Genomic DNA, 57671 nt, shown 5'->3' on the forward strand with positions numbered 1-57671 from the left:
TAAAACGAGCCGGATACGTGATCTATGCCGGGCAGGGGCAATTGGAAGAGAAAGTGTTCCGTATTGCCAATATTGGTGCCTTGACCAATCAGAATATCGAAGGATTCCTCTCCGCTTTTCAGTCCATACTTTCGGGAGCCAGAGCGTGAAGGCAATTATTTTTGCAGCGGGTGTGGGGAAACGGTTGCAGGGTGTGACAGAAGGGCGACCGAAATGCCTCATCGATCTTTGCGGAAGGACTTTATTATCCCGGCATGTCGAAGCTCTAGGGCAATCGGGTGTATCCCAGGTGGTGGTGGTGGTGGGGTACGCTCAGAATCATATTCGAGAAGCCATGGCCGCTGACCCCTTTGTTCAAGAGGTCAGATGGGTGGTGAATGAACAGTTTACTCGTGGGAGCATCACGTCATTGTGGGCGGCACGGTCTGAAATGGACGATGATGTTGTGCTCATGGATGCCGATGTTCTTTACGCCCCATCGATTCTGGCTCGTTTGGTTCGTTCTCCCTTTCCGACCGCCTTGTTAATGGATGAGACGGTAAAGCAGGAATCGGAAGAGTGTATGATTGCCGCGAAGGCCGGTCGAGTCCTCACCTTAAGTAAAAGCCTGCCATCTGCCTATGATGAGGCCGGCGAAGGGGTCGGGTTTCTCAAAGTCCAAGAACAGGATATTCCAGCACTGTTGCAATCGGTTCAAGCCTATGTTGCAGTTGGAGCGCTTGATATGGAATATGAGGACGCGCTAAAAGAGTTTTTTGAGAAGGTGCCGGTGGGATACGAAAAAATCGGAGGTCTTCCGTGGATAGAAATTGATTTCCCTGAAGATATAGCTCGGGCGGAGTCTGAGATCTTGCCCGCCGTGATACGCTTAGAGGAGAATACCAGGGCCACCACACTGAGACCGTAGGAATGAGTGTATGGACGGAATACTTAAACAAGAAGCCACCCATGCGGTCGATACGGCAATTTTATTAACGTCGGTCGGCGTCTTTGACCCCGGAGCCGTTGGGACAGGTGATGCAGTTCCCAGTCCCTTGACTCGTGTCGGCGGCATGACGCTGTTCCAACGGGCGGTGTTCACGTTGCAGCGAGGCGGAATTTCTCAAATTTGGGTGTTAGCTGGGCCGGAAGAACAAGCTCTTCGTCAGTTACTTCGTGAAGATAGCCGGGTACAGGCCGCCGTCCGTTGGTTGCCGGTTCGGGAATTCCCTCCTCATGACCCTCAGACCTGGGAAGCGCTTGCGGAGGAAATAAATGGAGCCTGTATGATCGTGGGTTGCCATACCGTGTATTCTCCCGCATTGATCCAGCGCTTGCGAGTTGAAGGATCTCAAGGAAAGGCAGTCGTAGTCGTTGGTCATCCTGAGGAAGGACATCACCGGGGAAATCCCGGGGTGGCGTTCCGGCCTGAGGGCTTGGAGGGACGATCAACCTCGACGGTGGTCTTCCATGACCAGGCAGTTTCCCAGACGTCCCAGTCCTCAACGAAAAATCAGACTCCTGATCGAAGCCGGTTGCCGCTGGTTGGAGATCTTCTAGTTCTCCCAGCCAGGCTCTTGGGAATTTCAGGCGTGTTACATGCGAATGGCACGAATCCCCTTCGGTTGGCATTGGAGCAAGCGGCAGTGGAAGGGACGATTCAAACCCTTGGCGGCGCTTCTCAGTGGTTCAGAGATGTTCGTGGGCCTAAGGGGCCCCAACTCGCTGAGCGGACGCTGTTGGAGGCACTCCAGACAATTAAAGGTGGTTTGGATGGGTTGGTGGATCGTTATGTGAATCGTAAATGTTCCGGTCTGCTGACGCATGGGTTTTTGCGGTTGGGATGGTCACCGAACATGATTACGATGCTATCCATGGTCGTAGGGCTCGTGGGTGCGGGGCTTTTTGTGCCAGGGTCATGGAAGCTTGCCATTCTCGGGGGACTGATCTTGCAATTGTCTGTCATCATTGATTGCTGCGATGGGGAGGTCGCCCGGCTGACGTTTTCAGAGTCCAAGTTTGGGCAAGAACTCGATATTTGGGCAGATAATATCGTGCACATTGTGTTGTTTGCCGCCATCGCCTGCGGGGCGTTTCTCCAGGGGCCGTGGGAGCATACGCACCTCCCCCTTCTGCTTGGGGCCTCAGCGGTTTTAGCGAATGTCGTGTCGTTACTGTTAGTCAATCATGCGCGGCAATTGCGATCTCGTCCTCGTGAAATTCGGCAACTCACAGAACAAGAACGATCCAATATTGATTTTATGTTGGGCAAAGTCGCCAATCGCGATTTTTCCATCATGGTGCTACTGAGTGCTGGCTTTGGCTTCCTGCACTGGTTTTTGGCCCTGGCCGCGATTGGCTCGTGGCTCTTTGTCATGTCGATGGCCTGGATGCTTCGCCGTAGTCTTATCCCTCGTGCTTAAACTGCTTTTCCTGATCGTCGGCCTTGCGGCCCTGGTCGGGATTGTTCTCCACATCGGCCTCGAACCGATTGAGCAGACCGTTTCTCAATTAGGTATCCTACATCTCGGGCTCATCCTCCTTCCCATGATTCTGGTCTACGGGTTAGAAGCCTTGGGATGGCAACTCACTCTGGGTTCTCATGCTCGCAATGTCGGGTTCATGCAGTTATTTGCCATTCGGATGGCTGGCGAAACCGTAAATGTCACGACTCCCACGGCCTATGTCGGTGGGGAGCCCCTGAAGGCCTATCTTCTCAAACGATACGGGGTGCCAATGGTGGATGGGTTGGCATCCGTGATTACCGCGAAGACCACCATGACCTTCGCTCAAGTGCTTTTTATCTTGCTGGGATTGGCGATGGCTTTTTGGATACTTGGCGATTCAGGTCATTCCTGGATGGCGATGCTGGTCAGTGTGGGAGTCTTAGCGTTTGGAGTCGGGCTGTTTGTGCTGCTCCAACGTCGGGGTCTCGGTATGGGGTGCTTGGGCCTTTTACGGTCATGCGGTATCAGGTTCTCCTTTCTTGAAAAACGAGAACCACAACTCCAGGAGCTGGACGGCACGATCCGTGGATTTTATTCTCAGCACCGGCAGACCTTTTATGCGGCGTTGGGCGTATTTTTTTTGGCGTGGATGATGGAAACGCTTGAGGTCTATGCCATTCTCTACTTTCTCGGTGTGAGGATCGATGTGTGGGTAGCTCTTTCAATCGCGGCGCTCACGGTGCTCATTAAAGGCGGAACATTTTTCATTCCGGGAAGCCTGGGTGCACAAGAAGGGGGATACACCCTACTATTGATGACGTTTGGTTATTCGGAAGTGACGGGAATCACTTTTGCGCTTATTCGACGAATGCGAGAAATCCTCTGGATTGTCTTTGGACTTATTTGCCTGATGGTGTTGAAAGGTCGGAGTGGTGAGCCGGACCAGATGACCTCGTTGGAACGGTAGGGGACAAACTGGATGATTCCGTAGAAATATTCGGTGACTTGAACTCTCAGGGTCTATTGTGAATAATCGGACTCTCACGAATAGTTGCCCGAGAAAGGATGAGGTAACGATGGATATTGAACTGGGAAAGAATACCCTTCGGAATACCGATGGCGTCTTTATCGCTCACGGTAAAGAACAGCTTCGTATTGAGTGGTTGGAAGAGGAGAAAAAATTGGCATTGAGTATGGGTGTGTTTATGCCAACCGGAACGGAAGTGGCCAAATTGCAACGCAACGTCTGGGAACACAACCCTGGCGATCGGTTTGTCCTTACCGAGTTGCCGGATAGCGTCAAGGTGGAAGATACGACCCTGAAGACCCTCGTCATGGAAATCCACAAAAAGTCCCACCAAGCTGTGGCCATTCCTTCTGCAAAATTTTATACCTCGAAAGGCACCTTGTCTGAAATCTCCCCGGAATGGTGGCGGGTTGGTAACAAAATGGAACTGACCGGCATAGATGCCGACCTCGAAGGGGGCAGCATCGAACTCCCTGAATAACTCGACGTCGCCAAATTCCCTCTTTTTTTTGGCCAAGGGCCAAATTTTCTAGCTCTTTTTGCTCAATTGGTATGTGGGAAATGAAGCTATGGAAATAGGTCCCGGCTTGTGAGGCCAAGTCCTATTTTTTTTTGTGGTTGAGCCAAAATGTGAGGTGAGCATCCGGAAGCGGGGTTCTGCGGAGTCGTGACGAAACTGTCGTCGATGCTCTGAAGGCCATCAAGAATGGCCATGTCAAAAAATGAGGCTACTTCACTGCCGTCTTGGCGCGGGCCATCATGCGACAGAAGGAGCAGGTTCCCGCGGTCGTGGGTTGGCTGCATACGGTACAGGGTTGCAAGGTGGTTTGGTCGATCTGGCTCATAGATGGGGCCACAGAGGATGATTTTTCCTGTCTATCAAGGAATCCCCAATAAAACCGTTGCTTGGTTCCCGGGGATTCCGCTTCCAAGCGATTAAGCGCGTCTTTATACACCAACATCTTTGCGCCTTTAGCCATCGGGCATTCTTCGACTAAATAGTCAATCCGGTTGACCACAGCATAGGCCGCAATCTCCCGTTCGGTCATTCGGTAGAGCGGTTTTACTTTTTTCGCAAAGCCTTCGACGGAGGCGGGAAGGGTTGGCGACTGTTTCTGCAAATATTCCTCCTGCCACTGCAGGACATTGCCCAGAAGTCTGGCCGCCTCATCATCTAAATTATGGCCGGTGGCCATCACGTCGTAGTGGTTTTGCCAGGCTACCCGATTAAACTGATACCGTTTAATCGTGCCACAGGCAGAGCATGTGGGGCGCTTGATCAGATTAGCCAATTCTTTAATGCCGGCTCCTGCGTCTTCTTCCACGGTATGAATCGTCAGTTGGGATCCGCAGGGTTCAGCCACCACTTTGGCAAACTGTTCGACTTTTTCTTTTGACCGGCTGGAATAACCGGGGATGCCTAAATCAACATACAAGGCATCGACCCGATAGCCTAATTTCAGAAGAATTTCCCAAAGGGTCAGGCTGTCTTTCCCTCCGGAAACGGCAACCAGAACGCGATCTTCAGGGGAAAACATTTGTTGAGCCTTAATGGCTCGTTGCACCTGGGTTCGGACAAATTCAGTGAGACAGCCCCCACAAAACGCCGTATTGTGCCTTGGTAGTCCCAGCACCGCCCGTTTTGGACATTTTCGGCAGCGCATGTGTTTACCCTCCGGATATGACCGGGCGGATTTCAATGCTATCCCCATCCGCTACGGTTTCGTCTTCGGTCATGAGATCCTGCCCGCGTATGATCAAGAAAGCCTCAGGGATTAAATTGAGTTCTTTGAAAATGTCGGCAACCCGTTTGGGGCCTTGGATGACCAGGTCACGAGTGGGATGGCTAAGATGGACTTTCATAGGTTCGAATCATAAAGACAGGTTCATGGGATTGGCAACTGATTTAAATAATGCGACTTTTTGTCTTCGCCAGAGGGAAGTTTGCTATTGCTTCCCAGCAAGTCCGTTTGCCGAACAACCTAATGGGCCATAATGTAGAGTGAACGGAAGACCTATGATAGGATGCAGATACTTACCTTTCTCACAAATGAACACCCGTCACGCGAGATAGCTCACTTATTATGGATAACGAAGGAGCAAGAATGAAACCCGCATGCGATTCGCTGGACCAGCTTTGTATTAACACCATTCGTACCTTATCGATGGATGCGGTGCAAGCCGCAAACTCCGGGCATCCCGGTACTCCGATGGCCTTGGCTCCTGTCGCCTATTGGCTCTGGAATCGGATCTTGCGTTCTGATCCAAGCGATCCCATCTGGCCGAATCGAGATCGGTTTGTTCTCTCGGCCGGGCATGCATCAATGTTGCTTTATTCCCTGTTGCATCTCTGTGGCGTGAAATCGGTGAACGGGCAATATGAGCAATTGGGTGAGCTTTCGGTGACGTTGGAGGACATTAAACGGTTCCGGCAATTAGAGAGTAAATGCCCTGGTCATCCTGAGTATCGTTGGACTTCGGGTATCGAAACGACGACCGGTCCCTTAGGTCAGGGTGTCGCAACCAGTGTGGGCATGGCGATTGCGCAACGATGGATGGCCGAGTATTTCAATCGCCCGGATTTTGAAATGTTTAACTATAATGTGTATGCCATTTGTGGTGATGGGTGTTTAATGGAAGGGGTGTCCTCGGAGGCGGCATCTCTTGCCGGACACCTTAAATTGTCGAATCTCTGTTGGATCTATGATAACAATAAGATCACCATTGAAGGCCATACGGACCTGGCTTTTTCTGAAGATGTGGCCACTCGGTTTATCGCCTATGGCTGGAATGTGACTCGTGTGGGGGATGCCAATGATCTCAAGATGCTGGATCGGGCATTTGGCACATTTTTCAAGGAATCAGATCGTCCGACCCTGATCATTGTCGACAGCCATATTGGGTATGGAGCTCCGAATAAACAGGATACGCATTCGGCTCATGGTGAACCCTTGGGTGAAGAAGAAATCCGGTTAGCCAAACGCTATTATGGTTGGCCGGAAGACACACGATTTCTTGTGCCCGAGGAAGTGCCCGTTCATTTTCAACAGGGTATCGGGAAACGAGGCAAAGAGTTGCGGACCGCGTGGATGGCCCGGTTTGCAGACTATCAAACCAAATATCCGGAATTGGCTGGCCACTTGTATCACATGCAACATCGACAATTGCCCGATGGCTGGGACCGTAAAGTTCCTGTTTTTCCGCCTGACGCCAAGGGACTTGCCGGGCGGGAAGTGTCGGGAATCGTATTGAATGCGTTGGCAGCTACTATTCCCTGGTTCTTTGGTGGGGCCGCAGACCTGGCTCCCTCCACGAAGACTCGATTAACTTTTGAGGGAGCCGGGGATTTGACCGGCAGCAATCCATCAGGACGGAATATCCATTTTGGGGTTCGGGAGCATGCGATGGGCGCGATTTTGAATGGCCTGTCTTTGTCAAAAGTTCGCCCCTATGGCTCAGGGTTTCTGATCTTTAGCGATTATGCCAGACCGGCCATCCGGTTAAGTGCCTTGATGGAAATTCCTGTCGTGCATATCTTTACCCATGATTCCATTGGGGTCGGGGAAGATGGACCGACCCACCAGCCCATTGAACAAATCTCTTCGCTTCGCGCAATTCCCGGGTTAATGGTGTTTCGCCCTGGAGATGCCAACGAAATTGTCGAAGCGTGGAAGGTGATTATGGAATTGCGGCATGAACCGGTGATTATGATCGTCTCGCGGCAGGCGATTCCCACATTGGATCGCACGAAATATGCGTCTGCGTCCGGCGTGGCCAAAGGCGCTTATATATTGGCGGACTCCCCAGATGGGTGCCCAGAAGTCTTATTGCTCGGAACGGGAAGCGAAGTCCCATTGTGCGTGCAAGCCCATGAGCAATTGGGGCTTGAAGGGATAAAAAGCCGGGTCGTCAGTATGCCTTCCTGGGAATTGTTCGAACAACAATCGGAAGACTATCGCCGCTCGGTCATTCCCCCCGATGTCGTCGCGCGGGTATCGGTCGAGCAAGCCTCTGTCTTTGGATGGGGGAACTATGTCGGAACCCAGGGCCATTCGATAGGGATGAAATCGTTTGGCGCCTCGGCTCCGCTCAAGGAATTAGCTAAAAAATTTGGGTTTACGGTTGAGCATGTGGTGGCAGCGGCCAAGGCGCAGATTGCACGGCATCAAGCTCATGCGACAGCCGCTGACCGCTAACTTTATCCTTTCAAGGAGAATCTCACCATGAATCCACTCGTCCAACTTCGTGAGATGGGGCAAAGTCCCTGGTATGACTATATTCGTCGTGGTTTGATTACCTCGGGGGACCTCCAGACGCTTATTGAGCAGGACGGCCTCATGGGTATGACCTCGAATCCCTCGATTTTTGAAAAAGCGATTGCGGGGAGTGCGGACTATGATGAAGCGATTGCACAGGTCGCGTCTCAGGTGACGAGCGTCAAACAGATTTATGAGGGAGTAGCCATTCAAGACATCCAGGATGCAGCCGATCTGATGCGGCCAGTTTATGAGACCTCGGACGGTCGTGATGGCTATGTCAGCCTGGAGGTCTCTCCGGATTTGGCCTTTGATACACAAGGCACCATCGATGAAGCGGTCCGTTTGTGGCAAACCGTGGGCCGGGACAATGTCATGATTAAAGTGCCTGGAACCCCCCAGGGGTTACCCGCCATTGAGGAGCTTCTGTCCCAGGGCATCAATATCAATGTTACTCTTTTATTCAGTGTGGTGATATATGAGCAGGTGGCCTGGAGTTATATCCGTGGATTGAAACGGTTGGCGGCGCATAGAGGGAATTTGCATCGTATCGCCTCGGTGGCCAGTTTTTTCGTCAGTCGAATTGATACGCTGATTGATAAAAAACTAGACGCAAAAATCTCAAAAGAATCCCGTCCTGCCCAACGAGCGATCCTGGAAGGTCTACTGGGAAAGGTCGCCATTGCCAATGCCAAGCTGGCTTATAAAATTTTTCAGGAAGTCTTTGCGAGCTCCGAATTCCAACTCCTTAAAGCAGAAGGTGCGCGGGTCCAGCGGGTCCTTTGGGCGAGCACGGGGACGAAAAATCCCAAATATCCGGATACCTATTATGTTGATAATCTCATCGGTCCGGATACCGTGAACACGATGCCTGAAGCGACGTTTACGGCTTTCCGGACTCACGGAACCGTGAAGAATACGATTCAGGAGGGCCTCGCTGAAGCGAAAAAAACCATGCAGCAGTTGGCCGAAGCTGGAATTTCAATGGAGGAGGTCACCGACACCCTTCTGCAGGATGGCGCACAATTATTTTTGGATGCCTTTGATCAATTAATGGGCGTGATTAGCCGGAAACGGGCTATCATTTTAGGGGAAAAAGTAGACCGGGTTGCCTATTCGGTTGGCCCGCTGCAGCCGAAGATTGATGAGGCGCTCAACGAATTTCAGCATACGAATCTGGTTCGCCGTTTGTGGAGCAAAGATCCTACGGTCTGGCATCACGATCCTGCCCATCAGGAGATCATTCGGAATGCCTTGGGGTGGTTGCGAATTACAGAACAACAACTCTCCTCGATACCCCGATTGCTGGCTTTGGCAAAAGAGATCAAAGAAGCGGGGTTTCAACATGTTCTGATCCTGGGTATGGGGGGAAGCAGCTTGTGCCCGGAAGTCTGCCGGATGACCTTTGGCTTGATTCCCGGATATCCCGAATTACATGTTTTGGATAGCACGGTACCCTCGCAGGTGCGGGCATTTGAACATCGGGTCGATTTGGCAAAAACGTTGTGTGTGGTAGCCAGTAAATCGGGATCCACGACCGAACCCCTCGTGTTTCAAAAATATTTCTTTGAGCGTATGCGGCAGATTGTCGGGGAGAAGGCGGGCAATCATTTTGTGGCTATTACCGATCCTGGCTCGTTGCTGGAGCAGATGGCCAAAGAGCTGCGATTCAGATATATTCTGCCGGGTGTCCCAGAAATTGGCGGGCGATATTCGGCCCTTTCTAATTTTGGCATGGTCCCTGCCGCTTTAATGGGCGTGAATATTGAGCATTTTTTGTATCGGGCGGAACGCATGCGTCATTCCTGTGGGGCTAGCGTGCCCCCTCAGGATAACCCAGGTGTGATCCTCGGGACGGTCCTGGGTATATGTGCCAAGGCTGGAAAGGACAAGCTGACGTTTGTGACCTCGCCGGCACTATGGGATCTGGGGGCGTGGTTAGAACAATTGGTGGCTGAAAGCACGGGGAAAGAAGGAAAGGGAATTATTCCCATTGATGGGGAATCCTTAGGAGACCCTGAGGTCTATGCCCAGGACCGGGTCTTTGCCTATATCCGATATGAACAAGGGATTGATGCCACCCAGGACGCTAAAGTAAAGGCACTTGAACAAGCCGGGCATCCGGTGATTCGCATCAACGTCGCCGATCTGATTAATCTTGGTGAGCAATTTTTCTTATGGGAAATGGCCACGGCGGTGGCCGGAGCTTTGTTAGAGATTAATGCATTCGATCAGCCAAACGTTCAGGAAAGTAAGGATTACACAAAGAAATATTTAGAAGGCTTCACCCGGAACGGCACCTTGCCGGATTTCCCCTCTTTCCTCACCGATGGCAATGTAACCGTCTATACCGATGAACTGAACGCCTCTGTCCTCAAAGGCAAGGCTTCATTGGAAACCGTACTGGGCGCGCATCTCGCTCGTATTCAATCAGGTGATTATTTGGCCATCAATGCCTACGTGGAACGTACCGATCCGGTTCATGCAATTTTTCAACGCATCCGCACCAACATTCGTGAGAACAAACAGATTGCAACCACGTTAGGATATGGCCCACGATTTCTCCATTCCACGGGGCAATTGCATAAGGGGGGACCCAATTCTGGCGTTTTTATTCAGGTGACATGCGATGATCGGGAAGATCTTCCCATTCCTGGTGAACCATATTCGTTTGGCGTGTTGAAAGATGCACAAGCATTGGGCGATATGCAAAGTCTGAGTAGCCGTCAACGACGGGTCATTCGTCTTCACCTAGGGGCCGATGTTGAAAAGGGGTTGTCTCGCCTAGAGCAATCGATTGAAGCCGGCATTGGGTCGCATGCTCACTAGGAGGTTGTCGGACTTCGGAATCAGCTGCACATGTGCCAATCGGTCCAGAGTTCGTCCTGGATCCCCAAAGTTCGACGGGGTCTAAGTCACGCTCATAAGAAGACGTTGAACCGGTTTGGTAAAGAGGGAAGCGGGGATAACGTTTATCTCGTCACGACATTTGTGCGAGCAAGATTAACAGAAAGGATGGCCTAGATTTTTCGCCAATGGTGCCCGCCTGCATGAATCAGTCGATCGGCTTCGACGGGCCCCCAACTGCCGGCGGGATATTCGGGTAACCATTTGGTTTCATATGCACTCCATCCTTCAAGGATATCCGTGACCCATTTCCACGAAGCCTCAACGGCATCCCGTCTCATGAACAAGGAGGTATCCCCCGCCATGACATCCAACAGCAATCGTTCATAGGCTTCCGGAGAAGGCGCCTTAAAAGCATCACCGTAGTGAAAGTCCATATCAACCGGATGCGTTTGGGCTTTAGTCCCCGGTACTTTAGAAATAATGCGAAGGGCCATGCCTTCTTCGGGTTGAATACGAAGCGTGAGCAGATTCGGAGCCTGGGGAATTTGCGGATTGGCATTAAATAAAATCTGGGGAATGTCCTTGAATTGGACGGCGATTTCGCTGGCGCGCGTCGGCATGGCTTTCCCCGTGCGAATATAGAATGGCACTCCGGCCCAGCGCCAGTTTTCCACAAAAACTTTTAAGGCCACATATGTCTCCGTGGTGGAGTCCGGTTGGACCCCTTCCTCTCGTCGATAGCCAGGGACTTCCTGGCCCTTGATGTTGCCATGGGCATACTGGGCGCGAACAGTCATCTTTTCGACGTCTTGTCCGCGAATTGGGCGCAGTCCCCGTAACACATCCATTCGAGCATTCCGTACCACATCCGGATCCAGCGAGTAAGGAGGTTCCATCGCGATCAGGCAGAGCAGTTGCAAAATGTGATTTTGCACCATGTCTCGAAGGGCTCCTGCTGTTTCGTAATAGGTGGCTCGGGTCCCGAGGGTGACGGCTTCGCTGACGGTCAATTGTACGTGGTCGATGTATTTATGATTCCATAGCGGTTCAAAGATGGAGTTGGCAAACCGCATGACCATAATATTCTGCACGGTCTCTTTCCCCAGATAATGATCGATGCGATATATTTGCGATTCATCGAAGACATTTCCGATGGCCGTATTAATCGCGCGAGCAGAAGACAAATCGTGTCCAATCGGTTTTTCCACAATGACCCGGGAGTACGTGTCCGCCTGATCGGGGACCGCCACTAACCCGGCCTTCTGGAGCCCCTCGCATGCGGGTGCAAAGGAGGTTGGGGGGATGGCTAAATAAAAAATGCGATTGCCTGGTAGTTTGAATGGTGTTTCAATGTCCTTCAACCGGTCACGAATTTGCCCGTAATAGTCGGAGGCGGAAATATCTCCTGCACAATAAAACAATCGGCTTTGAAATGTTTTCCACTTGTCAGGGGCAAGTGTTTGCCGGGAAAATTGTTCGATGCCTTCACGGGCAATTCCGCGAAAAGCCTCATCCGAAAGAGGCTTCCGGCCTAATCCCAGTACGGCGAAATTGTCCGGTAACAAGCCGTCCAGAAGGAGGTTGTAGAGGGCCGGTAAAAGTTTACGCTTGGTCAGATCGCCCGAGGCACCGAAAATAACAATCGTGCATGGTTGAGTTGCTGCGGTTCGGTTGGTCGTGACGGTGGCTTCGGTCCTGGGAGAAGATTCAATGGGTGACATGTCGACCTCGCAAAAATCCGGTTATGGTCGGACGCTATGTCCGCCAAAAGCCTTCCGCAGGGCTGCTAACATTTTTTCCGCGAAGGAGGTATCCTGCCGCGAGCGGAATCGGGTGAATAAAGCGGTCGTCAGAGTGGGAACCGGTACGTCCTTTTCAATGGCATCCATTATCATCCACCGTCCCTCGCCGGAATCCTGTACGTAGCCTTGTAATTGTTCCAGCTTAGGATCCTGTTTGAGCGCTCCGGCGGCTAGTTCAAGCAGCCAGGACCTGACCACACTGCCATGCATCCAGAGATCGGCGATTGTGGCGAGATTCAGATTATAGTCACTCTTGGACATCAGTTCGAACCCTTCCGCGTATCCCTGCATCATACTGTATTCAATGCCATTGTGAACCATCTTCACATAATGCCCAGCGCCATGTCCCCCCACATGGGCCCATCCATTTTCCGGAGCCAAGGTTGTGAAGATCGGGGCCAATCGCTTGACGGGTTCCTGTTTTCCACCGACCATCAAACAATAGCCGATTTGCAATCCCCAAATACCCCCGCTGGTTCCGGCATCAATGTACTGGATGCCGCGAGTGTGAAGGTCGGCCGCCCGGCGAACGTCATCATGAAATTTCGTATTGCCTCCATCGATGATGATATCGTTGGGCTCCAAGATTTTCCCAAGATGTTGTACGGTTTCTTCGGTGGGTTGACCCGAGGGGACCATGACCCAGACGACTCGCGGTTTCGGTAATTTGGTGATCAGGTCTTCCAAGGATGAAGACGGATTTGCCCCCTTTGTTTCGGCCTCACTGATCAGGTCGGCCGACCGGTCGTAGGCAACAACCCGATGTCCTCCTTGGCTCAAACGGGTGACCATGTTCATTCCCATTTTGCCAAGTCCAATGAAACCGATATCCATATGCGATCCTCCTGTGATGTCGAGCGGTGGTCTTTTCAGTCGTCATTGATCCTGGCGTGAAGGTCATACTGACGGTCGATTACGCCTCACGACAGTGTGGGCGGCACGTTTCGTATTGAGAGCCAGATCAAGATTGCACGCCGCCGTTATAAGACCAAAATGTGTAAAGGCCTGTGGGAAATTTCCTAACTGTTCACCCGAGTGTGAGACTTCCTCGGCATATAAACGAAGATGATTACCATAACTTAACATTTTTTCAAAGATCAGTCGTGCTTCCGTCAATCGCCCCGCTTTTGTCAGGGCTTCGACTAACCAAAAGGTACACATGCTAAAGGTGCCTTCATCGCTGTCCAGTCCATCTGAGGCGGCCTTTCCGTTTTCATAACGATACACGAGACTCCCTAATGCCAGTTGCTCGAGTGTGCGGTCAATGGTTGAGAGCATTCGAGGATCAGTTGGAGACACAAAAAAGACCAGCGGCATAATCAGGTTGGCGGCATCCAATGCCTCGCTATCGTAGGATTGAACGAAGGCTCCAATGTCGGCATTCCATCCCCGTGCCATAATTTCCCGGTAGATCCGGTCTCGTTCCTCCATCCATCGGGCCCGGTTGCCTGGAAAGCCTCGTTTGTCGGCCAGACGAATGCCGCGATCTAAGGCCACCCAACACATGACTTTGGAATAGACAAAATGACGGCGTCCTCCTCTGACTTCCCAGATGCCTTCATCCGGCTGCTCCCAATTGTCGCAGACAAAATCCAAGAGGCGGCAAAGGTTTACCCAGAGATCATAGGAAATGGACGCGCCGTGTTTATTATAGAGATATACCGCGTCCATCAGTGCGCCGTACATATCCATTTGCAATTGAGACGCGGCTCCATTGCCGATGCGTACAGGGCGGGAACTGCGATGGCCATCCAGATGGGGCAACTCCTCTTCGGTCAGATTTCGACGACCGTCGATGCCATACATCAATTGGATAGATCCGTCAGGATTGAGTTCGCAACAACGGGCATTGAGCCAATCCATGAATCGACTGGCTTCCACCGTAAATCCCAGGCGTAATAGCCCGTATATAGAAAAGGCTGCATCCCGAATCCAGGTATATCGATAGTCCCAATTTCGGGGACCTCCGATATTTTCCGGAAGACTGGTTGTGGGAGCCGCCACAATGGCTCCGGTGGGGGCATACGTCAGCAGTTTGAGGGCTAAGGCGGAACGGTGAACCACTTCCCGCCATCGCCCATCGTATTGGCATTGTGCCAGCCAGCGCTGCCAGAAGGCGGATGTATTTCGAAAGGCTTCGTCGCCGGATTCAGGAGTGGATAACAGCTGGCTGCCGTTTTTGACTTCCAGGTATTCCAAAAAAAATGTCAGGCTTTCGCCCTGATGGAGTGTGAACTCCTGATACGCGAAATTTTCCCGCGTATGAAGGGGAATAGGGCTGACCAATCCCACGGATTGATCTCCGGATTGAAAGATGATGCCTTTCGGTCTGGTCTCGAGGTTATGAGGGTCCCGGCCGAAATTAAATGCGGGCGCGCATTCAAGTCGAAAGGTGACGGTTCCACGGACCACCGAGAGCATTCGGATAATTTGGTGGCGGCGAGGCCGGTATCCGGCTTCGTCGGATTCGATGGGCATGAAGTCAGTGAGTTCGCCAACACCATCATGTTGCAAAAACCGGGTCAGCAGAATATTGGTTTCCGGCAGGTACATTTGTCGGGTATTGCCATTTGTGACGGGAGCAATCTTGAAATACCCTCCAATTTTGTGATCAAGAATGGCTCCAAACAGGCTAGGGGAATCAAATCGTGGCAGGCAACACCAATCAATCGATCCATCGATCCCCACAAGGGCAATGGTGTGGAGATCTCCAATAATGCCGTAATCACCGATGTTTTTATAACTCATTTTTGGTTCTCATTAGGTGAAAATGGCTAAATCAAGAAATACAATAGCCAATATACCCAAAAATTAAGGAATAAACACTATATATAGCGATAAATTTATCGATAAGGCTCAATATTTAGATTTTGATTTAGATAGGACGAGTCCCCAATATGATCGTTCATCAGCAGCGCAACTGCAGAATATTGAATCCTATGATCAAAATGTGAAGTGACGTCATTAATTCGGCGCGTAGAAGACATGAAAATTCAGGAATTAACCAGTGCTACACGCGGATATCAATGAGGCGTGTTGAGGAATCTTCGTTGGGTGGTGGTTCTTCCGAGTGTTCCTCAATATCCTTGTGTTGTTTTTTTCTGTTGCGGCTGTAAAAACTTCCTTTTTGGCCCACATCTCCATCCTGGACCGAGGAAGTAGAGTGAGGGGAGGGGAGAGTTGGCAGGGGGGGATTGGTGATTTCCATAGAGCACCTTTACATTGTGGGTGATTATGGTGACATGTGAGAATTTTCCCTCTCTTAATACTACTTATCGTCAAAATGCTCTCAATCTTAAATGGAGGTATAGGTAAAAAGATGTCGCCTGCACAGTTCTCATCCTCCTCGGAAAAACATTGCCTTTTTGTGCTGAATCGGCTTCGACCTGCAAGCAGGCAAGCAGGTCGTCATTTGGTGATGTGCGGGCTTTTTCTTTCGTTCCGCGCAGCTAAGCCATTGTAAACTAAGCATGGAATTGCAGTTGTCAGAATGAGTGGCTCCTATTTCCTCCTGATGACAAGAAGTTGGTATGCCCGTATAATCGTAAGCAATGACTCCTCAAACTTCCCTGTCTTCGACGGGCCTCGATCTTACGGGTGTGTCCTCTACTCTCCGTAAACATCTTCCGTTCACTGCCGAACTAGAGCGATGCGTGCCGTTGGCGGGGGATGCCTCGAATCGTCGTTATTACCGTTTGCACCTGTCCATGGCTCCAGTTTCCTCTGTGGTTCTGATGAAGTTAGCCGATACGGAAGGGTTTAAAGCCTCTGAGGAGGCCGTGAGTGGAGCCGGGGGAGACGTCACTGAATTACCGTTCACGAATATTCTGAAACATCTGCAGAAGACTGGTGTTCAGGTTCCCGCGTTATATTTTTACGATGAATCCTGCGGCTTGCTCTACCTCGAAGATTTTGGAGACGTGACGCTGGCTCAAGCATGGCAGGAATCTGCCCCGGCTATTGGGGAGGATCTATACTGTAAGGCTGTTGATCAGCTCGTTCAGCTTCATCTCCAGGCCTCACATCCTTCCAGTGACCCCTGTGTGGCGTTGACCAGGTCTTTTGATGTTCCCCTTTATCTCTGGGAGTTTGAGCATTTCTTAGAATATGGCATTGTGGTGAGAGAGCGGCCTATGTGTGTCGACGATCAAATGCCGGTTCGGGAGGAATTTCAGAAAATGGCCGAATGGTTAGCCTCTCAGCCCCAGGTGTTTACCCATCGTGATTATCATTCCCGTAACTTGATGGTGGATGGGGAACGGCTGGGCGTCATTGATTTTCAAGATGCCTTGATGGGCCCTGTGACCTATGATTTGGCCTCCCTTTTGAGGGATTCCTACATCGCTCTCGATGAAGGGGTCATCGATCGTCTTATTGCTCGTTACGTAGAAGCCATGCGCCAGAATCTACCAGTTTCGCAACAATTGGCTATGCTATTCCATGATCCTGAAGCGTTTCGTCGGCTGTTTGACTTCACGAGTATTCAGCGCAATCTGAAGGCTGCCGGTCGATTTGTGTATATTGACCGCGTAAAGGGTAATTCGAATTTTTTGGCCTCAATACCCCACACATTAAAGAATGTTCGTGCCAATTTGGAAAAATATCCTCAACTCCATCGATTGCTCACCCATCTGACTCCGTATATCCCTGAATGGCGTTAGCTTCTTGCATATGAAGGCCATGATTTTGGCCGCGGGTCTTGGCACTCGCCTTCGTCCGTTGACCAACACGATTCCCAAACCGTTATTGCCGGTTGCGGGAACGCCGCTCATTATTTGGAACTTGTTGTTGTTGCGAACATATGGAATACGCGACGTCATTATCAATCTGCATTATCTGGGAAATATGATCGAAGAAGCGATCGGGGACGGATCCCGCTGGGATATGCGGGTGAGGTATTCCCATGAATCAACCCTGTTAGGAACGGGTGGAGGATTAAAATCGGCCGAGTGGTTTTTCGAGCAACACCCGTTTTTGGTTATTAATGGGGATACATTGATCGAATTGGAATTGAAGAGATTGGAAGAATTTCATCGGACTCATGGTGGTGTGGCCACGTTAGTGCTTCGCGACGATCCGCAAGCCGCCCAATGGGGAGCCGTAGAATCGGACGCACAAAATCGTATTTTCAGAATAAATGGACGAGGAACGAGCCAAGCTGAGTTGCCTACTGACCTGGTTCAACGGATGTTTGCGGGGGTTCATATTCTCCATCCTTCTGTCCTTCACGATGCCCCTGCGGATAGGCCGTTTTCCATCATCGATTCCTATACGAATGAGCTTGCGCGGGGTTCAAAAATATATGGATTTCTTCATACCGCCTATTGGTCCGATATTGGAACGTTGGGACGTTATGCTCAGGCGCAAGCCGATGCCGAGGCCGGAGTGATTTTCCCTAAGACCTAAGAAGGGTTTCCTGGCAGGCTGCACCCTATTTCCCTCCATGGATTGAGTTGTTTGTCTGGTGCTCCGAGTACGTTGATGAGGAATTGGCGCCAATAATCGCCCCGCTTTTGAAGGGTTGACGTCCAGGAAACCTTGCCAAAAGATATCGATATCGGGTTTATTATCTAAATAATCTCTGTGGTTTTTCCTATTCCTTGTGCCAGGGTGAAGGTAATTGTGGCCACTTTTGAACGACTCCATCACTTACTCGAACAGTCCTTGAGAGATTTTCAAGCTGAATCGAGTGACCTTTCCGATACGCAAGAGCAGGAACTCACTCAGGCACTTCAACGATTGAGGGGCCGACTCACTCAAATTCTTTCGACAAATTCCGACCCACCTCCTATTGCAAATTTACTTCCGGTTCGCGATCAGACGGTTTCTCTTCCGGCTCCGATTACGCTCCCCGAATCATCTCAGATCCATTTCGTGACTTCGTGTGATGGGGTGATCCTTATGGCCAATGAGGTGGGGAGTCATATCCTGGGGATGGACCTGGCTGAAATTGGGCAAGTGTCCATTGCCGATTATGTTGCTCATGAGGAATGGAAGATTCTTCGAACCCATCTTTGTGCGATTGATGCTCCTCCGAAGATCCTGAATAGAGTGCTGACAATTCTCCCAACAGGAAGACCATCGCAAAAGATCCTATGTGTGGTCGTGCCCATGTTTGATCAGTCGCAGAAGGTGGTTGCGTGGCATTGGGGATTGACTCCTGAGGCGGAATGCTCTTCCGTTCAGCCTTTTATCCAATTGGTGCAGAGTCTGGAATCCCAACTGTTTTCCGGTCAGAGTGTGGATGTGTGTCTGACGCAGATTTGTGCTGGCCTTGTGCGGGTTTTTGGTTTTGCCTTTGTGTGGCTGACCACTATGGGAAAGGGAAGTGTGCCCCAGTTACGCGCGCATGCGATGACTGGGGAGTTTGATTGGGAGGCGCAAGGCGCTCTGTGGTGGAGCCAGGTTTCGCAGCAAGGTGAGTTAATTCAGGCCTGCGGGGGTTCTGAAATATCACTGCTTTCTCCCTGTTATCCGTCCACAAGTTCCATGGCATGGTTTCCGCCCGGATTCCGGTGTCATCAAACCTGGGGTGTTCCTCTGGCTTTGGATGAGGATTGTTTCGGTATGCTGGTGGTGTGTTCTGAAGGTCCACAGCCGGTTGATCCGACGGTGCTTGGATGGTTGCAGGTATTAGGTTGTGAGATCGAACGGTTGATGGCACGTGGAAAACAGCTGGATCTCTGGCGATTGCAAAGTGTGGCGATGGGCTCCGTCTTTGATCCCGTCTGTGTGACAGATGCGCAGGGTCATTTAGAATGGGTGAATGATGCCTATGCGGCCTTGCGTGGTTCCTCGATTCAATCGTTGTTGGGTTCTCCATTGCATTCGTTCCCTCATGAGGAACTCCGAGACAGAATGTCCCAGTCAGATCCATCTGCCCAAGAGTTCAATGGCCTGAAGACCGAGGTGATGCAAACGGGAAGCAATGGCCAATCTCTGGTTTTCGAGCAAGTGGTTACTCCTCTGCTCAATGAGCAGAGGGACCCAATGCATTTTGTCGTGATCTTGCATGATGTGACCGCTCGAAAGACACAAGAACTCCTGATGAAGCATCATGCCTATTACGATCCGTTAACCGATCTCCCGAATCGAATTATGTTTAAAGACCGCCTGGAACAGTCGTTGGCGCAAGCCAGGCGAAATGGGACCTTACTGGCATTATTCTTTTTGGATCTCGATAATTTTAAAACTATCAATGATTATCATGGACATCAAACAGGAGACCGTGTGTTGCGTATCGTGGCGGAGCGGTTGGCAACTTGTGTACGATCAACCGATACCGTCGCGCGTTTGTGCGGGGATGAATTTACCGTAATTCTTCAAGGGCTTGAACATATTCAAGATATTCGTCAGGTGGCCCTGAAAATTTTAGAATGTCTTATTCCGCCCATTCGATTGGGAAAAGAAAAAATCCCTATACAGATTAGTATTGGGATTTCCGTCTATCCCAAGGATTCCACGGATCCCCATCGGTTGGTGGAAATTGCTGATCAGGCGATGTATCGAGCCAAGGAGCGTGGCGGACAGTGCTGGTATTTTGCCACCCCTGAATGGAATGATGAATAAAGCGTTGTCATGCTATTTCACTCTTCCTGTATTCGTCCAAACAGCTAAAATCCCGCGATATTTTAGAAAGTATTGTTCTTGTATCTCATAAGGTCGACTCCTCCAAAAATGGATCTCGTTCCTCCCTGTTTTAATGCGACAGTGTTTGTCATGTCTCCTTCAAAAAAAGATTCATTGATGCTATGTATGCTTATCCCACCCACACACCTCTCATCTCTAGGCGCCCAACAAAAGCGTTGAGGAAATGCCACGATTGTTGAGTAAATGCTGCTTCAGTTCTGCACCCACCTCTCCTAGGTGTATGGATTTTTTTATCCTCATTTAACACTCCCCTGAGTCCCGTGCCGCACTGTCAGGAGGAATTTAGAGATGGTTCTTAGCCGGATCATGCCCTGAAATCTCTAACTCTGCAGTAGATCTATGAAATTTGAGGCAATTGGTGTGGTCACTTTTCTTCGGGCAGTTCGGAAATGTTGGGTTTTCCGTCACCGTGATTTCCGGTGAGGAGTTCTTCTTGTATTCGGGATGTTCCCTGGCCTTGTTTTTGCAATTTTTTATTGTTGTGGACGATCTTTAGGAGGGATTTCATGGTTTGTTCGGAGTAGCTGTTGAACAAGGAGTTCGTAATATGACTGTTCATTCATCGACCCGCAGAGTCTATGTTTGGGGAATAGTGATCCTGATGATGTTGCTGGCCACCGGCTGTGCACATCGGTCCACACATGGGGTTCATAAATATGGCAAAAAATCCGGTGCGCCAACTTTGGTGGCCTCACAGGGAGACTTTCCAACAGGAGCCCCGGAACAAGCATTAAGAAAAGAGAATTCCATGGGGGAAGGATATTTTCCTGAAGGGACTGGAGCTTTGTCCGACCTTCTTGCGGAAGATCCCTTGATTCGGGAGGACCACCCATTCGAGTCAAGTCTCACGCCTTCTGACACTCCCAATGATTATTGGGGAAATCGAACCCGTGCGGAACAATTGACGGCACAAAGTGGCTTGCGAGATGTGCATTTTGAATTTGATAGCTTTCAACTCAATGAACAAGCTAAGGCGACGTTAGTGGCCAACGCCGAGTGGCTCAAAGCTCATCCGTATGCGGAGATTACTATTGAAGGACATTGCGATGATCGCGGAACGGCTTCCTATAACCATGTTTTAGGTGAAAAGCGTGCCATTCGCACCAAAACCTACCTCACCAGTTTGGGAGTCCCCGCAGAGCGGCTTCATGTGATGTCATTCGGCAAGGAGAATCCGGCCTGTTGGGATTCAACCGAACCGTGTTTCCAGAAGAATCGGCGCGCTCATCTTGTTCTAGATATCAGTGTAGCTTCGACCCCAATGCCCTATGTGGCTGACCGCCGGGATTGGTAGAGGTTTGTTGCCGGGCATAGCCCGTTTATGGATTCTGAGAAGATAAAGGAAGACCATGCTAAGCCCTCATTCATTTTCGTATCGTTTGAGTGTTCGAGTTGTCATTGTGGGGCTGAGTGTGACCTTGGCAGGGTGTATGGCTCAGCAGGCGGATGTGGTACGAATCAAGCGGGAATTGGACGCCAAGATCGCCCAGTTGGATAAGAGCAAAACATCACTCCAGGAAGCCGTGAGTGAAGCCAATACCGCCTTGGAAAAAGCCAATTCCCTTATTGCCAAACAGCGGGTTGAGATTCAGGAGTTACTGCATGCTCGTGCCGAAGTGATGGACCAAGTTGCTACCTTAAAGGAGACGGACCTCTCCCAGGTTCGTGGAGGGCTTGAAAGCAATCAGAACCAGGTCAACGAATTAACAAAAAAAATGGCCCGGTATGACGCAGATATGAAGGAAGTCAAAACCCAGCTTCAACAATCTGAGCCTTTGGTCCATCAACTTCGAGATCGTTTAGCAGGGGAAGAGCAACTCCTGACAGAGCAAGGAGGTAAGTTAGGCGAATTCCGGACTTCGTTGGTGGATTACCAACAGGTGCTTTCTTCTCTTCGTCGACAAGTTACCCAACAGGAACAGCAGGTCGCGGATTTACGCAAACACCTTGATCTCAAATCTCAACAACGTGATGCCCAGGCGCAGCAAGTTCAGGCGAATTTTGAAGAGGTTCGGCGAAGTATACAGTCGGTGGTAGGGACGTTAGAAAAATTCAGTGTCACATTCGGGGGGCGATTGGATGAACATGAGCAAAAACTCTCTCGCATGGCTGGACAACCCGGTAGTCCCCTTTCCTCGAATGCTCACATGCACGAAAGCCTCGATTCGTCGGCGCGGGTAGGGGTAACCCGAGATTTCCTTTCTCAACGCACTCCACTACCGCCTCGGTCGGATGCGATGGCTGGCTCACCATCTTCAAAGGAAAGTTCTCGTTCAGTTATAACTGGGGCGGTTGCCGCGTATGCTCCCACATCCCAACTATCAAAAACATTGCCGGCTCCGGTAGGGACATCAGAGGTGGGTCCTTCCGGTTATGTCGATACCCGAAACGCTCAGGTGCTATACGACCGGGCGATGTCGCTTCTTCGTCAGGGGAACTTTGCCGAAGCTTCCACCGGGTTTTCGACATTTTTGCGGACATTTGCCGACTCTCCCTTGGCCTCCAATGCACAATATTGGTTGGGTGAATGTTATTACGGCGAAAGACGGTTTCAGGAAGCCATTGATGAATTTGAACGGGTTTTTGCCTTTTACCCTTCCAGCAATAAAGTGCCGGCATCTCTACTGAAAATCGCCTATTCGCATATGGAATTACACGAATTAGCCATGGCGCGGTCAGTCTTTCAACAACTTGTACGAACCCATCCCCAAAGCCCAGAAGCCGGGAAGGCGTATGGTCGTCTTCAAGAAGTGAATGCCTTTCTCGATAACCCTTCCTAAACTTCAAATTTTTCCAGTGTCGTTTTTATTGTCGTTGGCTCCTGGCGTCTAATCTGACTTTGTCACCTGTTCTAAGTTACCTCGGTGTTCTTCTCGGGAGGAGGAAGTCTCTCTGCATCGTTCCTGACCTATACCGGCCAGCCGTTGGAGAAAAAGATATGAAGCAGAAGGTGGAAAAACGTGAGGCGGAAGGGCAACGCTCGTTGCCTAGGGTCATCAAGCCCGACATTGTTTATCGGTCGTCCATCTTAAAAAGACAGAAAAAGTGAGGGGATATTCTTTCGGATGCACCTCTGAGGCCGATCTGAGGGGATCCTTGAATTTTCAAAGGTGAGATGAACGAAGGCCTTGATGGGCGGGGATATCCGGGACCAGGGCGAAAGGGCGGTGTACTGTTCGCCAAGATTCTCCGCGTTGTTCAATCAGCGATTCATGAATAGGCCCTAACCACTGGTCGGCTTTTCGAAGGTATTCGATTTTATCCGGATTAATTCCCATAATCCGGCAGCAGGTGGCATCGACGGCCGGAAGATTCCTTCCCATGACCAGGACTCCGGATTGGACAGGTGTCCCCATTATCGGACCATCCCCTTCCATTCCGATTATGCCGTCGACAATGGCGAAATGAGGTTTGAGGGTCGCATTGATATCCAAAATGGATTGCGGGATTCCAGCATGGTGTAACACATTCTTCGGCCATCCATAATAATTTCCAGGCATTACGCCAAAAAAATTTTTCATGGACAGGGTTACTCCAGCCCAATGATGCGTTTTCATCTTGGCCAGCGAGACAACCCAATCGACTTCTTTGACTATTCGAGGAAAGGTCAATGAGGCCATCCTTGTCTGACCACCCAGGTTAGGCATAACTACCCCTTCCATTGTATTCAGATCTCGAAAGGGGATGTGGTCTTCGTACAGGACATCTGCCAAGCCTGATTCCTCCAAGACTAAAAGAGTGTCGTGGCGATGTCCTGGTCCTTCCGCCACGAGGACAGACGCCGCACCCAGGGAAAGGAACGCCTCGACGGCTCCTCGAATGACCAGGGGGTGCGTATTGATATGTGATAACGATTGGTGTGGCTCAACCAAGTTCGGTTTTAACAAAATGCGTTTTCCTTTGATCTCTAATGGAGTGATCCCCAATTCTTGGAACCCTTGGCGAATAAGTTTCGCCAGGTCTGTATTATATGTTTCCGCTTGACCGATGAACGTGTGAGCCGTTAGCCGAGGGGCAATTAACCAATGAAGCAGGGAGAACCCTGACACAGCTAATCCCCCTCCGACCAGACAGGCCTGCAGCAATTGCCTCCTGGAAAGCGTTGGCTGTTCTGTGTGTGTGGGCGGGGTGGTCATCGAAATATTTCTTGCCTGTTCAGTGTCAGTTACGAGTAGTAGAAGCGGGCGTTTCTTGGGGCAAAGATCTGAATAACGAGTGCAGACCATGAGAGGCTTTCACGGCGCACAGAAGCAAGGCTAGAGAGGGAAGGGGATAGGGCCCATACCGTTCTTGCAGTTGCAAACTCGCCTTGGCCAACTCCTCCGTGTTTGCGGGTTTCAACCCCCAGGCTCCTAAGCCCAGGAGGGCCCAACCAAGTGAAATGGGAGTCCGGAGGTGAGGGAGTTCATGTAAGAGATAGTCAAGGCTTCGTTTTACCTCGCGAATGGGGGTGGTGCCAGCCAGAGCTTGCAGAGCGATGGCGGAGCACTCAGGGAGCGGATGTAACTCTCTTCTGAACACCGTGGTACTGCCGAAATTCCATCCACCGTTTGACAGTTGGCGGTTGATGAGCATCTGTTGCCCGGCAATGGCGCGAGGATGAGTGCTCAACCCCACCTCTTGTAAGGCCAGCAGAGCGAGGGCAGTGGGTACAACCCAGCTATGGGTGTCGGCAATCCATGGCCATCCCAGAATGGCGGTGTCGTGCCCAATTATTGAAGGATCTGGGGTAGGGAAATGTCGGCCGGTAAACCCTATGAGATAGTCGACAGCCAGGGATTTCGCTTCTTGATACTGGGGAATGCTTTCCCAGGCGAAGATGGCGAGTGGTGTTGGCCAGGATGCCTCTGGGTGAGAGACAGAGATGCTCACGCGTCCGTCGTCCGCCTGTTGTGAAGCTAAATATGACCTTCCTCGGTTACAGCTTTCAGGATCGAACTCATATGCTGACATTGAGATAATGGCCCAGGCTGTTGCGTCCGGCCGTGCCTCTTCCCCGGAATGATAGGGGAACCCTCCGTTTGGTTGTTGCCAGGATTGGAGAAGCTCAAGAGCATGACGAAATGGTTTTTGAATCATAAGAGAAAAATTCAGGTCTCATGCAATTCGATTAAGTGTGGATATTCCATGTTGTTCGGTTTAAATCGAGGTAACCTTAACAATCCTCAGACCACGCTTCAGTCATACCCGCACCTCCCTCCCCTAATTCTGCTCGTAGTGAGCGTGGATCCACCCGTAGAACCTCAACGATGGATGCCCGATAAATGGCGAGGAGGCCGGGGAAGGGTGGGGATAATGGTACCTCGTCGGAAGGCCCGGAGAGCAAAGAGGAAACCGACAAATGGGGCTCAGGCCTGCCGTCTCCCTTCGTCATGCGACTGTCGGGTTACCACCGCAGACATCCTAATCCGACCTACGCAACACAGCAGAGCGGAGTCTCACGTTTTTGAAAGATCCGTCAAATTAGCAAGGTGGTACCCGACAATATGTCTTCCAGGGTGGATTCCGGTGCAAGTGCGGCGGAAAGACAGGAGAGATAAATGGGAGAATCGGTGCGGTGGTAGAAGTTGCATAAAAGGTTGAGATTAAGATTTACCCCCTTTCAGAAGGTGATGGGTCACGGCGTCCTGAACACTGGCGTACTGAACCGGCAGCCAATAAAAATTCGAATTCCACGCTTATCGAAACGAGGCAACTCGTTACCGCCGGGATCATCGGATTAAGGCTCACGGGTGTAATCCCGGCATGTCTGTGGAACTTTTAACGAACGTTACTTCTTGTTCGGGGTCGACAAATACTCCGTCAGCCTGGATTTCCTTTCCAGTCACAACCTGCCTTGCCACGTAAATGATGCAGCCGGCAGTCAATAAACCACCGAATACGTCGATCAGGTGATGCCCTCCATGGATAAGCACTCCTGGGAGCACGAACAGATTGATGACGACTAGTAAGGGGAACCACCAGCGAGTGGTGCGTGCTGAATACATAGCCAAAACGGCCATGATCGTGTGATACGAGGGAAAGGCCACCAGGCCTTCCATATCCCTTGGAGAAATGAATTTAGGCCCTTCAGCCCCTAGACGCAATAATTCGGCACCATAGGACGAGCCAACAAGCGGTCTTGCCGCCTGCTCAATTGTGCCAGAAATGTCATAGAGCACGCTTGTGCCAAATGCCGGAAACAGCGCCCAAAATCCAAGCGTCGCCAGACCTGAGGCGGTTATTGAAAGGATGAAGACATGGAGTTCTTTTTGCTTGCCTCCAAATCCTAAAATAAGAAAAAGTAATGCCATTTGCGGTATAGAAGATAAATAGGCATAACGCGTCAATTCATTAAAAAATGGATGGCGACCGGCAAATTGGACAATGTCAGGCCATGAATACCCGAACCAAGCATCGATCCGGACCAGAACCGGATCAATAGGCTCTCGCCAAAGGGGGAGCAGCAAATAGCCGAAAACTGATAACACAATTGTAAACAGAAGAAGCAACCCTGTGGCCATCAGCGTCATAGAAATACGCTCACTCCGTCCGCTTGAACGGTAGAACAGCCCCACGGTAATCATGAAAATTCCCACGGCAAAAAAAAGGGTATACGAAAACCAATCGAAGCCAATATTGCGAACAAGGATCATGGCCAGATCGAAGACCGCCAGCACGAAAATGGTATTGCGTAATAAACGTTCGACCGGCCATAGGAAAGGCTTTGCCAGTGTAAAATTTCCCACTCTCATTATGCATATCCTCGCATTGGAATTGTGCCACTGTAGTTGCGAGCAGGTTCTGATCGCGCCGTTAAATAGTGTCTATACTGTCGTGCACGGTTCAACGAACTTGTCCTCAACGACCTCGAAATCCTCATCATGAACAAAAGTCCCGCCACTTGTTTGCACCTGAACCTCAATTGATTGTCTTCATCCGTGTATGTGTTGGTCCGATTTTTGAGCTTAAGACAGTAGGTATGGAGGGCAGGCGGTAACCCGCAAATTTTTTTCAACTAGTCTACCTCATGGTCTAGTTGGGTGGGCACAGTTACAGGTGAAGTCAGGAATGGCATCGGGATTGGCTATGATGTATTGGGCTTGGCAATTTTGCAATTCGCTTTTAAGCCTTCAGACAAAGGCTTTTTCGGAATATCCCTCATTATCTTGATAATGTGTCGAAGATTCCTTTGTGAAAAATCCGCATTCATCCCCTTGGTCAAAGAGTAAGTCAGCGGCCGCTCTTCACATTCCTTCTGAGGTTTCACGGCGTATTTCTCCTCTTTCCTTTTGTCTCACTCCTCATCCCTTACGTTTCCTCAGGTGCAGTCCAAAAATTTAAGCCGGTCTGAACATTTTCGATTTCCTTGGTTAACAAAGGGAAGCAATCCATCCTACCCTTACCTAATATGAAACATATTCAACAAAAAACATCGGCAAGTTTTTCCTGGGTAAGTCGATAATGAAACATGAAAACGAGGAGCCACAGAATGCGAGGTGGAAAACTTTCTTGGGTCCACGAACATTTATGCATAACTATGAAGCATGGATTCGGTCGGGTGCCCCTTCCCGAGAACGGCGAACACGTCGTAAGGCGTGGGCGCAAAACCACGGATCAGGGTTGGTCCCTGATAGCCGGGTTGCCGAAGGCACGGAGAGCCAAGGGGCAACGTCTGCGTCAGAATTTTCCGGGCAGTCTGGCGTAACGCACGTATTTACCTTCGCCCGTTAAGGAGATGCGCTATGGTTAACCAAGTGATGCGTTTCGTAAATGATGAAGAGGGAGCCACAGCTATTGAGTATGGTTTGTTGGCTGCTTTGATCGCCGCGGTGATAGTGACTGCCGTGACTGCTGTTGGGACTGCCCTCAGCGGAACGTTCAACAACATTGCTTCGTCTGTTGCTCCGAGCTAAAAGAGAGCTTGTTTCTGCAGGTGCCTGGAAGTGCCGTTCTGGTGGCAGGTCACTGGAACGGCACTTCGGCCGAAGCCTACTTCTGAGGGCGAGTACAGGATTGATGAATGAAGAGATGGGAAAATTCAGATAAGGGATAGGGGAGGACATCATCATGCAGACGATTCTCCTGAATCACTGTCATCACTTGATAAAAAACCTTCTCGTTGATGAAGACGGCGCCACGGCGATTGAATATGGTCTCCTGGCTGCGCTCATCGGCGCGACGGTGTTGACAGCTCAAGCCGCCATGGGAACGGCAGTCGTAAATATGTATGAAGGGGCCATGGGGATCATCGCAGAGGCTCTGGGAAGTTAGTGTCGTTTTTCCCTAGCTCCTTTTTATTATTCATTCATGCTCAGTCTGTCGAAGAACCATTCGAAATATGTACCACCTGAAATCATTCTCCCTTCGAGAAGCTCAGGGAACAGAGGGAGATGGAATGGTATTTGAGGGACACGATACGGGATCTATCAGAAATGTCTGGCGGGGGCTAGTTCCATTTTAACGTGCCTGTCCGTGGTAGGTGGACACGGCCTGATAGCCACTTCCAAAACATTTAGCAGAGTGGGACAAAGAATGATGAATGTATACCACAAAAAACTATTACAAAAGCTGAGACAATCCGAGCGGGGCTCGACGGCAGTAGAGTTTGCTCTCATCTTACCGATTCTTGCCTCCCTCGTATTTGGAGCGATCGATTTTGGCCGTATGTTGTGGTTTAAGGAAGTTCTGGTGAATGCGACCCGTGTGGGAGCGCGCCAGGGGACGTTATTTGCGGCAGGCAATGGGCAGGCAGAAATTGAAGCAGCTGTCACGGCCTCTCTTACCGCGGGAGGGGTGGATTCATCAGGGCTCTCGGTGGCAGTCAATGGGGTCGGAGGTGCACAGGGGCAGCCGTTAAATGTGGTCGCCACTATACCCTGGAACTACTTTGTCATCGATAAACTCATTCCCGCGATTTCTACACCCAACTTACAAGCCTCTGTCACCATGATGATGGAATAAGACAGGAAAATTTTCCCGGAGAGATCGGCAAGGGAGAGGGGGAATCAAAAATAATGTGGAACAAACACCGAACATCTGGCGTCTCTGGGCTCTTGAATGAACGTGGTATCGCGGCCATCAACGGCGTGTTTATGGGAGTGACCATGGCCATCATGGCAGGTGTGGCAATTGATGTCGGGCATGCCCTTCTTACCCAAAATGAGTTGCACAATGCTTCGGATGCCGCTGCGCTGGCCGCTGCACGGCAATTGGGTGTCACTTACTTGGCCCTGCCTATTGCTCAGCAGCAGGATTTGAATCGAAATCTGACAAGCAATGAACAATCACAAATAAATTCGCAGGCGACCGCCGCAGCCTTTGCCAATAGTGCTTCAGAGGTCAGTAATTTATCTCTTTCGCAAGGAGATATCGAATATGGCACGTGGGATTTCGATGGAAAGACGTTTACCCCAACCGTGACGCGCCCCAATGCCATTCGTGCGACCACACGGCGGGATGGTGCGGCGAATGGACCGATTACGACATTTTTTGGGGGTATGTTGGGTGTCAATACCATGAGCCTCGCGACCAGCTCGATTGCCGCATTGGGGACCTCGGGTGGTCCGACCCCACCAGGAGTAGGTGATGTGCCCTTTGCCATTTCCAGTAACTGGTTTAATGGCGTGGCCTCCTGCAATTCGGGTATCCAATTTTCTCCTACCGGGGTGAATGGCTGTGCGGGATGGCATGTCTTTGATCAGCATCCGGCCAATGCGAGTAAACTCCGTAATACTATCGATGGACTACAAGACGGGAGCTATCAAAGTCCCGGGATGACTCCAGGGCAGACACAATTCACCTTTACGGGTGGAGAAGTCTCATCGGCGTTTCCCAATCTGATCAATTTGTGGGATACAAAAAAACAATGGAATAATGATGCTGGGCGGTATGAATGGGATATCAATCTTCCTGTCTATGGAGCCAGTTCCTCATCCTCTTGCAATAATCCCAGTGGAGATATCACCATCGTGGGATACGCGAAAGCGGTGATTACAACAGTCAAGAAAAATGATATTCAAGCGGAAGTGAAATGCGATGCCTTTTTTGATGGAGCGCCAAATCCCAACCAGACCGGTGGGGGCATTGGACCCCTTCAGCCCTTATCGGTTTATCCACGATTAGTGTCGTGATGACGAGTCAACAGCCGGGAGTATAAGAGCGTCTCCCAGGAATCTTGGTCCTTTTGGGTCGGTCGTGTTTGAGACGGGCTCAAAAGGACTTTTTTATGGGCTCCCTCTCCTAGGCCCCTAGAGTACCAATAGGTCTGCTCATTTCCCCGACATGCACGTTTCTATTGTAGAATGTGCTGACGAAGGACTCATTGTCGCTTCGTTTCGCAGCTAGAGATAGTTTTTACCTTCCACATCTCTGTCTTTCCCTCTAGACCTCTTTCCATCATTTTGCTTAGCCGTTTCCTGGAGTCTGTTCCCCCACCATGCCCAGAAATGCGGAAAACCATACAAGCAGTATAAAGGGCACCTCTAAAAACCCTTGGTTTTGTCCGCATTCCTTGCTCTTGCTTGGAGGGACGGATTAAGGCCCTGGGAATGAGGAGGAGGCGGAGGTCGTCGAGGCATTCACCCTGCTTCCTTGTCCTTCTTACGCACCCTGGGCCTTCTGTGGCGAAGCCAGTCCCAGAAACCCGTGGAAGTTATACCTGAAATTCTTCATCCCAATCTTTATGCGAATCCGCACAAGCCCGACGGTTCGAATCAGGTTGCCGCTCATCGCGGTCATTTAATGGCCGAAGATATGTTCGACGTGGGCTCGAATACGAGAGGGCATTCATCTGCTACGCTCGACATTTGTTTTCGGGAAATCATCTATCACTAACTTCCCGCTGATGGCTGGTGGGGATGAGAGAGGGGATAAGAAAAGTGGGCGTACGGAAATGATGGAGAGACAAAAGGATGGAGTATCCAGGATCAAAGTCGAGCATGATGGTGGGAGAGATTTTTCATGACACAGCCCATAACCGTTTTTTCGATCTTTCTGTCGTAGTTGGCCTAAAGCTTTTCTCCTCCCAACATGAAACACGTCAATCTTTATCTTGCTGAGACGATCGCATAAATAAAAGAAGGTACATGCACCCATTCTTTCGAGAAACCATGGGTCTCTGAGGAAAATGAAGGAATTCCGCGAACTCTGTGGACTTCCTCAGTACAGAGATTCCTTTCATTGGTTCAGGATGATCGTGCAAGGATGGCCTTGCCGACTTTTCTCGTGTTTGTCGCACGTCTGACCGGTGAAATCTAAAAAATACACATACCCATGCACCCGGTCTTTAATCATACATACTTGTTGAGGGCACGCCTTAAGAAAGTCAGGTAACCCACCGAAACATGAACTGTTCCCAGTGCTTGAGCTTCATGATCGGTGGTGGTTTGCGGGTGCATTGTGAGGTGATCGGGGCACCTGCTTGAAAGTTTGATTATGAATTTAATTGAGGGAATAACCTGGAAACATGAATACTTCAATTTTGTTATTTGGATTAGCCTTGGGTTTAGTGGTCGCAGCGATCACTGATGTCCGGGAGGGGCGGATTCCCAATTGGCTGACGGGGTCCTTGGCAGTCTTTGGAATTGGAGTGAATAGCCTAGCGTATGGTTGGGACGGATTCCTGTTCGGTCTTGGAGGTCTGATCATGGGGTTGGTCTGCTTGATATTTTTTTATCTAAAAGGAGGGATGGGTGCCGGAGACGTGAAATTGCTTGGAGCCATTGGAACAATCCTGGGTCCCGGCCAGGTGGTCTTTGCTTTTGCCTTTGCAGCCATGTTGGGTGGACTGTATAGCCTAGCTCTATTGTCCAATCAGGGTGGCATGCGTCATGCCTGGGATCGGATGTTTCTCCTTCTGGCCACCCTGAAGGTGACTAGGACCATTCCGGTTTCTGATGCCTCCATCCCCACCGAGCCTAAGTTACGGTATGCCCTGGTTTTAGGGTTGGGAACCGTAATCGCCAAAACGTTGTTTTATTATGATGTGTTGTAATTCGTGTTCGCTTAGGTCTACGAGTTGGAAATGAGCGATCGGAGAAGATTCTTCTCGTTGTCTATTAAGAATGGCATTTGTCATCCGATATGCAGAGGTAGACAGGTTGAAACCTCAGGTTTGATAGGCATGAATAAAAACTTCGGTCTGGATTTGGTGAAGAAGGGGGAGGAAGTCTCATGGGACAAAAACGGCCACTCGTATTTTTAGGAATTGCGATGATTATTGCCCTGGTGACGACGGTCATGGTGTATCGGTGGCTACAGGGGCAACGAATGATCGAAACCGATGCCCCTGAAGTGGTGATGGAGGGTGTGAGTGTCGCAGTGGCCAGTGCCGATATCCCCTGGGGGACACCTCTCGGTGCAAAAGCTGTTCGAGTGATGATGTACCCTGAAGAAGGCGTCCCCGTGGGCCACTTTAAGGACACGGCTTCCTTAAATGGTCGAGTCGTGCTGACGAACCTGAAAAAAAATGAGCCCATATTAGAATCGAAATTGGCTCCGATCGATCTTAAAACGGGGGGCGTGTCGGCCGTGATGGATCCCAATAAACGGGCGATGGCCGTAAAAGTCAACGAAGTCGTCGGGCTTCCTGGTTTTGTGCAGCCAGGTGATCGGGTCGATGTCATGGCGACGTTTGATGATCCGAGGGGGAAGAAGAAAGAAGGTGGTGGTACCCGAGAGGAAGTCACGAAGGTGGTTCTTGAGAATACCCTGGTGTTGGCAATCGATACGCAAATGGAGAGAGCCAACGGAGAGGAGAAACCCACTCCCGTAAAAGTCATAACGTTGGAAGTGTCGTTGGAAGAAGCTGAGAAGTTGGCCATGGCTGAAAATGGTGGAAAGTTACGTTTGGCCCTGCGGAGTCCACTGAATCCTGAGGTGAAGAAAACCAAAGGTGCCGACTTTAAGGATTTGATGAGTTCACACCAACTCATTCCTCCGCGGCCCAAAGTGGTTCGCAAGCCTGAAAATCAGGTCGAGGTGATCAAAGGGACGGATCGAAAAACGATGAAATTTTAAGGGGGCGTCGATGGTGACGCGATGATCGGTATGAAAGGTAACGTTATGAATCAGACTTATGGTTTTCCATTCAGGAGCATGTTTATGGCTCTAAGCATGGTCCTTGTGGGCTACACGGGAGCCTTTGGAGAAGGTCTCACTACTCAGGCGGTCCACCTCAATACGCCTCAAAGCCTGCGATTAACGGTCGGAGAATCAAAAATTGTGGAACGGGAGACGGCGTTTAAACGCGCGTCGGTCGCTAACCCTAAAGTGGCGGATCAAATTGTGCTCTCCACTAAGCAAATTTATTTGACCGGGCTTGAGGTTGGGACGACCACCTTGACTCTATGGGGGCAAGATGGGCAGGTGTCCAATGTTTTCCAGGTCCGGGTCTCTCCCGATGTCACTCGCTTGAAGGAGCAGCTTCATACGATGATGCCGGAAGAACCTGGCATTGAAGTGATGAATAGTCACGAGCACATTACTCTGGCGGGCAATGTTACCAATATGGAGTCCTTGGCGAAAGCTCTCACTCTGGCCGAGCCCTATGCTCCGGATAAAATCATTAACCTGATTCAGGTGGGTGGCGTACAACAAGTAATGATGGAAGTGAAAGTCGCTGAAATGCAGCGTGGGCTGATGAAGCGTCTCGGGGTGAATTTTAAACGGGCTCAAAAAAATCATCGTGATTTTTCCATCGGACTCATTAATGATTTGTCAACGGTTGATGCCTTCGAACCGTTTGCGCGTTCACAATCCTCACAAACGACGACTCTGGAATTTCCAAGCGTGAGAACCCTGGCCTCGAATCTGATTTTAGGATTCGGGATTGGCGATGATTTATGGACTCTCTTTTTAGATCTATTAAAGGAACATTCTCTCTCGAAAACCTTAGCCGAACCGACCTTGATTGCCGAGAGCGGGCAAGCCGCGGAATTCCTGGTTGGAGGAGAGTTTCCAATTCCGATTCCACAGCAACTTGGTCAGGTGACGGTGAAATTTAAAGAATTCGGAGTTGGATTGAAATTTACCCCCACAGTTCTTTCGGAGGGGCGTATTTCCGTAATTGTGAACCCTGAGGTGTCAGAATTAGACTTTGCCAATGGTATTGTCATCCAAGGATTTCAGATTCCCGCTTTGACCACTCGACGGGTGAAGACCGTAGTGGAATTAGGTGATGGGCAAAGTTTTGCCATTGCGGGCCTTCTCCAGGAAAATATCAAGGAAACGGTGTCAAAATATCCTGTCTTAGGTGATATCCCAGTTTTGGGTGCGTTATTCCGGAGCACCGCATTCCAAAAAAATGAGACCGAACTGATTGTGATTGTGACCCCTCATTTGGTGAAACCTCTGGATATGGTGAAACAGACCTTGCCCACAGATCACTATTTGGAGCCTAACGATTTTGAGTTAATGCTGATGGGGTATGTGGAAGGGGCGTTTCCAGAGTCAAATGTCGCCAGGCCGAGCGAGGCCTACACGCTTGAGTCACCGAGGGTGGCGGGAAGAATGCCGTACCGTAAAGGTGGGATGGAAGGGATGTTCGGGCATCTGGCCCCATAGGAAATTTGCTGAAAAAGGAGCAGAGCATGCAACGCCAATCAATTATGAAAATGGCAGGTCTAATCGGCCTGATTCTGGTGGGGATGGGTGGCTGTGGTGTGTGGCCGGTCATGACCGAGGAGAATGGGCGGCGTCCTCAAGCGATGGGGAAAAGAGACCAGGTTCTCCTGCCGTGGGCGCCTCAGCCCGTACATCTGAGTGAAGAGTATGGTCTGTCCTATCGACAGGCCCTCGAGAATCAAATCGCGAATCCCGCAGCCGCCAACAATCTTGGCCCGATAGCCGGAGAGGCCGATTCCCAAGCCCTGCAACAGAGTCTGGCTCGGTATCAGTTGATGTTTCAAAGTCCGCCGTATTCCCCATTCAAGCTGAAGGGTGGCTCCGGCGGTGGTTCATCAAGTGGTGGTTCATCAATTGGTGTCTCTTCGGAGGGAAATTAACATGAAGGATAAAACTTGGAAGCCAAAACGTGTAGGCACGGATTCCTCAGGTGCCGCATCCGATATGCCGGTCATTGAGCTTTCCATTCGGTCATCAGAATGTAAGGCGACACTTGAGGGCTTCATTCGGGAGATTGACGGTGTGCGGCTCAAAGATAGTCAGGAACCCGGAGTTCCTGCACTCATGATTATGGAGTTAGAAGAGAAGCCGGAGGACACGTTCTCCCTGATTCGAGAGATGATGAAATTGAATAAAGGGATAGAGATATTCCTTACCACTGCACGATTGGAGTCAAATATTTTATTGGAAGCCATGCGGGCCGGCGCCAAAGAGTTTTTGGCGCAACCGCTCCAAAAGCAAGAAGTGAGCGATGCCATTATGCGATTTTTGGAGCGAGCCGCGGCTCCGGTTCGTCAGGGTGATGGGCAACGAGCGGCGGGAAAGGTCCTGGCATTTTTTGGGGGAAAAGGTGGGGTGGGAACGACCAGTATCGCGGTGAATTTGGCCGCCGCTATCAAAAAAGGGCCGAACAATCCGTCGGTCGCCCTGGTTGATGTCAACCAGCATGGGGGAGATCTTCCCTTGTATCTCGATCTTCAACCGAACCATAGCTTCCGGGATATTGCGACCGATTTGTCCCGACTAGACCAAGCATTTCTCATTCGTGTCCTTACCAAAACGGAATTGGGCATTCAAGTGCTCCCTTCGGGGTATGATGATCTCAGCACAGGTCGATTAAGTCCGGATTGTGTGGAGGCGACCCTTCGACTGCTTCAATCCAGCTTCGACTATGTCATTCTTGATTGTGGACATGTGTTGGATTTGACGACAAAGAAGGCATTGGAGCTTGCGACGTTAATTCTGGTGACGTCTACATTAATGGTCCCCGTGGTTCATCGAACGAAGCGAATTTTAGAATTGTTACGTGGATCCGGATTTCCTGCTGAAAAAATCCGGTTGGTGATGAATCGATTCTTATCGGCGGAACAGGACGTGTTGAAAGAGACTGAAGAAATACTAAAACAAAAAGCCTTTTGGCTACTCCCCAACGATTATCCTTCCGCAAGTCAAGCAGTGAATAGTGGAAAGCCGTTGATCGATGTGGCTCCACGGTCGGCAGTGGCTCAATCCTATCGGGATCTGGCCAGTTCATTTGTGGGGCAGCCCGCCAAATCGGCAAGCAAGGGAACGTTAGCCGGGTGGTTGAATCCCTTTAAAAGTCGGAATGTCCAATCATCCCCTTCAGGGGCATAATATTATTCTTTTCATATTGTTGAGGTAAGCCGGTTTATGTATGAGACAAAATGGGATGAGGTGGGTGCGGGGTCTGGCGTTGGGGCGTTAAACCTGGGTCCATTGAAGGAACGGCTTCATCGCCAGGTGATTGATACTCTCGACCTGGCCGTTGTTGCGAAGTTGGATTCCAATCTTCTCAAGGTCGAGCTGACTAAGCTCGTCCAGGAAATGTTGGAGAAGGAATCCATCCCTCTCAGCATGAAAGAGCGGGAAATCCTGATTGCCGACATTGAGCATGAAGTCATGGGTTTAGGCCCACTTGAACCGTTGGTGCAAGATCAAACCGTCAACGATATTCTGGTCAACCGGGCCGATCAAATTTACGTGGAGCGCGCCGGAAAACTAGAATTGACCGATGTCAAGTTTCGTGATGAATCCCATCTTCGAAAAATTATTGAAAAAATTGTGTCGGCGGTTGGGCGACGAATAGATGAATCGTCCCCCATGGTGGATGCTCGTTTGCTGGACGGGTCTCGCGTGAATGCCATTATTCCGCCATTGGCTCTGAATGGATCTTCCATTTCAATTCGAAAGTTTTCCAAGGATAAGTTGCAGATCTCGGATTTGGTGAACAAACGTTCCCTGACTCCCGAGATTGCAGAGCTCCTTCGCGGGATTGTCGAAGCGAGACTGAATATTCTGATCTCGGGAGGAACGGGCTGCGGAAAAACGACCATTCTGAATATTCTGTCAGGATTTATTCCCTCCGACGAACGCATTGTGACGATTGAGGATTCAGCGGAGTTGCAATTGCGGCAAGAGCATGTGGTCCGGCTCGAAACCCGCCCCCCCAACGTGGAAGGGCGGGGAGAAGTGAGCCAGCGGGAATTAGTCAAGAATTGTTTGCGCATGCGGCCGGATCGAATTGTGATGGGTGAGGTGCGAAGTGGGGAATGTCTCGACATGCTTCAAGCCATGAATACGGGGCATGATGGGTCCCTGACTACGATTCATGCCAATACCCCACGCGACTGCCTGACTCGGGTGGAGACATTGGTGGCTATGGCCGGGTTGAATCTGGCTACGAAGGCGCTTCGCCATTATATCAGTTCCGCTATCGACGTCATTCTCCAAATGACTCGCTTGTCGGATGGATCCCGTAAAATGACCAGTTTGTCGGAAATTGTGGGTATGGAAGGCGAAACCATTACTCTTCAGGAAATATTCCTGTTTCAACAAACCGGACTGGATGAAGAGCGAAAGGTGCATGGGCAATTTAGAGCAACTGGCGTGCGGCCGAAATTTGTCGAACGGTTTAAAGCATTAGGAATTACTTGTGACCCAAGTATCTTCGACCCCGAGAAAATTTATGAAGTGTAATAACCGTTTTTCAAATCGTTTCACTCTCACGATGGCCTTTGCTGTGGTGGTTTGTCTTGTTGATTCGTCATCTAGTTGGGAGGGCGTGTCATGACCGTGGCCATTAGTATTGGAATATTTCTGTCAATTATTTTGTTTGTGGAGGGAGCCTATTACTGCTACCACCAATATGTGAATCCCCACAATAAGAATCTCAAGCGGCGTTTGCGTGGTGGATCAGGAAAGCCGGGAGATTTTCAAAAAACCCAAGAAGCACCCGGAATTCTTCGAAATCGGAAAATGAGCGACATTCCGTGGATCCAAAGTTTGTTGGGTTCTATGACCAACTTGGGGGGACTGGAAAAATTGCTCCAACAGGCCAATAGTCAAATGCCTGTTGGCGTGTTTTTCCTCTTATCCGGAGTGCTCGGAGGAGTAGGGTTATTGGTCGCCACCTTTCAAGACTATGGGCTAATTGCTGCCATGGGTCTCGGTCTTATGGGCATGAGTCTTCCTTTGCTTCAGATGAAACGGAAGCGGAAACGTCGTTTTAAAGAATTTGAACGCCAATTGCCCGAAGCATTGGATTTGATGGCTCGGGCCCTTCGGGCAGGACATGCTTTTTCCGTGGGTATGAAGATGATCGGTGATGAATTTCCGGATCCGATAGGTCCTGAGTTTAGTCGAACCGTTGAGGAAATTTCGTTTGGAATCGATGTCCCTCAAGCGATGAACAATTTAAATGGTCGGGTGATCAGTACCGATTTGAAGTTTTTTGTCACGGCCTTAGTCGTTCAACGAGAAACAGGGGGAAATTTAGCAGAAATCATTGAGGCGATTTCTCGACTCATTCGGCAACGATTTGAGTTACTGGGGCGAGTCAAAGCGCTTTCGGCCGAAGGCCGGATGTCGGGGATTATTTTATTCTGCATGCCGATTGTCATGAGCTTTCTGTTGTGGTTTCTGAATGAAGCTTACATGCGTATTTTGATTGAGGATGAGGTTGGTCGAATGATGGCTCTAGGTTCAGGTCTGTTAATGCTCGTGGGAGCCTATGTGATGAAAAATATGTGTGATATTAAAGTCTAGGGGAATGGCATCATGGATCCATTATTCTTGATCAGTCTTTTGGTATTTTTGGGGGTTCTCGTCATCGGCTGGGGTGCGTGGAGTTATATGCAGTCTCAGGAAAAGGTCAAAGACTGGAGTATACGGGCGAAGGGCCAATCCCTTTCGCAGAGTTCCTCGCAAAAAAATGACAAGAAAGTTAGTTTGAAAGATCAAGGGATGAAGCTGCTGGAGCGATTGGGTCAGGTCAATAAACCCAAGGATCAAGCCGTTACCAGTCGTTTGCGTGCTTCATTGGCAACCGCAGGGTATCGAAACCCTCGAGCGATTGTGGTGTTCTTGGGGACACGGATTTTTTTGGCCATTCTGCTAGGCCTGACCTTTCTTATTTTTGGTTCCGAGGTCATGCAGGGGAAAGATCCCATTTTTTTCCCCATTGTCCTCATTGGTGTCATGATGATGGGATTTTACGGTCCTCAACTGTGGTTGAGCAGTGCTATCACTAAACGAAAGGAACGCTTAGTAAATGGGTTTCCTGATGCGCTGGATTTGATGGTGGTGTGCGTGGAAGCAGGGTTAGGGCTGGATCAAGCCATTTCCCGGGTGGGACAGGAAGTCAAGCAAGGCCACCCCGATCTCGGCGATGAATTTATCTTGTTAAATTTGGAGCTCCGTGCCGGCTTAAGCCGGGAACAAGGACTCCGGAATTTGGTCAACCGGACAAATCTCGAGGATATTCGTAGTTTAGTCGCCTTGCTGATTCAGACGGATCGATTTGGTACGAGTATTGGGCAGGCGCTTCGGGTTCATTCAGATTCCATGCGGTTAAAACGAAGGCTTAAAGCTGAAGAGCGAGGGGCACAGCTTCCAGTAAAACTCATGATTCCACTTATATTGTTCATATTCCCGGCATTGATGGTAGTGATTATAGGTCCGGGTGCTATCAGCTTAATGCGAAATTTAATGCCGGCTATGGGAGGGTGAAAACCTAAGAGCCGCGAACAAGAGATTCGGTAAACATTTCAAGATCCATAGAGGAAGACAAAACATGGGAGTTCCATTTCACGAAACGTCAGAACATGAAAGTTCAACAGCGAATATGACGGTTGGGTCGACTACGTTACAGGCGGTAAACGAAACCTTTCAGATGAGGTACACAATGAAGAAGGCGAGCCTCCTCCTATCTGTGTTCATATTAATGAATTTGGGTGCCGTTGGGTGTGCCCAAAAAGAAAAATCCATGTTCACCCTCCAGGATGAACATTACCAGCAAATCATGGAACGACAGAAGGCCGGGATCAATCCGGAAACCCAAGCGCCCGTGGACCTTACTCAGGTCATGAACAGCGACGAGTTTGAAAAACTGGGAGATGCTCATCTACAACAAGGCGATTTCCAGACGGCAAAAATTCAGTATGAAAAAGTGTTAGAGACTTCGCCCGAACAGATTCCTGCACGGTACAAGTTGGCTGTGATCTATTTGGAAAAAGGATCCCCTCAGAATGCCTATGACCAATTTCACCAAATCCTGGATTATGATTTGAATTTTGCTCCAGCCTATGAGGGAATGGGTCGGGCCTTGCTGAAGATGGAGAAGGATCAAGAGGCGGAGAGGGAATTCCAGGCGGCCTTAATGTATGACGCTGGAATGTGGACCTCCGAAAATTACCTTGGTATTGTGGCGGATCGGCGTCATGATCATAAAGAGGCGATCCACCTGTATGAAGTCGCCTTGCAAAAGAGGGCAGATGATCCTTCGATCTTGAACAATTTAGGTATGGCGTATTACCTCGATACCCAATATGAAGAGGCGGTCAGAACTTTTCAGCGTGCGATTCAGGTTGGTGGATCCAACGACAAAATTTCAAACAACCTCGGGTTAGCTCTCACCAAACTCGGGCATTTCGATCTGGCCTACGAAGCCTATGTCCGAGGAATGGATTCGGCCAAGGCCTATAACAACTTGGGTGTGGCATTTTTGGACGTTGGGAAGTTTGCGCGAGCTTCCCGTTGTTTTGAGAAAGCCATTGAAACCCAACCGACCTTTTACGAAAAAGCCAAAGAGAATTTAATGCTCAGCAATCGAATGCTGGCGAAACTTCCTATGGTTCAGCAGCAAGCGTTAATCCGACGGGACCCCGTGTGTGTGGGAGCAATTTGACCGATCTCATTGATAGGATCTTCCCAGCAATGCCTGCTGCCAATAATTGATTGCCCGGCTTGAGCCAGTGCATGTGTGGTGTAACAAATGGACTTTTTCTGATCAATTGAAATGATCCTTACACGGATTCTTTCGAATCACCTCCAGATGGAATTCGCTTCTATTAGGAGGAAAAAATCCGCTGGTCCTTCCATCCTTTCAACTCTTCGTGTTGAATCTCTATGACCTCAATTTTCCTGTCCTACAGGCTTGTGCGTGTGGCTTGACGGGGAAGCCTTCTGGTTTCCTGGCATGTGCCTTTTCCTGGTTGACGATTGACCGGGGGTAGAAGGTGGACGCGATTATGTGTCCAAAACAATGGTCGGATATTTGCTTTTTCTTAATTTCCTACCGTCAAGGCATTCTTCTTTTTCTCTTCCGAAGTCATTACGTTCAGGCAACTTAGAGATGGCCATGAACTCTAAGGGGAATAGAGTGACGTTTAGGTCGTTGCCAAACCTGACCATGAGCGACGACCAGTATATTGCCTCACTGGATGTGGCTGAACTCAACCTAAGAGATATCCGGGGCTTCATTGAGAAGATATCGGGGGACGCATTCTTCAAAGAGTGCATCAAAGCAGGATTGTTGATTGGTCGAAGCTGTACCGGGGTAAATTCTCCCCAAAGGATCAGGAGGATAATCAGGTGATGTCTCGATAGGGAATAATAAGGAATCTTGCGTCAAAGTCGAATCTGCTATTCCTAAAATTGAGATACCTGCCTCCGTCTTTGTCCTTTGTATGGGACTGTTTTATTTTTAATGTGAGGGTTAAGGAAGCCGTCTTTCAGGATACGACCTGTGTCGGATGTCCTATTAATACCATGAGGGTCTTCCGGAGGTCAGTGGGTTGTTTTACGCTAGTTTGGAGAAAACATGGATTCAAGAGTTTTTGCGAGGTCGAAAATTTTATAGGGTTTGATCAAGATTCCCTGGAATCCATGATCTTGAAAATGGCACATAATGGGATCGTCTGAATATCCGCTGGTGACAATCGCTTTAATGTGAGGGTCCAAATTCCTAAGATGTTGAATGGCTTTAACTCCTCCCATTGCGCCCGGGATGGTAAGATCAAGAATGACCACTTCGAACTTCATTCCATCCGCCAGTGCCTTGGAAAATAGGTCAATAGCCGTTTGCCCATCTGGGACGCTGACGACATCATAGCCGAACTGCGTCAGCGCATCTTCAACCATACGGCGAATGCTGTGCTCGTCATCCATAACCAGGATCCGCCCTCTGCATTTTCGGGGAATGGCTGGAATGTGCTGTGCCTCATTTTCCGGTGTGACGTATGTGGATGGGATATACACGGTAAAGGTCGTGCCGACTCCGACTTTTGATTTCACGCTGATGTGTCCATGATGCTGCTGGATAATGCTATGGGCGGCGGCTAACCCTAAACCGGATGCGCCCGGTTTGGTGGTGTAATATGGATCAAAAATATTTGGCAGTTGGCGGGCTTCAATGCCGTTCCCCTGGTCTTCAAAAGAGATTTGCACATAGTTCCCAGGGATGAGTGACGATGAAGGAAGAGCCGAGGGATCTTTCAGTCCTATGTTTTCAACTTTGACGCTTAGGTGACCACCGTGAGGCATGGCTTGTCTGGCATTGAGGGTAATGTTTTGAAAAACCTGCCGGATTTGGGCGGGGTCCGCATCAAGAGGCCAAAGGTCATCGGGGATATCGAAATGACAACTGATTGATGACCCTGATAGGGCAAAAATCGTACTTTTTCGAAGCAGATCTCCTAACGCGATGGATGTCTTTATCGGCGCTCCGCCCTTGGCAAAGGTGAGGAGTTGTTGGGTCAATTCTTTGGCGCGCAAGCACGCCTGCTCGGCTTGCTCGAGGTTTTGCGTCAGGGGGTCATTGGACACCATGCGCAATTTGGCCACGAACACGTTTCCCAATATCGTCGTGAGGATATTATTAAAATCGTGAGCCAGTCCTCCCGCCAAGACCCCCAGAGAATTGAGTTTGCTGATTCGTTGTTGTTCTTCTTGGTGACGGGATTGGTCGGTAATATCTCGGAAGACTATCACCGTACCTAGAAGATGACCGCTATGATCGCGGATGGGTCCCTCTCTCAGAGTAATCTTCCGTTGCCGGCCATGTTTGGTCAGTAATTGATGAGGGGCATCCAGCTCGGAGAGGACCAGGGTTCTGGAAGAAAACTGCAAAGACGACTCCTCATCATTTTTTTGGCTATCACCGGTCAGACGGAAAATTTCTTGGAATGGTCGGTGCAAGGCCTCCTGGGTTGTCCATTCGGTGATCTGCTCCGCCAAAGGATTCAAGAAAGAAATGCGTCCTTCTCGATCAGTCGTGACGATCCCTTCCGCGACTGATTGAAGCGTGGTGACCAGATGATCCTTTTCAGCAATGAGGGCATGTTCGAGGCGTTTCCGGTCTGAAATATCTCGAAGGATAAAGCCGTAATGGGTGTCCATGCCGACCTTCCAACTTGTGGAAGAAATCTCCAGGGGAAATGATTCGCCGCTTTTCCGTAGGCCGGTCAGTTCCAGGGGCTGCTGAAGAGGAAAGGTCGAAGATCGCCCATAACTGATATCTCCCAGTCCTTTCCGGTACATGTCTCGATAACCTTCTTCCAATAAGGTCACAATCGAGTGGCCCAGGACCTCGTCAGGTTGATAACCGAAAATCGACTCGGCTGCAGGATTCCAAGAGACAATGGTTCCATGTAAATCGGCAGAAATGATCCCTTCATGGGCGGAGTCCACCAGCGAGGAAAATTGAGAATGGAGTTCGGACATTGTCTGGTTGACCCGCACATGATGCGTGATATCCAGGCCATATCCCCGCACAAGACTTTTTTCCTGGAGAGGCGAAAAAGTCCAATCAAAGTGGTCATGCTCAACAATGACCGTGAGACCTCTGACGGGGGTTGCGGTTTTGAGGCATCCCAGGGCGAGCTGTGTTAGTGTGGCTGGAAGCACCATTGGCACACCGTCTTCCCGAAATCCATAGGTGTCGAGGAGGCGGATCATGGCAGGGTTGGCATAGGCCAGGTGTCCCTGGGCGTCCACTTCCACGATGGGATTCGGGCTTTCCTCTGGCATCGACGCGAGGTGTTGATGTGCTTCGTGTTGTCGGAGTTCCTGGCTGAGATCACGAAAAATAATCAGCGCACCTGAGTGGCGCGGATTGGTCAGTGGTGTGGCTTGGAATTCCACCCAACGGGTTTCCCCACTTGGCCGTCGAATCAAGAGTTGAGGCCTCCAGATGGATTTTCCCGTCGTGATGGATCTCGTGATCGGGCAATGTTCCTCTTGTGTGACAAGATCAATATGCAGACATTCCGCGTGGGCATGAAAGGATTGCCCGAGGCATGAGGTTTCGGTTCGATGAAGAATCCTGGCACCTTCCAGGTTGAGGGAAAGAATCTGGCCTTGGGTATCCACGTGGCAGATGCCAATGTTGATGGAGTCCATCAGGGTATGCACAAAGGCTTGGGATGAACGTAATGCCGTCTCTAGTCCAGGGATGTCCATTTGTTTGAGTTCTTGAAAAAAATGTTGCCGATCCACTCAGCGATTCCTTCCTATCATAGTGACGAGATCGTGTGAACGATAGCTCCTCTTACCATAAGGCTTCAAGGATTTTCGACATATCCCATCCTTCCCGAATCGGGTCCAAGGCTTTTTCAATCGATCGATGAGGGATTGTGGGGCTTTGTGCCGCTAAATCAATGATTTCCTGTTCAGGATAGGGTTGGTCCAAGGAGTCCTTGAGTAATTTAATAGTAGGGGTCATTCGACTATGACTAGACACCCACACAACGACGGCCTGCTCCCCGGTATTCAGCCGAACCAGGGAACCAATTGGATACACCCCTAAGAGTTGAATTAATCGTTGGACGAGATAAAGATGATATTGCCCTCCGACAGCAGCCTGATACAGCTCGGATAAAGCCCGGGCAGGTGGCACGGGCGGACAGCCGCATCGTCCGCTAATTTGCGCGTCATACGTATCGGCAATGCTCAATATTTGGGTGAGTTCCGAAATCTCAAGGCCTCGTAATCCCCTGGGATAACCGGAGCCGTCAAGCCGCTCATGGTGTTCAAAGACCATCCGTTTCGACTCGTCAGGAATATCGGGGAATTGCTTAAGAATGGCCACGCCCATTTCACAATGCGCCTGCATAAGTTTCTGCTCTTGCGGTGTGAATCGTTCCACCTTGCGGATCATATTCAACGGGAGGCGAAGTTGTCCGATGTCGTGGAGAAGAGCGGCAAGCCCAACGAGTTTTAATTGTGTCGGATTGCAGCCGTGTTCGTGTCCGATGGCCATGGCTAACATTCCCGTATCGACCCCATGAGAGGCCAGGTTTGGATCGAAACGACGCATTTGAATCAGCGACACCATGGCGGTCTGGTGGTCTAAGATTCCATCAAGCAGGATGCTGACCACACTTCGGACTTCCTGGATGTGTTGGGGAGTGGGCGTCTCCATTTGACGGAAAAATACCTCCATGGTGGAGATAGCTTCTGCGCGAAGGAGACGTGCGGCCTCAATGTCTTCCGGTTTGGGCCCTGACCCCACCCTGGGGGATGTTAACGAGGTTGAGGAAGAAAGGTCTTGGTCTTCTGACGTGTGCTGAACGTCACCCACCTCGGCAAGATCGCACCCCTTTTCCGTGTCGATCTGGACTTCCTTAATTCCATAATTGCGCAATAGGGCAATCTCATCCTCTCGTTTGATCGTCCATTTGTGACGGAGAAATGGGGTTTTAAACCATGATCGGTCCATGCCCGTGATATACATCCCAGGCCGCAGGTCATGAATAGATATACGTTTATTCATGGTGCAGGGTTGGGCAAAAGGGGATAAAAAACGCACCAGATGAGATGTGAGATGTACAGATGGGTACCAATCAACCGGGGACTGGATGGAATCGCGCCAATGGTAACGAGTTTCCCTTAAAAGGGCAAGAGATGGCCGGCAATGAGAAGAAAAACAGGAGAAGGCTTAGGAGGAGCGTTTGAGAATTCGATCAATGCGGCCGGCAATCTCCGTCGCTTCCTCCGGGTGACCTCCAGCCAGTAGGAGGGCATGGTAAGTTTGCAGGGTGGAGAGTAATTGCGGGGCAGAAAGTCCCCAGGATTTTTCACGAATGGCTAAGGCTCGCTTAAGAAGTGGACGAGCCATCTCCAATTGGTTTTTCCCCTGATATAACGAGGCGAGGGCAGCCAAAGGATCGGCCATCCGAAGATGTTCAGAACCCAAAGATTGAGCCAACAGCGGCAAGGCTTCCCAATAATAGGCTTCGGCCTGAATCTCTTGTCCTTCCAACCGGGCGACCTCTCCCAGCTGATAAATCACCAGGGCATATCGTTCATCGGTCGGCCCCTGTTTTCGAACCGATGGTAACAGACGATGAAGCAGGTCTTTGGCTTCTTGCAACTGTCCCCGGGAGAGAGCAGCATGGATCTGTTCCCATTGCCTATCCCATTCGGACGATATCGGGCACCCGGTGAGGAGGCAGATGAGACCTGCAAGCAGCCACCCTATAATCCATGTTCGGTTTGCGATGTGGTTCATAAATGTCGGACGCGCCTTGACATCTAACGGAAGGAGCAAGTGAGTGAAAAAACCCTCGCGTTAGAATAAGGCAACCATCATGGGGAAATCCTGTGACATTCTGGACATTTTCCGCCACTCTTTGTAGGGTACCCTGGTGCAGGGCCCGTGACGGAGATGAAGATGCTTGACCAGGTATTGCGATATTGCCAGCATGACGTGTGGAAGGAAGATGTTAATGCGTTAACTGGTTTTCGACAGTTCGGCGTCAAAGCGCTGCGTCTGGTATTGGTGGCGGTTGCCGAATTTCAGGAAAGTGTCCTGAGTATCCGGGCCACCAGTTTGGTCTACACCACTCTCCTGTCCCTGGTTCCGTTTTTAGCGGTCACCTTTTCGGTCCTCAAAGCCTTCGGCATACATCAAAAGATCCAACCGATTCTGGCGCAAGCGTTGGATCCGCTCGGGCCGAAAGGTATTGAGATTACCACGAATATCATCCAGTTTGTCGACAACATGCAAGTGGGGGTCTTGGGAGCGGTGGGCGTTGCGGGCCTGTTCTATACGACGTATTCCCTGATTGAAAAAATTGAAGAGGCTCTGAACTCGATTTGGCGGGTTGATGCAGGTCGCCCGTTGGCCAGAAGAATCACCGATTATTTAAGTGTCGTACTCGTGGGCCCTGTGTTCGTCTTTACGGCCTTCGGACTCACTGCCTCGGCGCAAAGTCATTGGCTTGTCCAAAAAATTCTTGAAGTCCAGCCGCTTGGCCATCTAATGGTCGTGCTCACCAATCTGCTGCCCTTCATTTTTATGTGCCTGGTGTTTACGTTTCTCTACAAGTTTCTGCCCTTTACAAAGGTCAATTTTAACTCAGCGCTGATCGGAGGAGTGACGGCAGGACTGCTCTGGCAAGTGGCCGGATTGGCGTTTGCATCATTCGTCGTCGGGACAGGACGGTATAGCGCCATATACTCAGGCTTTGCCGTGCTTATTCTCTTTCTCATTTGGCTCTATGTCGGATGGCTCATTGTGCTGGCAGGAGCTCAAGTCGCCTATTATCATCAGCACCCATCCGCATACCTCTTACATTTAAGTCGAAAAAATCAGACTCCACTCTTTCGAGAATACCTCACCCTGTCATTGCTCACCCATATTACCCGCCGGTTTTTATCGGGGAAGCCGCCTCTCAGGGCAGAGCAGTTAGCCCGCGCACAAGGGGTGCCCCTTACGTTGGTGGAATCGCTCATCGATGATCTGGTAAAAGGCCAGATGGTCGTGAAAGGCGATAAACCCAAAGGACTGGTCTTGGCCCAGGCACCAGAGAATATTCCGGTAGTCGAGGTGTTACGGGTGGTTCAGCATCAATCCCATGACGGGCCCCAGGCATTTGTAGTGGGTTCAGATTCCATTAGTCGGGTCCTTAAACGAAGGGATGCGGCGGTGGAAGCCGCATTGGAAGGCACGACGTTGCGTGATTTGGTACGGCGTCAACCTGAAGCCATTGAAGAAGAGAGCGGAATGGATCAGGCCCAAGGTCAAGATCCCGGTGGGGCCGTTCACTCCGAGTCGGAGGGTGAGGCATTGGGTCCTCCAGGCTTTCTCCAAGAAACCACACATGCCGATCCTCCTGTTGTCAGGAAAGGGAGGGCAAGATAATGAACGTGTGCTGAAAAGGGTAGGAAGATGACTATGTGGATTGTCCCGGGTGCCCCTCTCAATGATGGTCAAGGCTGGCGCATTTGGTGCTCGCAAAAAGGGGAAGGCAGTTTTGTTCCACCCGCTATTGAAGTGCGACAAGGTGGTACCATGGTCCCCGTTCATACTGAATGGAAGCTGTTGCCTCCATTATCAGGGTTAAAACGACGGATGGGGATAATGTCTGTGCGGTTACAAAGCTCCCCGCCACCACAAGGTGCAACCTTTGAGATCCAGGTGGGGACGAACAATGACGCCGACGTTCAAACGTTTTTCTGGTCGACCCTTCCTCAGAACGTTACTGACAAAGGAGTGACGTTTCTCTTTTCCTCCTGTTTTTGGCAGAACAACGACCGGGATGGATATTACCGCGCAGGCATGAGGGAGTTGAAAATATTATGTCAGCCGCATTTTAAAATGCTGATTGGGGACCAAGTCTATCTCGACTGGCCTCTTTATTGGGATATGGCTGATAAGGAGGCGATTCAACTGTTTGGAAAACGATATCGGCAATATTGGGAAGACGAACATTACCGGGAAGTTCTTCAACTCAACCCAAATTTTATCACGTGTGATGATCACGAATATTGGAACGATTATCCTGAAAAGCAGAAACATTTAATTCAGGCATGGACTGATTCACACTGCAAGACCTATGGTCCTGTTGCTGATCAACTCTATTATCAATATCAGCAATGCCTGAATCCTGATGAAGCCCGCTGGTATTCTTTTGTGATCGATCCCGTTTCTTTTTTTGTTACCGATACCCGGTCCACTCGGGGGGAGTGCCGCGACAAAGGAGCCGGACATTTTATTTTGGACGATCAATGGAATGCACTAGAAGCCTGGCAACAAGGGTTGCAGGGGCCTGGCGTGCTGGTATTAGGGCAACCTCTTTTTCAAAAAGACGGGAATTACAAAGATCATTCTTTATCCAATTTCAAGGAAGATTACGTCCGACTCTGGCGCGTGTTTGAGCGGAGTTTAGGCGGAAAGAACACGCAGGGAATGCCACACGACATTTTGATTCTTTCGGGGGATATTCACACCGGCCGATATGCTGAAGCACATGGTCCTTTCCCCGATGCGCCTTATGGCGTGCCGGAATTCATCGCCTCTCCCGCCGCGATGATTAGTCCGGGTAATACTCGACCGGAGGAGCCACCTCAACGAATTCGGGTCAAGCCGAATGCCCAGGGCGGTGAATCCGTCTGGAACATTGATCCACAAAAAAATGTCGAGGTCATGACCATTCAGAACAATGTCGGTATTGTGCGGATGTTTCCCGGCAGCCAGGCTGGAGGAACACCTCGGGTGCGATTCGAGCTGGAATTGTGGCGGTTGCCGGCTAAGCGTATTGAATTGGATTGGGATGAAGACCCTCCTCCTCAAGGAGTAGGAGGTCCATTAAAGTGTGTCTTTAAGAAGGAGTTGCGGCTTCGTTAGCGATACGGAAGATTTTCACAGAACCACGTCATCCATTCAGATCGTTTTTCGAGTGATGTGAAGAAAGGAAATTCATTATGCGCCATTCTCAAACCTCAACCAGAAATCCGGCCATCAAGGACTGGACCAGCAAATATGGCAAACGCACCAACCTGCAATTTTTCAATGATGCGTTTGCCGCCTTGCAAAAACAGGACATCGGCAATCGTGGATTGATGACCGTGGGGTTGATCGGCAGCCGGGACCTTCCCGGACATACATTGCGAACGGCACAGTCCATGTTGCGGTGGGATTTACGCCCGAGTTTCTGGTCGCATGTGTTTGTGGTGGCCGAACCCGTCACCTCTCGTACGTCATTGCGGGCTCTGCCGATTCTTGAAGTTCCGCTGCATCCACGCAACGGGATGTTCCCAAGGCCGGAATGTAATGGCATTAATGAAGGCACATTAGGCCTGTATGAGGACAAAGACATCGATGCGAATGTCGGACTTGTGGCTGTCAGTATGACGGATGAGGAGGCCAAAAAGCTTAAAAAACGCGCGAGGGACTGGAATCAGGATCGTGTCCGTTACAACTTTTGGGAGATGTTGGGAGTTTGGCAAAGCTATCTCTGGTCGCAAGGGGCCAAGCGCAATCCGTTGCGGGAGGGTATGCCCATCGCCGCCTCGTCGTATATTGAATTCATCTTTGAAGGCGTGGGTTTGGGTGTGACTCCGGGTACCTCCGAGCGCAACAGCGCCCCGGAGCACCTGTGGAATGCGGCCTGCTGGTGGCACAAGGCCTTCAAGGAGCAGGACCGGCAAGTGGCCGGGATGTTTGTGGCTCGCGATCCCGGCTGTGCTATGCTCCGTCCTAACGAATAAGTCCCATCTATAGGGACATAACATTAAAGTCGTGGTTGATCCACTAATTTCCACAGGGGTTTTGCGGGGATCTATTCGAAAAAATGAGCATCCATTCCCGATGGCCGATGTTGGGATTGATACCTGTTTCCTCTGCTGCGGCTGGTTCCCAAAATTTTTCCTTTCTCTTTTTTGAATGGGCTTTTTCTCTGAAGTAGACAAAGTAGCGAGGTGGGAGTAGAAGTGCGATGTGGCCTATGAACTATAATAGGACACTTTACAATTGTTGACGATACGGCTTTGATCTATCTATCTCCCCCAACTGTATTGTGCATTCTGTAGGGGGGCGCCCTCTCCTTAAAAAGTGGGGTATGAATCCGTAAAAATGAGGATGAAAATGTGGTGAAAATCGGATTGATTCAAATGGCTTGCTCCGCCAATCCCGGTGAGAATCTGGAGCATGCGGTGGACAAGGTTGAGGAAGTGGCGCGAAACGGGGCGCAGGTTATCTGCCTGCCTGAGTTGTTTCGCTCTCAATATTTTTGTCAGAAGGAAGATGCCGCTCTATTTGATTTGGCAGAATCCGTTCCTGGGCCTTCCACCGATGCCTTGGCTAAAATTACTAAAACGCATCGTGTGACCATTTTGGTGTCGGTGTTTGAGCGGAGGACGGCAGGGGTCTACCATAATTCCATTGTCGTGTTAGACGAGCGAGGAGAGATAGCCGGACTGTATCGCAAGATGCATATTCCGGATGATCCAGCTTATTACGAGAAATTTTATTTCACTCCTGGGGATCGAGGGTTCCAGGCGCTGAGGACCACCCATGCAACGGTCGGGCCGTTGATTTGTTGGGATCAGTGGTATCCGGAGGCAGCGAGAATGACGGCCCTACAAGGAGCGGAGATCTTATTTTACCCTACGGCCATCGGCTGGCATCCCAAAGAAAAAACGGAAGAAGGCCAGGCGCAACGCGAAGCTTGGATGACGATCCAGCGCAGTCATGCCATTGCGAATGGGGTGTTTGTGGCGGCCGTGAACCGGGTCGGCCATGAGGCCCCGGCTGGCGGGGATGGGCTGGAATTTTGGGGCAGTTCGTTTGTCTGTGATCCCTTTGGGGTGGTGGTGGCGCAGGCGTCTGTTGAGAAAGAAGAAGTGCTAGTGGTGGATATTGATCTTAAACGCATTGAAGAAGTCCGCCGCAACTGGCCTTTTCTTCGCGATCGTCGCATTGATGCGTATGGGGGGATCACGAAGCGATTTTTGGATGTGTCTCATTAATCCGGCCTTTGTACAAATTTGCGGTGTTGACCCTTATCCTAGCCTTGTCTTTTTCTTTGAGGCCGAGCTCTTCCAGGAAGAGGGAAGCGCTGTACCTTCCAAATGAGTAGCATGTTTTCCAATCTTGCAATATTCCTCCTCCCTTTGGGGAAAGGATTAGGGTGAGGGAAGAGATGAAGCGGATTGCACCCCAATGGCGATCCATTGCGGCCAGGTTACGTGGGAATCAATCGGATGCTGAACAACGGCTCTGGGGCCGGATTCGAGATGGTCAGGTTAAGGGATGGAAGTTCAGGCGGCAACATCCAATCGGTGGAAGTACTGTTGATTTCTGTTGTTTGGAAGGGATGCTGATTATTGAGCTGGAAGGGGAACAACATCCAGAACAGAAAAAAGCAGATGAGGCGTGCATCAATTATTTGACGACGTTGGGTTTTCGGGTCCTTCGATTTTGCAATGATGATGTGCTAACGAAGACTGATGATGTGGTGGAGGAGATTGTGAGAGCCATGGGAGTTTCTGAAAGCTTTGACCCTCTCCCTGACCTTGCCCTCTTTTCGAGGCCAAGTTCTTTTAGGGAAAGGGAAACGGAGGATTTCCCGACTGGTGTTTTTTCCGTTCAAGAGAAAACCCCTCATAGAGAGAGTAGGGCTGAATTAGGAATGAGAATGCCCGCAGAGTGGGAGCGACACGAGGCGACTTGGCTAGGATGGCCCCATAATACGAAAGATTGGCCCGGGAAAATGGGAGCGATCTCCTGGGTGTATGGGGAAATGGTTCGGAGGCTGTCTTTAGGAGAATCTGTTCGGATTCTCGTGAATGACAAAGACCATGAATTGAAAGCCAGGCGGGTGTTGGACAAAATTGGGGCCGATATGACCCGTATTCAATTTCTTCGTATTCCGACCAATCGGGGATGGGCACGTGACTTTGGCCCCATTTTCGTGAAACGGGATCAGCCTGATTCCCAAGTGGCGATTGCCCGTTTTCGCTTTACAGCCTGGGCCAAGTATCCGGATTGGCAATTGGATGATCGTATCCCGGTTCGATTAGGCCGGAAACTCAAGATTCCCGTGGTCCCTGTTGAGCGAAATGGTGAAGGTGTGGTTCTGGAAGGTGGCGCCATCGATGTGAATGGCCAAGGAACGTTGTTGACCACGGAAGAATGTGTTTTGGATCAGCAGGTCCAGGTACGGAATCCCGGGTTTTCCCGACAGGATTATGAGGAAGTGTTTGGCACACATTTAGGCATTTCCCAGGTTCTCTGGTTAGGGCAAGGCATTGCCGGTGACGATACGCATGGGCATGTTGATGATGTATGTCGGTTTGTGGATCCCTATACGGTGGTGCTGTGTCAGGAATCCAATCCAGCCGATGAAAACTATCGTCCCTTGGCTGAAAATGCCGAGCGACTAGAGGGAATGCGGGTGGAAAATGGGAGAAAGTTACTGGTGGTCCCCTTGCCGATGCCTGGGCCGCTCTATTTTGAAGGGCGACGGCTACCTGCCAGTTATGCCAATTTTTATATCGGGAATGCTGTCGTGTTGGTGCCGACCTTTAATGATCCGCAGGATCGGGTGGCCTTAGGGATTATGTCTGACCTGTTTCCTGATCGAACGGTGGTAGGTATTCATGCCGTGGATCTGGTCTGGGGATTTGGGACCATTCATTGCTTGACGCAACAACAGCCAGCCTCTGATTAATTATTGATTCTCAAGGAGCGTTCATGAATACGTCTTCTCCTGCGGCCGAACCTCTAATTCTTCCTTCGCCTGTTCGAATCGGATGGATTGGCGCCGGAGTGATGGGCGCGCCAATGTGCGAACATCTCCTTCGTGCCGGGTATGCCTTGACGGTATTTACCCGCACCCCTTCTAAAGCGCAGGTGTTGTTGGATCAAGGCGCCCGATGGGAAGAGTCTCCGGCCGCTGTAGCTGCGGAGGCCGATGTGGTGTGTACAATGGTGGGTTTTCCTCAGGATGTTCGTCGGATATATCTCGAACCAGATGGGCTGCTACCCCAGGCTCGCCCTGGTCAGGTCTTCGTGGATTTCACCACTTCTGAGCCGACGTTGGCTCGTGAATTATCCAGTGTGGCCAGTTCAAAATCCGCATCCGCCCTGGATGCGCCGGTTTCTGGCGGTGACGTTGGGGCCAGAGAGGGCACATTGTCCATTATGGTGGGTGGCGATGCGAGGGCATTTGAAGCGGTCAGGCCGATCATGTCTGTGTTGGGAAGAACCGTAGTCTATCAAGGCCATGCCGGATGCGGGCAGCATGCCAAACTCTGTAACCAAATAACGATTGCGGGCACGATGATCGGTGTGTGTGAAGCGTTATTGTATGCCCAAAAAGCCGGGTTGGATGGCGAAACCTTGTTGCGTTCCATATCCAGTGGGGCTGCGGGATGCTGGACACTTGACCATCTGGCACCTCGGATATTGAAACGAGATTTTGAAGCCGGATTTTTTGTGGAGCATTTCATTAAGGATATGGGTATGGCATTAGATGAAGCCAAACGAATGGGCTTACTTCTGACAGGGCTTTCACTGGTTCGAAAGCTCTATGTTGCGATTCAAGCCAATGGTCATGGGCGTTCCGGGACGCATGCGTTGTTGTTGGCGCTGGAAGATTTATCTCCGACGTTTTTACCTGCAGATTCCTCTCCTCACGCTTTGTCAAAGTAGTGCCAATCCCGATCCGCATTTCCTCAATGGTTTGTTCCTATAGGTAGGGGCCACGCTCCCGCTCTGGACAAATGTTCGGTCGTGACGAAAAACGTATTAGCTTTTTTCAGCCAACGTTCCGAGAAATAAAATTGCTAACCCGAGTCTTTTCTTTTGTGTTTTATCTTCGTGATCTCTTTCCTTTGAACCTGCCTCATTGTGGTTGGTGAATTTTGTGGGTTGGGACGTACGATTTTTTTCTGAAGGGTGGGCCTTTGATGTCATGTTGGTGGGGTGAGTACTGTGGAAATTGAGGGGGTGACTGGGGGAAGGCATGGGCAGTTCTCGGGCGTGTCCTTCATTCAAGAAGAACCCGACTGAGAGGACCAGGCCTGTAAGGCCTAAAAGACGCCATGTTTTTGTGGTCGGTTGCTGGCGGATCTGTTCCATTTTTTGGGCCCTCCGTTCCGCCGCTGATGCGGTGAGAAATCCTTGGGTCATATTTGGGCCTGTATCGACATTATTGTTTGAAACTTGCGGGAAGGCCCAGAGGTGTTTCTTCCTTGACATTGCCGTGGATTGGGGGTGATTTCAGCGGGAACGTGTTCTTCCCGGTTGGACCGAGGGAGTACGACAGGCAGGGATGGCTACAACGTCATCCAATTTTCCAGAGCAGAATCAAGGTCAATGCCGACTTGTTCGGGAGCAAGGACCCGCACAATTTCCGGCCGTGATTCATGAGAGGAGAGTACAGAGAAGTTGAACGGGATCGGTTCAGACAACGGTTGATGAATGGCGTCCTGGATTAGAAGGATCGTGGGTTGAAGCAGATCATCTCGGGAATTCGCTGTGACGATTCCCCGTTCCCCGGTACTCAATTCCACCAGGGCATACGTGGGATAGATTCCAATGAGATTAATGAATGTCGCCACTAATGCGCCATCTAATAAACCTTTCCTGCCTTGTTGATATAACGATTGGAGGGCGTTTCTGACCGGGAAGGGCTTCCCAGTGTGGTGACCGGTTAATAATTCATCATACTCGTCGACAATACGAAGGATTCGGCTGGATGTGTGAATTTTGGTTGGATCACTATTCGCAGGATGTCCTGTGCCATCCAGGGCAATATGGTGTTCCCGGATTAACGTATCAACCTCGTCCGAGAGACTCGACTGTTGGGACAGCATCTCAACCCCTCGATGGGGATGTTTATGATACATGACTAATTCTGCGTCAGATAACTGGCTGAGCGGTCGGTTCAGGAGTTGTGGAATGTTCAAGAGCCCTGCGTCATGGAGAAGGCCCGCGCTTGCCAGGTGTTGTAACGCGGTATTGTCCAACCCCACAGCTCGTCCCAATAAAACCGCTAATGTACTGACCGCAAGTGCGTGATCGAATAAGGCCGGAGAAAAGTCCCTGGTCCGAATCATTGCGATGCAGGCTTCTTCATGTCGGAGGGATTCAGCCATGACGGATTCAGTGATCTGATGAACCTGTTCCGTGGCGAGCCGTCCGGTTTTCTGCAGTGTGTGGAGGATATCCTGGACACCTTCAAGCATATACAACCGCACCATCTTCATTGTGGTGAGTTCACCGGATAGGGATTTTCCCTTAACAGAGGGTGGAAGGTGGTCAAGTCGTGCGACTTCGGGCGGGCGGGAAGAATCAGGTATAGGTGAATTCGGAGGGGAGGAGACGTCATCAGGGGTGGGCGGTGGTTCAGAATCTGGTACTACATCAAGCCCACGATCAGTATCAATGGCGATTTCTTGAATTCCGGCCTGTTCTAATTTGGCAATATCGCTGGAAGATTTGATGAGAAACCGGTGCAGGAGGAATGGAGTCTTTATCCATGAGCGGTCGATTCCACAGAGGTACATTCCCACTTGAGCGGAAGTCGTTGGAATTCGTTTGATGGCCATAATATGCCGACGAGGGGTTCTTAGGAAGGAAATTTCATTTCTTCATTGTGGGGAATGCCTGGTTTCCTCATCGGCGTCCTTTCGGCCGTTCTTAACCTCATACTCCCTAGGGAACACGTGGTGAAAGTGAAGGGCTTGTCATGTCTAAGGATGTGTTGTGATAGGGGGGATGTTTCTGTTGTGCAATGACGGAAAATTCTGCGAATGGAAACGACCCAAGGACCATCAGAGCCAACAAAATATAGTGCCTGACCTCATGAAATTTAAGTGTTCTCCTTGCCAGGCCGAAAAGGAGAAGACAGCTTTCACGGGGGATGGCGATGAGTGGATGTCGAGCATCATTTCACGGAAATTTTTCAGATTTCTTATCTGCTAGGAGGGGCACTCAACGAGATGTCGTTTCGACGTTTTGGTCTATCCTCACAGGTGTCTTCCTCTCTGTATCCCTGTCATGGGGGCTTCCTGCCTCCGGCCATGCCGCTTCAGAATCGAGTCCACCAATCAAATATGTTCGAACGATGATTCCCATTCTTGGGACCACAATGAATGAACAATCCGAACAGGTGGGCATTGTTGCGGAAATTCAATTGGAATTTCTTCAGCGACGGGATCACAAGGGTTTGGATCTTCAATTTCTTTCAAGGCCAGGGAAGTTTTCACCGTATGCACAGCAATCGGTCAAAGACGCTTTAGTTCTAGTGGTTGAAGCAGCCGGGCTGAACCCTGATTCATGGACGGTCAAGTTTATTTTGCCCTATCCGGGAGTCACGTTGTACGGGGAAAGTTTATCGGCCATGGCGGCCCTGAATGTCGTTGCCCTTGCTAAAAATGAGCCGGTGGATGAGGAGACGGTTTTGACGGGTACCGTCACGCCGGATGGACATGTGGGAACTGTGGGAGGAGTCCCGTTAAAGATTTTGGCCGCATATGAACAACGGTATCGACGAGTACTAATTCCAGAGGAACCGGACGTGGCGGATGATGATTGGGAAACCCCGTTTCTGATGGAAGTGACGCCGGTGGGATCCATCAAACACGCCTATCTCGCGTTGACCAACCGGCCTCTTCGAAGTCATCTTAATGACCAGTCACTTGCTGCCAGCCTGGCCCACTAACTGCATTCCTAATGAACATTCCGCCCTGTGTATGGTGATCCCGAGGAGGGAGGAGATTACCCGCGTGGGGTAGGTGAAAGGGTTTTGTCTTCCGCTTGCTTGTTTGGTTCGAATATTTCTATGGTAGCAAAAAGGGAAAGGATCGACTTTTGGCGTGAGGCTTTCTCTTTGCAGATTTATGTGTTGAAGGAAATATCTATGGGGTAATCTTCTATGATCCGACCATGTTTTGCGGTTGATATTGATAATGTTTTAGGGCGGGCGGAGCCTGAAGTTCAGCGTTTATTTCAGGAATTGACGGG

General features: G+C 50.3%; 46 protein-coding genes and 1 riboswitch (2 of these 47 running past the window's edge). Of the genes, 33 read left to right on the forward strand and 13 right to left on the reverse strand.

Going from position 1 to position 57671, the window contains the following annotated elements; genetic code table 11:
* From PQG83_RS19540 to PQG83_RS19560, 5 genes are all read left to right on the forward strand, one after another.
* Positions 1-149: the 3' end of a pyridoxal-phosphate-dependent aminotransferase family protein gene (locus PQG83_RS19540; RefSeq protein WP_312744631.1), read on the forward strand. The gene continues 940 nt to the left of window position 1, outside the view; only the last 149 of its 1089 coding nucleotides appear in the window; its start codon lies off the left edge, out of view; its stop codon occupies positions 147-149.
* Positions 146-907, forward strand: coding sequence for a phosphocholine cytidylyltransferase family protein (locus PQG83_RS19545; protein ID WP_312744634.1), 762 nt, complete (start codon positions 146-148; stop codon positions 905-907). The genes PQG83_RS19540 and PQG83_RS19545 overlap by 4 nt, the downstream gene beginning before the upstream one ends.
* A 10-nt stretch (positions 908-917) precedes the next feature.
* The gene (locus PQG83_RS19550; RefSeq protein ID WP_312744637.1) at positions 918-2402 is read left to right on the forward strand and encodes a CDP-alcohol phosphatidyltransferase family protein; all 1485 of its coding nucleotides are present in this window, start codon (positions 918-920) and stop codon (positions 2400-2402) included.
* Complete coding sequence (locus PQG83_RS19555) at positions 2395-3393, forward strand: flippase-like domain-containing protein (RefSeq protein ID WP_312744640.1); 999 nt, start codon at positions 2395-2397, stop codon at positions 3391-3393. The genes PQG83_RS19550 and PQG83_RS19555 overlap by 8 nt, the downstream gene beginning before the upstream one ends.
* Before the next feature lie 109 nt (positions 3394-3502).
* Positions 3503-3934 carry a hypothetical protein gene (locus PQG83_RS19560; protein WP_312744643.1) on the forward strand — a complete coding sequence of 144 codons (432 nt, stop codon included), beginning with the start codon at positions 3503-3505 and terminating at the stop codon, positions 3932-3934.
* A gap of 247 nt (positions 3935-4181) precedes the next feature.
* Here PQG83_RS19560 and PQG83_RS19565 read toward each other — a convergent pair whose 3' ends face one another.
* Entirely contained in the window at positions 4182-5117 is a 936-nt protein-coding gene (locus PQG83_RS19565; protein WP_312744646.1) for a PP-loop family protein, read from the reverse strand.
* 4 nt (positions 5118-5121) lie between these two features.
* The gene (locus PQG83_RS19570) at positions 5122-5316 is read right to left on the reverse strand and encodes a MoaD/ThiS family protein (RefSeq protein ID WP_312744649.1); all 195 of its coding nucleotides are present in this window, start codon (positions 5314-5316) and stop codon (positions 5122-5124) included.
* Positions 5317-5558: 242 nt separating this feature from the next.
* On the opposite strand from PQG83_RS19570, the gene tkt reads away from it, so the two are divergent.
* Both tkt and PQG83_RS19580 read left to right on the forward strand, forming a co-directional pair.
* Positions 5559-7649, forward strand: a complete 2091-nt coding sequence (gene tkt, locus PQG83_RS19575; protein ID WP_312744652.1) for a transketolase — start codon at positions 5559-5561, stop codon at positions 7647-7649.
* Between the two features lie 27 nt (positions 7650-7676).
* Positions 7677-10538, forward strand: a complete 2862-nt coding sequence (locus PQG83_RS19580) for a bifunctional transaldolase/phosoglucose isomerase (protein ID WP_312744655.1) — start codon at positions 7677-7679, stop codon at positions 10536-10538.
* Between the two features lie 191 nt (positions 10539-10729).
* Here the strand turns inward: PQG83_RS19580 and zwf are convergent, their stop codons facing one another.
* The 4 genes from zwf to PQG83_RS19600 form a co-directional block, all read right to left on the reverse strand.
* Positions 10730-12280: a glucose-6-phosphate dehydrogenase gene (gene zwf, locus PQG83_RS19585; RefSeq protein ID WP_312744658.1), complete on the reverse strand. Its 1551-nt coding sequence runs from the start codon at positions 12278-12280 to the stop codon at positions 10730-10732.
* A gap of 21 nt (positions 12281-12301) precedes the next feature.
* Positions 12302-13195, reverse strand: coding sequence for a phosphogluconate dehydrogenase (NAD(+)-dependent, decarboxylating) (gene gnd / locus PQG83_RS19590; protein WP_312744660.1), 894 nt, complete (start codon positions 13193-13195; stop codon positions 12302-12304).
* Positions 13196-13258: 63 nt separating this feature from the next.
* Positions 13259-15109: a glycoside hydrolase family 15 protein gene (locus PQG83_RS19595; RefSeq protein WP_312744663.1), complete on the reverse strand. Its 1851-nt coding sequence runs from the start codon at positions 15107-15109 to the stop codon at positions 13259-13261.
* Between the two features lie 262 nt (positions 15110-15371).
* The gene (locus PQG83_RS19600) at positions 15372-15569 is read right to left on the reverse strand and encodes a hypothetical protein (protein ID WP_312744666.1); all 198 of its coding nucleotides are present in this window, start codon (positions 15567-15569) and stop codon (positions 15372-15374) included.
* A 343-nt stretch (positions 15570-15912) separates the two neighbouring features.
* On the opposite strand from PQG83_RS19600, the gene PQG83_RS19605 reads away from it, so the two are divergent.
* The 5 genes from PQG83_RS19605 to ybgF all read left to right on the forward strand — a co-directional run bounded on the left by PQG83_RS19605 (position 15913) and on the right by ybgF (position 22791).
* Positions 15913-17022 carry an aminoglycoside phosphotransferase family protein gene (locus tag PQG83_RS19605; protein WP_312744669.1) on the forward strand — a complete coding sequence of 370 codons (1110 nt, stop codon included), beginning with the start codon at positions 15913-15915 and terminating at the stop codon, positions 17020-17022.
* Positions 17023-17032: 10 nt separating this feature from the next.
* Entirely contained in the window at positions 17033-17767 is a 735-nt protein-coding gene (locus PQG83_RS19610; protein WP_312744672.1) for a nucleotidyltransferase family protein, read from the forward strand.
* Positions 17768-17983: 216 nt separating this feature from the next.
* Positions 17984-19930 carry a diguanylate cyclase domain-containing protein gene (locus tag PQG83_RS19615; protein WP_312744675.1) on the forward strand — a complete coding sequence of 649 codons (1947 nt, stop codon included), beginning with the start codon at positions 17984-17986 and terminating at the stop codon, positions 19928-19930.
* A 628-nt stretch (positions 19931-20558) separates the two neighbouring features.
* Positions 20559-21305, forward strand: a complete 747-nt coding sequence (locus PQG83_RS19620; protein ID WP_312744678.1) for an OmpA family protein — start codon at positions 20559-20561, stop codon at positions 21303-21305.
* Positions 21306-21360: 55 nt separating this feature from the next.
* Positions 21361-22791: a tol-pal system protein YbgF gene (ybgF, locus tag PQG83_RS19625; protein ID WP_312744681.1), complete on the forward strand. Its 1431-nt coding sequence runs from the start codon at positions 21361-21363 to the stop codon at positions 22789-22791.
* Between the two features lie 324 nt (positions 22792-23115).
* On the opposite strand, the gene PQG83_RS19630 is transcribed toward ybgF, so the two are convergent.
* The 3 genes from PQG83_RS19630 to PQG83_RS19640 all read right to left on the reverse strand — a co-directional run bounded on the left by PQG83_RS19630 (position 23116) and on the right by PQG83_RS19640 (position 26745).
* Positions 23116-24147 (reverse strand): DUF362 domain-containing protein, encoded by a 1032-nt coding sequence (locus PQG83_RS19630; RefSeq protein WP_312744684.1) that lies wholly within the window; start codon positions 24145-24147, stop codon positions 23116-23118.
* A 25-nt stretch (positions 24148-24172) separates the two neighbouring features.
* On the reverse strand, positions 24173-24883 hold the full coding sequence (locus PQG83_RS19635; RefSeq protein WP_312744687.1) for a hypothetical protein: 711 nt from the start codon (positions 24881-24883) through the stop codon (positions 24173-24175).
* An 854-nt stretch (positions 24884-25737) separates the two neighbouring features.
* The gene (locus PQG83_RS19640) at positions 25738-26745 is read right to left on the reverse strand and encodes a phosphatase PAP2 family protein (RefSeq protein WP_312744690.1); all 1008 of its coding nucleotides are present in this window, start codon (positions 26743-26745) and stop codon (positions 25738-25740) included.
* A gap of 814 nt (positions 26746-27559) precedes the next feature.
* A riboswitch (cyclic di-GMP riboswitch) is annotated at positions 27560-27640 on the forward strand.
* A gap of 95 nt (positions 27641-27735) precedes the next feature.
* Here PQG83_RS19640 and PQG83_RS19645 point away from each other — a divergent pair.
* The 13 genes from PQG83_RS19645 (at position 27736) to PQG83_RS19705 (ending at position 40820) form a co-directional block, all read left to right on the forward strand.
* Positions 27736-27906, forward strand: a complete 171-nt coding sequence (locus PQG83_RS19645) for a Flp family type IVb pilin (protein WP_312744693.1) — start codon at positions 27736-27738, stop codon at positions 27904-27906.
* A gap of 154 nt (positions 27907-28060) precedes the next feature.
* Positions 28061-28264, forward strand: coding sequence for a Flp family type IVb pilin (locus PQG83_RS19650; RefSeq protein ID WP_312744695.1), 204 nt, complete (start codon positions 28061-28063; stop codon positions 28262-28264).
* Positions 28265-28525: 261 nt separating this feature from the next.
* Positions 28526-28954 (forward strand): TadE/TadG family type IV pilus assembly protein, encoded by a 429-nt coding sequence (locus PQG83_RS19655; protein ID WP_312744698.1) that lies wholly within the window; start codon positions 28526-28528, stop codon positions 28952-28954.
* Between the two features lie 53 nt (positions 28955-29007).
* Complete coding sequence (locus PQG83_RS19660; RefSeq protein ID WP_312744701.1) at positions 29008-30123, forward strand: TadG family pilus assembly protein; 1116 nt, start codon at positions 29008-29010, stop codon at positions 30121-30123.
* 1334 nt (positions 30124-31457) lie between these two features.
* Positions 31458-31985 carry an A24 family peptidase gene (locus PQG83_RS19665; protein WP_312744704.1) on the forward strand — a complete coding sequence of 176 codons (528 nt, stop codon included), beginning with the start codon at positions 31458-31460 and terminating at the stop codon, positions 31983-31985.
* Between the two features lie 179 nt (positions 31986-32164).
* Positions 32165-33010 carry a Flp pilus assembly protein CpaB gene (cpaB, locus tag PQG83_RS19670; protein WP_312744706.1) on the forward strand — a complete coding sequence of 282 codons (846 nt, stop codon included), beginning with the start codon at positions 32165-32167 and terminating at the stop codon, positions 33008-33010.
* An 84-nt stretch (positions 33011-33094) separates the two neighbouring features.
* Positions 33095-34555 carry a type II and III secretion system protein family protein gene (locus PQG83_RS19675; protein ID WP_312744707.1) on the forward strand — a complete coding sequence of 487 codons (1461 nt, stop codon included), beginning with the start codon at positions 33095-33097 and terminating at the stop codon, positions 34553-34555.
* Positions 34556-34581: 26 nt separating this feature from the next.
* Positions 34582-34995 carry a hypothetical protein gene (locus PQG83_RS19680; RefSeq protein WP_312744709.1) on the forward strand — a complete coding sequence of 138 codons (414 nt, stop codon included), beginning with the start codon at positions 34582-34584 and terminating at the stop codon, positions 34993-34995.
* A 1-nt stretch (position 34996) separates the two neighbouring features.
* Positions 34997-36250, forward strand: a complete 1254-nt coding sequence (locus PQG83_RS19685) for a CpaE/TadZ family protein (protein ID WP_312744711.1) — start codon at positions 34997-34999, stop codon at positions 36248-36250.
* A gap of 36 nt (positions 36251-36286) precedes the next feature.
* A complete protein-coding gene (locus tag PQG83_RS19690; RefSeq protein ID WP_312744713.1) occupies positions 36287-37612 on the forward strand; it encodes a TadA family conjugal transfer-associated ATPase in 1326 nt (441 codons plus the stop codon).
* Between the two features lie 90 nt (positions 37613-37702).
* Complete coding sequence (locus PQG83_RS19695) at positions 37703-38680, forward strand: type II secretion system F family protein (RefSeq protein WP_312744716.1); 978 nt, start codon at positions 37703-37705, stop codon at positions 38678-38680.
* Between the two features lie 12 nt (positions 38681-38692).
* Complete coding sequence (locus tag PQG83_RS19700; RefSeq protein ID WP_312744719.1) at positions 38693-39643, forward strand: type II secretion system F family protein; 951 nt, start codon at positions 38693-38695, stop codon at positions 39641-39643.
* A 175-nt stretch (positions 39644-39818) separates the two neighbouring features.
* Positions 39819-40820 carry a tetratricopeptide repeat protein gene (locus PQG83_RS19705; protein WP_312744722.1) on the forward strand — a complete coding sequence of 334 codons (1002 nt, stop codon included), beginning with the start codon at positions 39819-39821 and terminating at the stop codon, positions 40818-40820.
* A gap of 899 nt (positions 40821-41719) precedes the next feature.
* Here PQG83_RS19705 and PQG83_RS19710 read toward each other — a convergent pair.
* From PQG83_RS19710 to PQG83_RS19720, 3 genes are all read right to left on the reverse strand, one after another.
* On the reverse strand, positions 41720-44410 hold the full coding sequence (locus PQG83_RS19710; protein WP_312744724.1) for a hybrid sensor histidine kinase/response regulator: 2691 nt from the start codon (positions 44408-44410) through the stop codon (positions 41720-41722).
* A gap of 52 nt (positions 44411-44462) precedes the next feature.
* The gene (locus tag PQG83_RS19715) at positions 44463-45686 is read right to left on the reverse strand and encodes a cyclic di-GMP phosphodiesterase (RefSeq protein WP_312744725.1); all 1224 of its coding nucleotides are present in this window, start codon (positions 45684-45686) and stop codon (positions 44463-44465) included.
* 165 nt (positions 45687-45851) lie between these two features.
* Positions 45852-46424 (reverse strand): tetratricopeptide repeat protein, encoded by a 573-nt coding sequence (locus tag PQG83_RS19720; RefSeq protein WP_312744728.1) that lies wholly within the window; start codon positions 46422-46424, stop codon positions 45852-45854.
* Positions 46425-46586: 162 nt separating this feature from the next.
* Here PQG83_RS19720 and PQG83_RS19725 point away from each other — a divergent pair, with 162 nt between their 5' ends.
* The 6 genes from PQG83_RS19725 (at position 46587) to PQG83_RS19750 (ending at position 54353) form a co-directional block, all read left to right on the forward strand.
* Positions 46587-48059 (forward strand): YhjD/YihY/BrkB family envelope integrity protein, encoded by a 1473-nt coding sequence (locus tag PQG83_RS19725; protein WP_312744732.1) that lies wholly within the window; start codon positions 46587-46589, stop codon positions 48057-48059.
* Positions 48060-48086: 27 nt separating this feature from the next.
* Positions 48087-49544, forward strand: a complete 1458-nt coding sequence (locus PQG83_RS19730) for an alkaline phosphatase D family protein (RefSeq protein ID WP_312744735.1) — start codon at positions 48087-48089, stop codon at positions 49542-49544.
* Positions 49545-49621: 77 nt separating this feature from the next.
* Positions 49622-50407: a hypothetical protein gene (locus tag PQG83_RS19735; protein WP_312744738.1), complete on the forward strand. Its 786-nt coding sequence runs from the start codon at positions 49622-49624 to the stop codon at positions 50405-50407.
* Between the two features lie 381 nt (positions 50408-50788).
* Positions 50789-51667 carry a carbon-nitrogen hydrolase gene (locus PQG83_RS19740; RefSeq protein WP_312744741.1) on the forward strand — a complete coding sequence of 293 codons (879 nt, stop codon included), beginning with the start codon at positions 50789-50791 and terminating at the stop codon, positions 51665-51667.
* A 173-nt stretch (positions 51668-51840) separates the two neighbouring features.
* Entirely contained in the window at positions 51841-53370 is a 1530-nt protein-coding gene (locus tag PQG83_RS19745; RefSeq protein ID WP_312744743.1) for an agmatine deiminase family protein, read from the forward strand.
* 23 nt (positions 53371-53393) lie between these two features.
* Positions 53394-54353: an NAD(P)-dependent oxidoreductase gene (locus PQG83_RS19750; RefSeq protein WP_312744745.1), complete on the forward strand. Its 960-nt coding sequence runs from the start codon at positions 53394-53396 to the stop codon at positions 54351-54353.
* A gap of 626 nt (positions 54354-54979) precedes the next feature.
* Here PQG83_RS19750 and PQG83_RS19755 read toward each other — a convergent pair.
* On the reverse strand, positions 54980-56254 hold the full coding sequence (locus PQG83_RS19755) for a cyclic di-GMP phosphodiesterase (protein WP_312744748.1): 1275 nt from the start codon (positions 56252-56254) through the stop codon (positions 54980-54982).
* Positions 56255-56574: 320 nt separating this feature from the next.
* On the opposite strand from PQG83_RS19755, the gene PQG83_RS19760 reads away from it, so the two are divergent.
* Positions 56575-57369, forward strand: a complete 795-nt coding sequence (locus PQG83_RS19760; RefSeq protein ID WP_312744749.1) for a S16 family serine protease — start codon at positions 56575-56577, stop codon at positions 57367-57369.
* 213 nt (positions 57370-57582) lie between these two features.
* On the forward strand, positions 57583-57671 hold the 5' end (the start) of the coding sequence (locus PQG83_RS19765) for a hypothetical protein (RefSeq protein ID WP_312744750.1). 580 nt of this gene lie beyond the right edge of the window; 89 of the gene's 669 nt are visible here — the first part of the coding sequence; its start codon is at positions 57583-57585; its stop codon lies beyond the right edge, outside the window.

This window comes from Candidatus Nitrospira neomarina, assembly GCF_032051675.1.
GTDB classification, from domain to species: domain Bacteria; phylum Nitrospirota; class Nitrospiria; order Nitrospirales; family UBA8639; genus Nitrospira_E; species Nitrospira_E neomarina.

What these genes read in the sequence shown, in the direction of transcription:
- PQG83_RS19550 (WP_312744637.1), top strand. Translation starts at nt 918, where the DNA reads ATGGACGGAATACTTAAACAAGAAGCCACCCATGCGGTCGATACGGCA.
- PQG83_RS19560 (WP_312744643.1), top strand. Translation starts at nt 3,503, where the DNA reads ATGGATATTGAACTGGGAAAGAATACCCTTCGGAATACCGATGGCGTC.
- PQG83_RS19565 (WP_312744646.1), bottom strand. Translation starts at nt 5,117, where the DNA reads ATGCGCTGCCGAAAATGTCCAAAACGGGCGGTGCTGGGACTACCAAGG.
- PQG83_RS19570 (WP_312744649.1), bottom strand. Translation starts at nt 5,316, where the DNA reads ATGAAAGTCCATCTTAGCCATCCCACTCGTGACCTGGTCATCCAAGGC.
- tkt (WP_312744652.1), top strand. Translation starts at nt 5,559, where the DNA reads ATGAAACCCGCATGCGATTCGCTGGACCAGCTTTGTATTAACACCATT.
- PQG83_RS19580 (WP_312744655.1), top strand. Translation starts at nt 7,677, where the DNA reads ATGAATCCACTCGTCCAACTTCGTGAGATGGGGCAAAGTCCCTGGTAT.
- zwf (WP_312744658.1), bottom strand. Translation starts at nt 12,280, where the DNA reads ATGTCACCCATTGAATCTTCTCCCAGGACCGAAGCCACCGTCACGACC.
- gnd (WP_312744660.1), bottom strand. Translation starts at nt 13,195, where the DNA reads ATGGATATCGGTTTCATTGGACTTGGCAAAATGGGAATGAACATGGTC.
- PQG83_RS19595 (WP_312744663.1), bottom strand. Translation starts at nt 15,109, where the DNA reads ATGAGTTATAAAAACATCGGTGATTACGGCATTATTGGAGATCTCCAC.
- PQG83_RS19600 (WP_312744666.1), bottom strand. Translation starts at nt 15,569, where the DNA reads ATGGAAATCACCAATCCCCCCCTGCCAACTCTCCCCTCCCCTCACTCT.
- PQG83_RS19605 (WP_312744669.1), top strand. Translation starts at nt 15,913, where the DNA reads ATGACTCCTCAAACTTCCCTGTCTTCGACGGGCCTCGATCTTACGGGT.
- PQG83_RS19610 (WP_312744672.1), top strand. Translation starts at nt 17,033, where the DNA reads ATGAAGGCCATGATTTTGGCCGCGGGTCTTGGCACTCGCCTTCGTCCG.
- PQG83_RS19620 (WP_312744678.1), top strand. Translation starts at nt 20,559, where the DNA reads ATGACTGTTCATTCATCGACCCGCAGAGTCTATGTTTGGGGAATAGTG.
- ybgF (WP_312744681.1), top strand. Translation starts at nt 21,361, where the DNA reads ATGCTAAGCCCTCATTCATTTTCGTATCGTTTGAGTGTTCGAGTTGTC.
- PQG83_RS19630 (WP_312744684.1), bottom strand. Translation starts at nt 24,147, where the DNA reads ATGACCACCCCGCCCACACACACAGAACAGCCAACGCTTTCCAGGAGG.
- PQG83_RS19640 (WP_312744690.1), bottom strand. Translation starts at nt 26,745, where the DNA reads ATGAGAGTGGGAAATTTTACACTGGCAAAGCCTTTCCTATGGCCGGTC.
- PQG83_RS19645 (WP_312744693.1), top strand. Translation starts at nt 27,736, where the DNA reads ATGGTTAACCAAGTGATGCGTTTCGTAAATGATGAAGAGGGAGCCACA.
- PQG83_RS19650 (WP_312744695.1), top strand. Translation starts at nt 28,061, where the DNA reads ATGCAGACGATTCTCCTGAATCACTGTCATCACTTGATAAAAAACCTT.
- PQG83_RS19655 (WP_312744698.1), top strand. Translation starts at nt 28,526, where the DNA reads ATGATGAATGTATACCACAAAAAACTATTACAAAAGCTGAGACAATCC.
- PQG83_RS19660 (WP_312744701.1), top strand. Translation starts at nt 29,008, where the DNA reads ATGTGGAACAAACACCGAACATCTGGCGTCTCTGGGCTCTTGAATGAA.
- PQG83_RS19665 (WP_312744704.1), top strand. Translation starts at nt 31,458, where the DNA reads ATGAATACTTCAATTTTGTTATTTGGATTAGCCTTGGGTTTAGTGGTC.
- cpaB (WP_312744706.1), top strand. Translation starts at nt 32,165, where the DNA reads ATGGGACAAAAACGGCCACTCGTATTTTTAGGAATTGCGATGATTATT.
- PQG83_RS19675 (WP_312744707.1), top strand. Translation starts at nt 33,095, where the DNA reads ATGGCTCTAAGCATGGTCCTTGTGGGCTACACGGGAGCCTTTGGAGAA.
- PQG83_RS19680 (WP_312744709.1), top strand. Translation starts at nt 34,582, where the DNA reads ATGCAACGCCAATCAATTATGAAAATGGCAGGTCTAATCGGCCTGATT.
- PQG83_RS19685 (WP_312744711.1), top strand. Translation starts at nt 34,997, where the DNA reads ATGAAGGATAAAACTTGGAAGCCAAAACGTGTAGGCACGGATTCCTCA.
- PQG83_RS19690 (WP_312744713.1), top strand. Translation starts at nt 36,287, where the DNA reads ATGTATGAGACAAAATGGGATGAGGTGGGTGCGGGGTCTGGCGTTGGG.
- PQG83_RS19695 (WP_312744716.1), top strand. Translation starts at nt 37,703, where the DNA reads ATGACCGTGGCCATTAGTATTGGAATATTTCTGTCAATTATTTTGTTT.
- PQG83_RS19700 (WP_312744719.1), top strand. Translation starts at nt 38,693, where the DNA reads ATGGATCCATTATTCTTGATCAGTCTTTTGGTATTTTTGGGGGTTCTC.
- PQG83_RS19705 (WP_312744722.1), top strand. Translation starts at nt 39,819, where the DNA reads ATGAAGAAGGCGAGCCTCCTCCTATCTGTGTTCATATTAATGAATTTG.
- PQG83_RS19715 (WP_312744725.1), bottom strand. Translation starts at nt 45,686, where the DNA reads ATGAATAAACGTATATCTATTCATGACCTGCGGCCTGGGATGTATATC.
- PQG83_RS19720 (WP_312744728.1), bottom strand. Translation starts at nt 46,424, where the DNA reads ATGAACCACATCGCAAACCGAACATGGATTATAGGGTGGCTGCTTGCA.
- PQG83_RS19725 (WP_312744732.1), top strand. Translation starts at nt 46,587, where the DNA reads ATGCTTGACCAGGTATTGCGATATTGCCAGCATGACGTGTGGAAGGAA.
- PQG83_RS19730 (WP_312744735.1), top strand. Translation starts at nt 48,087, where the DNA reads ATGACTATGTGGATTGTCCCGGGTGCCCCTCTCAATGATGGTCAAGGC.
- PQG83_RS19735 (WP_312744738.1), top strand. Translation starts at nt 49,622, where the DNA reads ATGCGCCATTCTCAAACCTCAACCAGAAATCCGGCCATCAAGGACTGG.
- PQG83_RS19745 (WP_312744743.1), top strand. Translation starts at nt 51,841, where the DNA reads ATGAAGCGGATTGCACCCCAATGGCGATCCATTGCGGCCAGGTTACGT.
- PQG83_RS19750 (WP_312744745.1), top strand. Translation starts at nt 53,394, where the DNA reads ATGAATACGTCTTCTCCTGCGGCCGAACCTCTAATTCTTCCTTCGCCT.
- PQG83_RS19755 (WP_312744748.1), bottom strand. Translation starts at nt 56,254, where the DNA reads ATGGCCATCAAACGAATTCCAACGACTTCCGCTCAAGTGGGAATGTAC.
- PQG83_RS19760 (WP_312744749.1), top strand. Translation starts at nt 56,575, where the DNA reads ATGAGTGGATGTCGAGCATCATTTCACGGAAATTTTTCAGATTTCTTA.